The sequence below is a fragment of the Roseovarius sp. A46 genome (assembly GCF_004126395.1).
Lineage (GTDB): Bacteria > Pseudomonadota > Alphaproteobacteria > Rhodobacterales > Rhodobacteraceae > Roseovarius > Roseovarius nitratireducens.
On sequence record NZ_PVWS01000002.1, the window covers coordinates 110,711 to 166,037 of the forward strand.

The following is a 55,327-nucleotide window of genomic DNA, read 5'->3' on the forward strand; positions in this document are numbered from 1 at the left end:
AAGGCGTGCAAACATCGTCACTGGTCCTGTTCCTTCTCGATATTCGGGCGGTATACCAGCTTGACGCCCCCGCTGAAAACCAATTCGGCATCGCCGCTTCCGGGGGCCTCGCGCAGGATCATGTGCCCGGCGTCCAGGTCACCCAGCGGCCCGGTGGCGGTGACCGGCCCGGGGCTTTTGGCGTAGAGCGCGTCGAGGCGGGTGTCGAGCCGGTCCGTGTCGATCTCGTAGCCGGTCGTGCTGGTGATATGGACCGCGCCTTCGAGCATTGCTGTCATCTTCGTCTGGTCGAGCCGGGCGTTGGCCGCGCTCAGGTTCAGCACGGTCCCGCCAATCAGGCCAATCTCGCCGGTGATGCGTTCGGCTATGAGACGCCGCATGTCGTCGGGGTCGGGCCAGGCGACATCGGCGCGCATCTTGATCTCGTCTCCCCGCCCGGAAATCCCGGCAAAGCTGGGGCGCGTCACTCCGAGGCTCTGCGCGCGCTGTTCGAGGTCGATGGGGGCGGTCGGCACGGGGCCGGACGGATCAATGGTGTTGGAAATGAGAAACAGGGTGGACAACAGCCCGAGCGCCACGAGCGGCAGGAGAATTTTCATCCCCGCCACGATGCGCGAATAGGTGTTGTCAGCGCGGGCCATCGGGTCAGTGGGCGAAAATGTCGGTCTCGGGCCATCCGGCGAGGTCGAGCCGCGCGCGCACGGGCAGGAACTCGAAACAGGCCTGGGCCAGATCGGTGCGCCCCTCGCGGGCGAGCATCGCGTCGAGCGTCTCGCGCAGCCGGTGCAGGTAAAGCACATCCGACGCGGCATAGGCGTGCTGTGCCTCGCTGAGTGTCTCCGCCCCCCAGTCCGAGCTTTGCTGTTGCTTGGAGATATCCACGTTCAGCAATTCCTGAAGCAGGTATTTCAGCCCGTGCCGGTCGGTATAGGTGCGCACCAGCTTCGATGCGATCTTGGTGCAATAGACCGGGGCGGCGAGCGCGCCAAAGGCGTGATACATCGCCGCGATGTCGAACCGCCCGAAATGGAAGAGCTTGAGCACGTCCGGGTCGGTCAGCAGCCGCTCGAGGTTGGGCGCGCGTGTCTGCCCCTTGGCCACCTGCACCAGATGCGCGTCGCCATCGCCGCCCGAGAGCTGCACGAGGCAGAGCCGGTCGCGATGCGGGTTGAGGCCCATCGTCTCGCAATCTATCGCGACGACGGGGCCGAGATCGAGCCCGTCGGGCAGATCGGCCTGGTAGATGTGGTTCGTCATGAAATGCCCTTTCGCCTGCGCGGGGTCACGCCGTGAAAACAGGAGATTCGGGTCTGATTAGGCGCTTTCGCCGCATCCCTCAACCCGGATATGGGGCGCGTCCGGCCGCGCCGCCACCGCTTTCGTCGCAATCCGGCTTGCGGTCCCGGGGCAGCTCGGCCACAAATCGTGCGGATATCGAGAAGGAGCCCCCGATGACCGACGCCAGCATACGCGCCGCCGACCACCTCGCCCGGCGTCTTTACGAGGCCGGCTGCCGACATGCCTTCGGCATGCCCGGCGGCGAGGTGCTGACCGTGATGGACGCGCTGGCACGCGCGGGGATCGAGGTGACGCTGGCGCGGCACGAGAACGCCGCCGCCTTCATGGCCGAGGGGACGTGGCACCGCACCGGCGCGCCCGGCATCCTGATCGCGACGCTGGGGCCGGGGGTGCTCAATGGGGTCAACGCCATCGCCAACGCGCATCAGGACCGGGTGCCGCTGATCGTGATTTCCGGCTGTGTCGATGCCGACGAGGCGCTGACCTATTCCCACCAGATCCTCGATCACGAGGCGGTGCTGGCCCCGATCACCAAGGCCACGTTCCGACTGACCGCGCAAGGCGCCGACATCATCGCCGACAAGGCGGTGGGCATCGCCACCGAAGGCCGCCCCGGCCCGGTGCATATCGACGTGCCGATTTCCGTGGCCGACGAGCGGGTGAGCCTGCCGCGCCTGCGCCGCCGCCCCGACGCCGCGCCGATGGTGCCCGACGACGCCACGCTGGCACGCGCGCGCGGCTGGCTTGCCGCGGCGGAGCGACCGGTGATGGTCGTGGGGCTCGATGCCGTCAACGAGGGCGCGGCCAGGACCGTACGCGAGGTGGCCGAGCGCCTGTCGATCCCGGTCATCACCACCTACAAGGCCAAGGGCATCATCCCCGAGACGCATCCGCTCAGCTTGGGCGGCGCGGGGTTGTCGCCGCTGGCCGATGGTATCCTCGTGCCCTTCGTGCAGCAGGCCGACCTGATCCTTTGCGTGGGTTACGACCCGATCGAGATGCGCCCCGGCTGGCGCGAGATATGGGATCCGGCGGCGGTCAACGTGATCGACATCACCGCCGAGCCCAATCATCAGTACATGCACCAGGCGACGATGAATGTCGTGGGGGCCTGTGCGCCGTCGCTTGCCGCGATGGCCGAGGGCGTGACGCCGCGCGCCACGTGGCCCGGCGGCGAGGTGGTCGCGGCGCGCGAGGCGCTGGCGCAGGCGTTCCCGGTGGCGGACAGATGGGGCGCGGCGGCGGTGATCGACGAAGCGCGCCGCGTGCTGCCAGAAGACACCATCGCCACCGTCGACAGCGGCGCGCACCGCATCCTCTTGTCGCAGATGTGGGTGACGCATCACCCCCGCTCCGTGCTGCAATCCACCGCGCTGTGCACGATGGGTTGTGCCGTGCCGCTGGCGATGGGTGCCAAGCTCGCCACGCCCGAGGCGACGGTGGTGAGCTTTTCCGGCGATGCCGGGTTCCTGATGGTGGTCGGAGAGCTTTCGACCGTGGCGGAGCTGGGCCTGCCGGTGATCTTTGTCGTGTTCGTCGATGCGAGCCTCGCGCTGATCGAAAAGAAACAGCGCGAGCGACAGATGACAAACCTTGCGGTGGATTTCGGCCATCATGATTTTGCATCCATCGGTCGCGCGTTCGGCGGCAATGGTGTGCGGGTGACGAGCCGGGCCGAGCTGCGTGCCGCGCTGATCGAAGCGCAGGGCGCCGACCGCTTCACCGTCATCGCCGCCGAGATCGACCGCGGCTCTTATGACAACCGTTTCTGAGGAGGTGCCCATGCCCGGCCCGCTGGATGGTCTCGTTATTCTCGACCTGAGCCGGATTCTGGCCGGTCCCACCTGCACGCAGCTCTTGGGTGACCTCGGCGCCGAAATCATCAAGATCGAGAGCCTCGCCGGTGACGATACGCGACAATGGGGGCCGCCTTTCACGCTGGACGCGGAGGGCAATCCCACCGACCTGTCGGCCTATTTCATGTCCGTCAACCGCAACAAGAAATCGGTGGCGGTGGACCTGACCGATCCAGAGGTCCAGAAATGCCTTCGCGATCTGGCAGGCCGTGCCGACGTGGTAATCGAGAATTTCAAGCCCGGGGGCCTGCGCAAATACGGCCTCGATCACGAGACGCTCTGCGCCGCCTATCCGGGTCTTGTCTACTGCTCCATTTCCGGCTTCGGCCAGACCGGGCCGAACCGCGACAAGCCCGGCTATGACCTGATGGCGCAAGGGTTTGGCGGCATCATGTCGATCACTGGCGAGGCGGGGCGCGAGCCGATGAAGGTGGGCGTGGGCGTGGCCGATGTGGTCTGCGGCCTCTATGCCGCGACAGGTATTCTGGCGGCGCTGCGTCACCGCGACGCCACGGGAGAGGGGCAGCATATCGACCTGGCATTGGTGGATGCGACCATGTCCTGGCTGGTCAACCAGGGGCTCAATTACCTGACCTCTGGCACCGCGCCTGTCCGCGCGGGCAACGCGCACCCCAATATCGTGCCCTACCAGGTGTTTGCCACGTCCGACGGATACGTGATCGTCGCCGTGGGCAATGACAGCCAGTATGCGCGGTTCTGCGATTACCTTGGCCAGCCTGATTGGGCCAGTGATCCGCGCTTTGCCACCAATAGCGAGCGGCTCGCGCATCGCGACACGCTGGTGCCGATGATCGCCGCGGTGCTGGAGCGCCGCACCACACGCGACGTCATCGACGGGCTGGAGGCGCGCAAGGTGCCGGTGGGCCCGGTCAATACCATCGACCAGGCGCTCGAATCCGACCAGGCGCAGGCGCGGGAGATGACCATCACCCTGCCCGCGCCGCAGACCGCGACGGGCGAGGTGCGGCTGCTGGGCAATCCGCTCAGATTCTCGCGCACGCCCGTCAGCTATCGCCGCGCGCCGCCCGAGACGGGGGCGGATACCGAGGCGGTTCTGTCACGGCTTCGGGACGATCTGTAACCTTGGCTCGCGGCCACGTGATTTGCCGCGACTCGAGGCAAGGCGTAGCCCTCCGGGTATCAAACCGGAGGGCTATTCATGCATGGAATTCTGAAACTTCTCGCCATTCTCGCGCTATTTGCCGCGCCCGCGCAGGCGGTCGAGCCGCGCGACGGCTGGATCGTCCACGAGACGAACAAATCATATGCCGATCTGGTGCAGGCGGTACGCGACGCGGTCAGCGAGGCCCCCATCGCCATCGTCACGCAGGCCAGCGCCTCGGACGGGGCGCGGATGCAGGGCCACACCATCCCCGGTAACCGCGTTTTCGGGCTTTACCGAAACGATTACGCCCGCCGGATGCTTGATGCGAGCGTCGCCGCCGGGATTGAGGCGCCGATCCGGCTCTATGTCACCGAGCAGGCGGACGGCACCGCGACGCTCAGCTACAAGACGCCGAGCCATGTCTTTGCGCCCTATGCCGAGGAGGGGGGCGCGGCGCTGCGTGCACTGGCGGACGAGCTTGACGCGGTGTTCGAGGATGTGGCGCGGGCGGCTGTGGCCGAGTGAGGCCAGATTTTGTGCCATTTCTTCGCCGCAAGCGGGTTCTCGCGCATCGCCATGCGCCTGAGGGTTGAGCGGCGCTGCACAACACGTCACATTCCGAACCCGGAAAATAACGTATTGGTGAGGACCCTCGCGACCGTGTTGCCGGTGTCACATTTAGCGGGCTAGCTGAAACCGATAAGTATCGCCGAAAGGAAACCGGGCCATGCGTAACGATCAATTCGGGTATGACATCTCGCTCTCGTCCCCCGAGGCCGTTCAGGCCTGGGACAGGATGGTGCTGGCATTCCTTGCCCACGCCGCCGCGACGCCCGAGCATCTGGGCAAGGTGCTGGAGGCCGAGCCCGGCTTTGCCATGGCGCACGCGGTCAAGGGGCTGTTCTGCCTCATGCTGGGGCGGCGCGAAATGGATGAAACCGCCCGCGCCGCGCACGAGACCGCGGTGCTTTGTGCCCGACAGGGCGCGCCGCTGCCGCGCGAGACGGGCTATGTGCGCGCGCTGGGTGCCTGGCTCGGCGGGCGACCCTCGGACTCGGTGCGCGAGATGGAGGCGATCCTGACGCGCTGGCCAGAGGATGCGCTGGCGATGAAGATCAGCCATGCGATCCGCTTCATCCTTGGTGACAAGGATGGGATGCGCGCCTCGATCGAGGCGGTCCTGCCCGCCTATGACGTGCAGAACCCGGCCCGCGGCTACCTGTTCGGCTGTCACGCCTTTTCGCTGGAGGAAACCGGCGAGTATGGCCGCGCCGAAACGGCGGGGCGCATGGGGCTGAGCGTGTCGCCCGACGATGCCTGGGGCCTGCACGCGGTGGCGCATGTCTTCGACATGACCTGCAATGCGCGCGCCGGGCTCGACTGGCTGGAGGGGCGCGAACACGCCTGGGCGCATTGCAACAATTTTCGTTACCATGTCTGGTGGCACAAGGCGCTGATGCATCTCGACCAGAACGAGATAGAGGCGGTGTTTCACCTCTACGACACCGAGGTACGCAAGGACCGCACAGACGATTTCCGCGACATCTCGAACGGCACGGCGATGCTGATGCGGCTCGAACTGGAGGGGCACGACGTGGGCGACCGCTGGGAAGAGATGGCCGATATCTGCGAGGCGCGCACCGAGGACGCCTGTCTCATCTTTGCCGATCTGCACTACCTGCTGGCGCTCATCGGCGGCGGTCGCAAGAGCGCGATCCGGCGGATGATGACTCGGCTTCATGCCGATGCCAAGCGTGGCGGCGAGAGCGAGATGATGAGGCGCATGGCCAATCCCGGCCTGTCGGCGGCGTCCGGGCTTGAGGCTTTCGGCGAGGGTGACTACAAGACAGCCTTCCTCAACCTGAAACAGGCGCGCCATTCCATGCAGCTTGCCGGCGGCAGCCACGCGCAACGCGACATCTTTGAACGGCTGAGCATCGATGCCGGGATTCGCGCCGGATTCCTTGACGACGCCGAAACGATGCTGGGCGAGCGCAGTGCGCGGCGCGCCGGCAGGCACGACCGCTATGCCAGCACCCGGCTCGATCTCATCGCCGAGACGCGCGGCGAGTGGGGCGAGGCCGGGCGCCTGCCGGCCGAGTGAGCGCGCGACACGATCAGCAAGGACACGACACCGCCATGACGAGTGTTGCCGATCCAGCCATGCCACGGGCGCCTGCCCGCGAGGCGGCGACTGCCGCACCCGCGACGGGCACGCGCGATATCCGGCTGGATTTCTTTCGCGGTTTGGCGATGTTCATCATCCTCGCCGCCCATACGCCGCGCAATTTCGTTACGAGCTGGATCCCGGCGCGCTGGGGGTTTTCGGATGCCACCGAGATCTTCGTGTTCTGCTCGGGCATGGCCTCGGCCATCGCCTTTGGCCGCACCTTCGACCGGGCGGGCTGGCGGCTTGGGTCGGCGCGGGTGGGTTACCGCGTCTGGCAGGTCTACTGGGCGCATCTCGGGCTGTTTTTCGCCGTGGCCACGCTGATGGCGGCGATCGACCATTTCGGCGATTTCGACAAGGTCTATATCGGCTCGCTGAACCTGTGGAAGTTCTTTGCCGACCCGGGGCCGCAACTGGTGGGGCTGTTCACGCTCACCTATGTGCCCAACTATTTCGACATCCTGCCGATGTACATGGTCATCCTGGTGATGATGCCGCTGATGATGGCGCTGAGCCGGGTGAGCGTCTGGGCGGTTTTCGCCGTGATGGCGGTGATCTGGCTCTTTGCACAGCGGTCGGTGCTCGACTCGCTGGGCATGATCGACCTGCATCTCGGCTTTCCGGCAGAGCCGTGGTCGGATCGCAAGTGGTTCTTCAATCCGTTCGGCTGGCAACTGGTGTTCTTTACCGGGTTTGCCCTGATGCGCGGCTGGATACCGAAACCACCGGTGAACAAGGCGCTGATCGCGCTTGCGCTGGTGATCGTGCTCGCCAACGTGCCGCTGTCGCATATCGGGATGCGCGAGTTCGGCTTTGACTGGGCGCGCGATTGGCGCATCGCCAATCGCGGCCTGCTCAACAAGTCTGATTTCGGCATCTTGCGCTACGTGCATTTCCTGTCCCTCGCCTATCTGTGCTGGGCGGCGGCGGGTGATGGCGGTGCGCGGCTGAGGGCCGTTGGCCGGGGAATCGGGGCACAAACCTGGGGCGGCCTGCTCGCGATGATCCTGAAGGTGGGGCAGCAGTCGCTCGCCGTGTTCGTCTTCTCGATGTTCCTTGCGCGGCTGTCGGGTTTCGTGATGGACCAGATCGGGCGCAACACCTGGAACATGACACTGGCGAATTTCATCGGCTTCGCCGCGCTCGTCGTGGTGGCCTACGCGGTGTCTTGGTTCAAGGCGCAACCGTGGAGGGCGGCGCGATGATCCGGCGCGATGTCTTGCAGGGTCTTGGCGCGCTGGCCGTTTGGCCCGGACTGGCGCGGGCGGACGAGGGCGCGCCCTTTTCCGAGGCCATGTTGCACGACCTGGCGCGCGAAGTGGCATCGCGCCCCTATGCCAAGCGCCCGCTGGTGCCGCAGGCATGGCGCGACCTGACCTATGATCAGTATCGCGCGATCCGCTACGATACATCGCGAGCCTTCTGGGCCGAGACCGACACGACGCTCGAATTCGATCTCTTCCCGCCGGGGCTCTACTTCCCGCACTCGGTCGAGGTGAACATGGTCGAGGACGGCGTCGCGCGTCGCGTGCCCTTCGACATGTCGCTTTACGAGAAGCACGAGATCGTGCCGGACGATCTACCCGTCGATGACCGGCTGGGCTATTCCGGCGTCCGGCTCCGGGCCGAGATCGCGAGACCGGGCTTTTTCCAGGAGTATGCCGTGTTTCAGGGGGCCAGTTATTTCCGGGTGATCCCCCGCGATATGGTCTATGGGCTTTCGGCGCGCGGGCTGACCGTGAATACAGCCGCGCCAGAGGGCGAGGAATTTCCGGATTTCACCCGGTTCTGGGTCGAGAAACCCGCCCCCGGCGCGCGGCTCCATCGCATTCACGCGCTGATGGAAAGCCCCTCCGTCACCGGGATGTATCATTTCACGCTCGATCCCTATGGCCCCTCGGCGGATGTCGATGTGCGCTGCACGCTTTGGCCGCGGACCGATCTCGAAAATGCCGGGATCGCGCCGCTGACCTCGATGTTCTATTTCGACGCCAAGAACCGCGACCGGTTTAACGATTTCCGTTCGGCTGTGCATGACAGCAACGGGCTCACGATCCATAACGGCAATGGCGAGATGCTGTGGCGGCCGTTGGGCAATCCCCGCACGCTCCAGGTATCGAGCTTCGTTGATGACGGTCCGCGGGGCTTTGGCCTTGCACAGCGCGCCCGGCGCTATTCAGATTTCCACGATCTGGAGGCACAGTATCACCGTCGCCCCAGCGTCTGGATCACGCCTGGAGAGGACTGGGGTCGCGGCGCCGTGACGCTGGTGGAGATACCGACCGACAAGGAGATATTCGACAATATCGTGGCCTATTGGCGCCCGCGCGTTCCGCTGGCGGCAGGCAGCGAACACGCCTTCAGCTATCGCATGTCCTGGACCGGCGAAATTCCCGGGCAAAAGCCCGTGGCATCGGTGCTGGAGACGCGGATCGGGCGCGGGTTTCCACACGATCTGCGGCAGGTGGTAACCGTGGATTTCGCCCCGCACCCGGCGGTGCCCGAGGACCTAGACGAGTTGGTGATCTACGTGAATTCCAACCGGCTCGAGACCTCGGACGGCCTGGTTCAGCGCAACCCCGAAACCGGCGGGGCGCGGCTCGCGTTTTCCTTCGATCCCGGCGAGGTGGACGTGGCGGAAATGCGCGCGCAGCTTTTCCACGAGGGACGCGCGGTGACAGAGGTATGGCTCTACAAATGGACGGCGTAACCCCCTTTCCAGGCGGTGACGTGATGCCGCCCCCCGCGCCGCTTGCGCACCCGGTGCAGGATCTGCGGCGGGCGCACCGCGATCCCCGTGCGCCCGCGTGGCCGCCGGCGCGCGGTGTCTGGTGGCGGCGTGCGGCGACGTTTGTGCCCGCGGTCACGACCACGGGCGGGCTCGCCTGGGCGTTTGCCGACTGGCTGTCGGATGGCGGCATGTGGTGGCTGGAATGGGTGTTGTTGGCGCTGGTGACGGCCACGTTCTTCTGGGTTGCGCTGTCGGTGGCCACGGCGACGTTGGGGCTGGGCTGTCACCTGTTGCACAGGCGCGGCGGCGTGCGCGGGGCTGTCTCGCCGCTCGACGTGGCGCTCGTGGTGCCGGTCTACAACGAGGAAACCGCCGACGTGTTCGGCAATGCCTGCGCGATGATGATGGCGCTGCGTGACGCGGGCACGGTGCACCGGTTTGATCTCTACATCCTCAGCGACACGCAGGACGCCGCCATCGCGCTCGCCGAACGGCGCGCCCTAGCCACTTTGCGCCGGGCGCTGCCGCCCGGTCTGCGGGTCTGGTATCGCCGCCGGCTCGACAATTCCGGGCGCAAGGTGGGCAACCTGCGGCAATGGCTCGAAACATGGGGCGGGGCGCATGACGCGATGCTGGTGCTCGACGCCGATAGCCTGATGAGCGCCGGTGCGATCGTCGCGCTCGCCGACGAGATGGCCGCCGATCCGGGTGCGGGGCTCATTCAGACGGCGCCGCTGGTGATCGGCTCGGAGACGGTGTTCGGTCGGATGCAGCAATTCGCGGCGGCGGTCTACGGCTCGCTCCTGTCCGCCGGGCTCGCGGGTTGGACCGGGGCGGAGAGCAATTACTGGGGTCACAACGCGATCCTGCGCACGCGCGCCTTTGCCGATTGTGCCGGGCTGCCGCGAATGCCCACGCTGACACGGCGTCGGGGTGCGCTGATCCTGAGCCACGATTTCGTCGAGGCCGCGCTCTTGCGCCGTGCCGGCTGGGCGGTGCGGTTCCTGCCGGGGATCGGCGGCAGCTACGAAGAGCCGCCCGCGACCCTGATCGACTATGCGCTGCGCGACCGGCGCTGGTGCCACGGAAACCTTCAGCACTTGGCGTTGCTGGGCACCAGGGGCCTTCATGTCGTGTCGCGGTTTCACCTGCTGCATGGTGCGATGAGCTACCTGCTGTCGCCCGCGTGGTTCATCCTGCTGGTGATCTGGGCGCTTCTGGGCAACGGGCCGGACAGCGTCATCAGCTATTTCTCGGCGGACAATCCCCTCTACCCGGTCTGGCCAGAGATGAGCGGCGTGCAGTCGGGGATGATCCTGCTCTTCATGTACGCGATGCTGCTCGCACCCAAGGCGATGGGGGCGCTCGCGGTCCTGCTGGGCGAGGTGCCGGTGGTGCGGTTCGGCGGCGCGGGGCGCTTCGCGGCGTCGCTGTTGGCCGAGATCGTGCTGTCGATCCTGTTTGCGCCGATCATGATGGTGCAACAGGTGGTGGCGGTTCTGCGCACGGTCGCGGGCATCCGCCCGATGTGGTCGCCGCAGGCGCGCAAGGGCGGCGATTACGGCGCGGCGACGGTGCTCAAGTTCCACGCGCTGGAAACGGTGAGCGGTCTGCTTCTGGCGCTGGGGATCGCGGCGGGGCTGGTGTCGCTGTGGCTTCTGCCCATTGCGGTGAGCCTCGGGCTCGCCGTGCCGCTTTCGATGCTCTCGGGGCGGCGGCTGGCGCGGCTCATGGCCACGCCCGAGATGGTCGACCCGCCCGCCATCCTGCGGCTCGCGCGCGCGTCGCGCGCGATGTTCCGCGCGGCGGACACCACGCCCATTGCGGCGGAATAGAACCTAGACCAGCCGATCCCCCGGCGTATCCCCGGCAAAGAACGCATCGAGGTTGTCGAGCGCGCGAAAGCCCATCGCGTCGCGCGTGGCGCGGGTGGCGCTGCCGATATGGGGCAGCATGAAGATGTTTTCATGCGCGGCAAAGGCGGGGTTGCCGCCCGGCTCCACCTTGAAGCAATCGAGACCGGCGGCGGCGATGTGACCCGACTCTATCCCTGCCAAAAGCGCGTCCTCATCCACAAGCGCACCGCGCGCGGTGTTCACCACGACCGCGCCTTGGGGCAGCTTGGCGATGCGGTCTCTGTTCAGCAGATCGACCGTGTCGGGCGTCGCCGGACAATGCAGCGACAGGAAATCCGCCACTTCCAGCAGGCTGTCGACATCCTCGTGAAAGACCGCGCCCTGCTCGACCTCGGGGGCGAGCCGCGAGCGGTTGTGGTAATGGATCTCCATGCCGAAACCGCGCGCCTTTTCGGCGAATGCCCGGCCCACGCGGCCCATCCCCACGATGCCCAGCCGCGCACCGGTCACCTGCTTGCCCACCATGAAGGAGGGCGACCAGCTGTCCCACTGCCCCTGCCGCACAAGGCGATCCCCGCGCACCGCGTGCCGTGCCGCGCCCAGCATCAGCAGCATGGCGATCTCGGCGGTGGCGTCCGACAGGACGTCGGGCGTGTTCGTCACCACGATGCCGCGTGATTTCAGCGCGTCGAGGTCGCAATGATCGACGCCCACCGAATGATTGGCCACGATCTTCAGCCGGGGGTCGAGTTTTGCCACCACGTCCGCGGTGAAATGCTCGGAGTGGCAGGGGATCATCCCGTCCACCTTTGCACTCATCGCGACGATGTCCTCGGCCGTGCCCGGCGTGTCGGCCTCGTTCACGATCACCTCGTAGTCGCGCCGCGCGCGCTCCAGCGTCGCATCCGACAGGCGGCGCGGAATCCAGATCACCGGTTTGGACATGGCCTAGCTATTGTTCTTGCTGGAGGTCACGAAATCATAGGCCGCGAGCCCGGCGGCAAGGACCGTCACGATCCACAGGTCGGTCTCGCCGATCTCGCTGGCGAGGATATAGAGAAACGCGGCCAGCACCACGAAGGCGAAGAGCGCCAGAAGCCTGTTCATGTCGTCATCCTTTCGTCATTCCCCGGCCTCTGTCAGCCAGTTATGAAACCAGTTCGCACTGCGCAAGAGCCGCCCGTCATTGCCGCGCGCGGCGACCATCTGCACCCCCATCGGCAGCCCGTTCTCGGCGGTGAAGGCGGGCACCGTCACGGCGGGCACGCCGGTCAGCGTCCAGACCCCGTTGAAGATCGCGTTTCCGGTGAAATCGAGCCCCTCTGGCGCCGGCCCGGTGGCGGCGGGGCAGAGGATCGCGTCGCACCGCTCGAAGATTTCGTCCAGCCCGGCATAAAGCACATCGGGCCAGTCCAGCGCGGCGAGGTAATCGCGTGCGAGGATCGCGTTACCCTTGGTCAGCGCCTCCTGCGTGCGGGGGCCGAGGGCCTCCATCTCCTTGCTGTAGCGATAGTAATAACGCGCCATTTCCGCGAAATTGATCCGCTCGCGGATCGCTGCCGCCTCGCCGAAGGCATTGGGCAGCGGGGCCTCGAACACCTGCTCTCCCAGCGCGTCGGCCAGTTCGGCAAAGGCGGCGTGCACCTGCGGATCGGCCTCGTCCCAGCCGGGCGGCTTGACGAAGGCAAAGACCGGCTTCACCGGCGGTTTCGAGGTGGCGATGCCGTGCATGTCGGGCACCGGCGCGACCACGGTCGCCGCATCACCCGTGTCGTGCCCCATGAGTACCTGCGACAGCAACGCTGCATCGGCGGGCGTGCGGGCAAACACCCCAACGGTGTCGAGCGTCGGTGACTGCATCAGCACGCCGGTGCGCGGGATCGCCCCAAAGCTAGGCTTGAACCCGGTGACGCCGCAATACGACGCGGGCCGGATCACCGATCCGCCGGTTTGCGTGCCCACGGCGAGCGGCACCATCCCGTCGGCCACCGCCGCGGCAGAGCCCGAGGACGAGCCGCCGGGCGAGTGCGCGGGATTGTGGGGATTACGGGTCTTGCCCGCCTGCATGTAGGCCAGCTCGGTCGTGACCGTCTTGCCCATGATGATCGCGCCCGCCGCCTTCAGCCGTTCGACGATGGCGGCATCCTTGATCGGCACGCGGCCCTGATCCAGCGCACAGCCGTTCTCGGTGGGGATTTTTGCCGTGTCGATGATGTCCTTCAAGGCCACCGGCAGCCCGTGCAACGGCCCGATGGGCCGCCCCGCCTGCCGGTGTGCATCCAGCGCCCTGGCCTGGTGGCGGACGAAATCGGGATCGAACCACGCCCAGGCCTGCACCTCGGGCTCGCGCGCTTCGATGCGTGCGATACAGGCCTCGGCCAGCTCCAGCGCGCGCACCGCCCCGCTTGCCAGACGCCCGCGCAGCGCGCAGGCGTCGAGGCTCAGCAGATCGACCTTATCCGCCATACATCAGCTCCGGCAGGTAGAAGACGATCTGCGGATAGATGTACATCAGCGCCATCGAGATGAAAACGCAGAGCAGGAACGGCATGACCCCCGCGAAAATCTGCGTCAGGCGGATCTCCGGTGGTGCGATTCCCTTGAGGTAATAGGCGGACATGGCCATTGGCGGTGTCAGAAAGCTGGTTTGCAGGTTGAGCGCCACGAGGATGCCGAAGAACAGCGGATCGACATCGAAGAACTGCAACAGCGGCAGGAAGATCGGCACGAAGATGATGATGATCTCGGACCATTCCAGCGGCCAGCCCAGCAGGAAGATGATGAGCTGTGCCAGCAACAGGAAGGCCAGCGGGCTGAGGTCCAGCCCCTGCACGAATTCGGAGATCACATGCTCGCCGCCCAGGTAGGAGAACACCGCCGAGAAGGTATAGGAACCGACAAACAGCCAGCACACCATCGCCGTGGTGCGGACCGTGAGATAGACGCTCTCGCGCATCCGCTGCCACGTCATTGCCCGGTAGACAAAGGCGAGGAAGATGCCGCCCAGCGCGCCGATCGAGGCTGCCTCTGTAGGGGTCGCGAGGCCGAAAAGGATCGAGCCGAGCACCGCCATGATGAGAAACGCCAGCGGGACGAAGGAGGTCACGATCATCAGGATGAGCTTGATCATCGGGATGTCCGGCACTTCCTCCTTGCTCGGCTTCGGGGCGGCCGAGGGCTGGATTATCGCGCGCCCGATCACGTAGACTAGGTAGAGCCCGACCAGAACCAGCCCCGGCAGCAGCGCCGCCGCGTAAAGCCGCACGATCGACACGTTCGAAGCCGCCGCATAGACGATCAGCATGATCGAGGGCGGAATGAGAATGCCCAGCGTGCCGCCCGCGCAAATGATGCCAGAGGCGAATGACGGGTCGTAGCGCGCCTTGAGCATCGCGGGTAGCGCCAGCAGGCCCATCAGCGTCACAACCGCGCCCACAATCCCCGTGGCGGTGGCAAAGAGCGCACAGGTGATGAGCGCGGCAACGCCCATTGAACCGGGCATGTTCTTGGCCGCGACGTTGAGCGTGGAAAACAGGCGGTCCACGATATTGGCGCGCTCGACGATATAGCCCATGAACAGGAATAGCGGCACGGCGGTCAGAACCTCGTTCGACATCACCGTGAATGTCTGGTTCACGAACAGGTCGAATATTCGGTTGTTGAAGAACCCCTCGACCCAAAGGGACCACTGGTCCCAGGTGCTCGCCACCGTCTCGTCCAGACGGTTGAACTCGCGCCACATGCGGCGCTCTTCGAAATAGGCGTAATAGCCAAAGCCGATGCCCATCGCCATGAGGGTGAAGGCGATCGGAAAGCCCAGAAACACGAAGACAATGAACAGCCCCAGCATCATCAGGGCGATTTGCGGATCGGTCATGGATGTGCGTCCTTTTCGGCCTCGGCGGCCTTTTGCATCAACAGGTCCTCGGTCTCGAAGACGTCTTCTTCGGCGGCCAGCCACTCATTGGTGCGCATCGCGAGGATGCAGCGGCAGACCTGCGCCATGCCTTGGATGAAGAGCAGGATACCGGCGGCGACGATCACCGTCTTGAACTGGTAGATCGGCACGCCCGCGGGGCTGTTGACCGACACTTCGCCATACGACCACGATTTCGAAGCGTATTTCCAGCCCGAGAAGATCAGCGCGGTGATGCCCGGAAAGAAGAACAGGATATAGAGAACCAGGTCGATCTTGGCCTGGTTGCGCGGCTGCCACAGGCGATAGAGGAAATCGCCCCGCACATGCCCGCCGCGCGATAGCGTATAGGCCCCGCCCATCATGAACAGCGTGCCATACATGATGAAGGACACGTCAAGCGCCCAGGCTGTCGGGTTGTTGAAGACATAGCGCACCACCACCTCGTAGCCGGTGCCGACCGACATCAGGACAATGAGCCAGGCGAATGCCTTGCCGAACCAGGCCGACAGATTGTCGGCGAAGCGTATGAAGCCGATCACGCGAACCCCCCGTTATGCTGGAAAAGTGGCCCCGGTGCTGTGCACACCGGGGCCGGTTTCAATAAGGTCTTTGCCTCCGCTCAGAGCTTGAGCTTGCCTGGGAAGTAGTGATCGTAGGCAAGCGCCAGGTCGGGCGCGTTCATCAGTTCATAGAAGGTGACCTGCTCGACCCAGGCGCGCTGGCTGTCGAGGCATTTCTTCATGAACGGATCGGCCTCGAGTTCGGGGATCAGCTTGTCCCAGGCCTCGAGCTGTGCCGCCAGGATGTCTTCCGAGGTGCGGTGCACGGTGACATCGGCCTCTTCCTGGAGCCACTTGAGGTCTGCCGAGTAGCGACGCATCGCCTTGGCGGTGTTCGCGGTCGACACGGCCTCGACGCCGTACTTCAGGATCGCACGGAGATCCGGGTCCAGCTCTTCCATGGTGAAGCGGGAGAACAGGAACTCGAAGCTTTCCGACGCCTGGTGGTAGGACGACAGGTAGTAGTTCTTCGCCACGTCATGCGCGCCGAAATCCTTGTCCGAGGACGGGTTGTTGAACTCGAACGCGTCGATGACGCCACGCTCCATCGCGGGCACGATCTCGCCGCCGGGAAGCTGTGCCACAGACATGCCCATGGATTGCAGCAGGTCCGCCGCGAGGCCCACGGTACGATACTTGAAGCCTTCGAGGTCCGCGGCGGTGTTCACCTCGCCCTTGAACCAGCCGAAGGGCTGCGCGAACATCGGGAAGCCCATGTAGCCGTCCACGTCCATCCCGAGGATGTCCTGGGTCAGCTCGTCATAGAGCGCCTTGCCGCCGCCTTCGTAGAACCAGCTCAGCATCGTGGTGGCAGAGCCGCCGAAAACGGGGCCGGTTCCGAAGAGCGAGGCCGCCTTGCTCTTGCCGTACCAGTAGACCGGCACCGAATGCGCGGCGTCGAGAACACCGTCGTTCACGGCATCGAGCACCTGGAACGCGGCCACGACGGCGCCCGCGGGCAGCACGTCGATCTTGAGGCGTCCGCCGGACATTTCCTCCACCCGGTCGGCATAGTCCTGTGCGAACTCCTGCCAGATGTTCCCGGCACCCCAGGATGTCTGCATCTTCAGCACGATTGGCGCCTGCGCCAATACCGCCGGGGCCGCGAGCGTACTCGCCGCTGCCACCGGTGCCCCCACCGCGGCGCGGCGCAGGAACGAACGGCGGTCAAACTTCGCCTTGTCTGTCATGGTTTCCTCCCAATTTGCATAAGCAACTCCCGTGTGGATGGCACATGCGCGCATACACGCACAGGCGATTCGGTGCACATGGCCCCCCGCAGCGTCGCCATCGTATCGTGCGGTTTTACAAAAACAAGGGTTCTGGTAAAATTATCTGACCAAAAGGGGGGTTCGAGATGCCCAAATAGGGCCACGGTGCATTGTCATGACCCCTGTGCCAAGAGATGCACCATCCTTGTCTATCGCCTCATTTTATTGGCCCAGACGGCGACGCAGTCCCGTGCAAGGCAGGTGACAACGGTGGTTCGTCGCTGATAAATGGCATGACGTAATGCCGCAGCCAGGGTGGCCGGACGGGGCGATTTCACTTGCCTTTCGGCCGGGGACGGGCGACCCAAATGGCCGGGGACCAAGAAACAGGGAGACCGGAAGAATGAAGAAACTGTTGGCAACAGCCGCCGCTCTGGCGCTCGGGGCCGGGGTGGCCTCGGCCGATGTAAAGGTGGGCATGATCACCACGCTCTCGGGCGGCGGCGCGGGCCTCGGCATCGACGTGCGCGACGGCTTCATGCTCGCCATCGAGCAATCTGGACGCGATGATATCGAGGTCGTGATCGAGGATGACCAGCGCAAGCCGGACATCGCCGTGCAGCTTTCCGACAAGATGATCCAGTCGGAAAAGGTGGACGTGCTCACCGGGATCATCTGGTCCAACCTCGCGATGGCGGTGATCCCCGGCGCGGTGGCGCAGGGCAAGGTCTACCTTTCGCCCAATGCCGGGCCGTCGGCGCTCGCGGGCAAGGGTTGTCACGAGAACTATTTCAACGTCGCCTGGCAAAACGACAACCTGCACGAGGCCGCCGGGGCCTATGCCAACAGCGCCGGGTATGAAAACAGCTTCATCCTCGCGCCCAATTATCCGGCGGGTCAGGATGCGCTCACCGGCTACAAGCGGTTCTACGAAGGAGAGGTCGCGGGCGAGATCTACACCCAATTGGGCCAGACCGACTATGCCGCCGAGATCGCGCAGATCCGCGCCAGCGGCGCCGACAGCGTGTTCTTCTTCCTGCCCGGCGGGATGGGGATTTCCTTCCTCAAGCAATATGCGGATTCGGGCGTCGGCCTGCCGGTCGTGGGCCCGGCCTTCAGCTTTGACCAGGGGATACTTCAGGCCGTGGGGCCCGCCGCGCTTGGTGTGGTGAATACCTCGCAATGGTCCAAGGACCTGGACAACGCCGCCAACGCCGCCTTTGTCGAGCGCTTCGAGGCCAAGTATGACCGCCTGCCGTCGCTCTATGCCAGCCAGGGCTTCGACACCGCCAACCTGCTGATCTCGGCGCTGGAAAAGGCCGACCCGTCGGACGCCGATGCGTTCCGCGAGGCGCTCCGGGCGGCCGATTTCGACTCGGTGCGGGGCAAGTTCCGGTTCGGGCCGAACCACCACCCGATCCAGACCATCTATGCGCGCAAGGTCATCAAGGAAGGCGACGTGTTCACCAATGAGGTGATCGGTACAGCACTTGAGGACCACTCCGACGCCTACGCGGCCGAGTGCAAGATGTAAGCCACTCTCCCGGCCCGTCGCGCACATCGCGGCGGGCCGGGACAATAACGAGCAGGACATGTCTCTCATCCTCGTCATCGAGCAGATCCTCAACGGGGTGCAGCTTGGCGTGATGCTGTTCCTGATGGCCGCGGGGCTCACGCTCATCTTCGGCGTCATGGGGCTCATCAACCTCGCGCACGGCTCGCTCTACATGGTGGGGGCCTTCGCCGCCGCCGCCGTGGCGGGGCTGACGGGCTCTTTCCTCTTGGGCCTCGTCGCGGCGCTTGTCGCGGCCGCCGCCGCGGGCGCGCTGATCGAGGTGACGGTGATCCGGCGGCTCTACGCCGCCGACCATCTCGACCAGGTTCTGGCGACCTTCGCGCTGATCCTCGTCTTCTCCGAAGGTGTGCGCTGGGTGTTCGGCTCGTTTCCGCTTTATCTCGACATCCCCGCCGCGCTGTCGGGGCCGGTGACCCTGCCGGGTGGGATCGAGTATCCGCTTTACCGGCTGGTACTGATCGGCATCGGGCTGGCGGTGGGACTGGGCCTGTGGTGGCTGATCGAGCGCACGCGCCTCGGCATCCGCATCCGCGCCGGCGAAAACGACCGCGAGATGATCGCGGCGCTGGGCGTGGACATCTCGCGCCTCTACACGCTGGTCTTCGCGCTCGGCGCGGCGCTGGCGGGGCTGGCGGGCGCGCTGGTGGGCGCGATCCAGTCGGTGCAGGTCGGCATGGGCGAGCCGGTGCTGATCCTCGCCTTCGTGGTGATCGTGATCGGCGGCATCGGCTCGATCCGGGGCGCCTTTGTCGGCGCGCTGCTGGTGGGGTTGACCGAGACGCTTGGCGGCGTGTTCCTGCCCGCCTTCTTTGGCCTGTTCACCGATCCGGCGACGGCTACCTCCATCGGGGCGTCGCTTGCCTCGATGGCGATCTACGTGCTGATGGGCGTGGTGCTGGTGTGGCGGCCCACGGGGCTCTTCGGGGTGCGGGCATGATCGGCGAAAGGGTGCTGAGCCTCGGCGTGCTGGCGGTGCTGGGCGGTGTCGCGTTGCTCGCCACGGCCACCGACGAGCCGTTTACCATCACGCTTGCCACGCGGGTGGCGATCCTCGCGCTGGCGGCGGCGGGGCTCAACATCGCGCTGGGCCTCGGCGGGCTGGTGAGCTTTGGTCACGCGCTGTTCTTCGGCCTCGGCGGCTATGTCATGGGCATTCTCGCCTTTCACGCGCAGACCTACACGCCGCTCGATCTCGGGCTGTTCGAGGTGGCGGGAACGAAATCCATGCCGGTGATCTGGCTGGCGGCGGTCGCGGTCTCGGCGCTGGTGGCTGTCCCGATAGGGCTTCTGGCGCTGCGCACAAGCGGGGTGTATTTCATCATGATCACCCTCGCCTTCGCGCAGATGTTCTACTACTTCACCATCTCGTGGAGCGCCTATGGCGGCGAGGACGGTCTGTCGATCTACGTGCGCAATGGCTTTCCAGGGCTCAACACGCTCGACCCGATTCAGTTCTTCGGGCTGTGCTTTGCGCTGCTCTGCGTGGTGCTGTGGCTCAGCGCGCGGCTGGCGCGCTCGCCCTTCGGCCTCGCTCTGGGTGCCGCGCGGCAGGCCCCCGCCCGCGCCGAGGCGGTCGGGTTCGACCCGATGCGCCTGCGGCTGGTGGCCTTTATCATCTCGGGGGCGATCGCGGGGCTCGCCGGCGCGCTCTATGCCGACCTCAACCGGTTCGTCAGCCCGGCCATGTTCGGCTGGCACCTGTCGGGCGAGTTGATCGTGCTGGTGATCCTCGGCGGCGTGGCGCGGATCATCGGGCCGGTGGTGGGTGCGGGCCTTTTCGTGATGCTCGAGCATTTCCTCGGCCAGGTCACCGATTTCTGGCAGGTCTGGCTGGGACTGATCCTGCTGGTGATCGTGCTCTATGCCCGCGGCGGGATCGTCGGGCTCGTGTCGCCGCGGAGGGCCGGGCATGGCTGATCCGGTGCTCGAGGCCCGCGGGCTGAGCAAGAGCTTTGGCGCGCTGGTGGCCAATGACGCGGTCACGCTCGATCTGCGACCGGGCGAGATACACGCCGTGATTGGCCCCAACGGGGCGGGCAAATCCACTCTCATCGCGCAGCTCTGCGGCGCGCTGCGGCCCGACAGCGGCGAGGTGCGGCTTCAGGGCGAGGACGTCACCGGGCTGAGCGTGGCGCAGCGCGCGCGCCTTGGGCTGGCGCGCACGTTCCAGGTCTCGGCGCTGGCGATGGAGGATAGCGTGCTGGAAAACGCCGTGCTGGGCGCGCTCGGCGCGACGGGCAGCCCGTGGCGCTTCTGGCGCGCGGCGCTGAGCCGTCCCGCGCTGGTCGCGCAGGCCGAGGCGGCGCTCGACCGGGTCGGGCTGGCGGAGGCGCGTCACCGCCGCGTGGCCGATCTCAGTCACGGGCAGCGGCGTCAGTTAGAGGTTGCGGTGGCGCTGACGCTGGGGCCGCGCGCCTTTGTCATGGACGAGCCGATGGCCGGCCTCGGCACCGAGGGGTCGGCGGACCTCACCCGCCTGCTCGACGCGCTGCGGCACGAGGCGCCGATCCTGCTGGTCGAGCATGACATGGACGCGGTCTTTGCCCTTGCCGACCGCATCAGCGTGCTGGTCTACGGCCGCGTGCTGATGACCGGCACCGTGGCCGAGGTGCGCGCCAGCGCCGAGGTGCGCGCGGCCTACCTGGGGGACGCGGCATGACGCTGCTCGCGCTCTCGGACCTCACCGCCAGCTACGGCGCAAGCCAGGCATTGTTCGGTGTCGATCTCAGCGTGGCCGAGGGCGAGGTCGTCGCGCTGATGGGCCGCAACGGCATGGGCAAGACCACCACCGTCAAGGCGATCTGCCGGATGATCCCCTCTGAGGGACGGCTCACTTTCGCCGGGCGCAACCTGCACGCCATGCCCTCGCACCGCGCGGCGCGCATGGGGCTCGGGCTGGTGCCCGAGGGGCGACGCTGCTTCGCCGGGCTCTCGGTGGCCGAGAACCTTACCGCCGCCGCGCGCCCCGGTCCGTGGAGCATGGAGGGCGTGCACGCCCTCTTTCCCCGGTTGGCCGAACGCGCCGGACAGCGCGCCGCCTCTCTCTCGGGCGGCGAGCAGCAGATGCTGGCCATCGGGCGTGCGCTGATGACCAACCCGCGCCTGCTCATTCTCGACGAGGCGACCGAGGGGCTCGCCCCCGTGGTGCGCGCCGAGATCTGGTCCGCGATCCACACCGTCAGGCAGGAGACCGGCATGGCGATCCTGCTGGTGGATAAATCATTGAAGGAACTGTCGCGCATCGCCGATCGCGCGGTGATCCTCGCGCGTGGGCGCACGGTGTGGGAGGGGACGATGACGGCGCTGACGCCCGAGATCACGCAGCGCCATGTCGGGGTCTGACGCGGGCCACGCCCTGACAATCCCGTGAGAATTGGCGCGGGTGCGTTTCCCTGCCATATCTTCTGTGTCACCCAATCCGCGACCGACGGAAAGGAGCGCACCGCGCATGGAAAGCATCTATTACGTCCTGTGCTGGGCCTGCCACCGCCGCTGCAAGCATTGCTACGAGGCGCGCTTTCGCCCCTACGTTCGCGGCGCGCTGCGCGAGGTGGTGGACGAGGCGCGCACCACCTTTCCCAAGGTTCTGGACAGCCTGCCCGACGAGCTGAGCTATCTCGATCTGAATGCCCCGTCCGAGACCGCGCCGGGCGGCTACGAGCGGCGCGCGAGCCGGATCATCCTCGCGGGGGGCGAGGTGTTGGTCGATCCCGTGCGCGAGGAGGTCCTGTACCCCGCGCTGGAGGCGATCCAGCGCAAGTATGGCGCGCAGGGCGTGCGGGTGATCGTGCAGACCACCGGCGATCTGGTCACGCCGCAGATCATCGACGAGTTGCTGGCGCGCGGCGTCTGGATGATTTCCTGCGCCGGGATGGACGATTTTCACGTCGGCCACGAGGGGGAAAAGCGCGTGCCGCTCATCGACCGGCTGCGCGAGATGTTCGAGGCTGCGGGAATGCACGACAGCGCACTGGCCTCGACCACCCGCAACTGGGCCGATCAGACCCACGATCAGCCGGTCTATTCCATGTTCGGCGCGACCGAGGATGCCTGGATCGGCAAGATATGGCCGCGCGGGCGGGCGTGGGAAAACTCGCTTTCCAAGGCCGGGATCACCGACAATTTCTGCAATGTCTGGTCGGGCGGGCTTGGCTTTCTCAATCGCGGCTATTCGGGGTCGGAAGTGTCCATCGACCCCAATGGCGACGTGTTTCCCTGTTGCCTCAAGACCGCAGCCCCCCTGGGCAATCTCTGCGAGGAGCGGTTGGACGACATCCTCGACAGCCTCGTCGGCCACCCGGCGTTCGAGGCGATCTCGATGGGCCACCCCGAGCGGATGGGCATAACGCATGGCTGGGACTTGCCCCGCTTCCTCGACGAATCGCGCACCACCCGGCCCGATGGAGAACCCTATCGCAACCTCTGCATCGGCTGCGACCGCTTCTTCGAAAAGGTACTGGGGCCAGAGCTTGAACGCCTCCGCGCCGACCGGCTGGCAGCGAAGCGGGCGGCGGAATGACCGTGGTCGCCGGGGATCGCCGCGCCGCGCTGATCCCGGCGCTGGCGCAGGCGCTCGACGCGGCGGGCATCGCCCCCGGAACGCCCGCGCTCATGCCCGACACCGGACTCGCCCACGACCATGTGCGCCTTGGTGGCACCGGCTGGATCGCGCGGCTGCCCAAGCAGAGCCAGATGCAACTGGGGGCCTCCGAGAACCTCGCCTACCAGGCCGCCTGTTTCACCCGCGCGAGTGCATCCGGCCACGCCCCGCGCCTGCACGCCGTGCTGCCGCCCTCGGATGCGCTTCCGCGCGGCGGGCTGGTGGTGGAAGAGATCGCGGGGCGGGTTGCCCGCCTGCCCGAGGATCTGCCCGCCATTACGGCCGCCCTCGCCGCGACCCACGCCCTGCCGGTCCCGGAGAAGGATACGCGCCCGCCGCTCCTTGACCCCGCCGACCCGCTGGCCGAGCTGCTGGAGGAAATCGGGGCGCAGGCGGCCTACCTGCACGCGGTGGACCCGGAAACGCGGGCAATCATCGAGACCCACATCGCCGCCCTGCGCGATCTGGCTGCCGATGGGCCGCGCCCGCCCAAGCGGCTCATCTCCTTCGACGCGCACCCCGGCAATTTCCTGATCACGCCCGAGGGCCGCGCCGTTCTGGTCGACCTGGAAAAGGCTCGCTACAGCGCCCCGCCGCTCGATCTGGCCCATGCCACGCTTTACACCTCGACCACCTGGGACGTGGCCACCCACGCCGTGCTGACGCCCGAACAGGTGGCGGAGGCGTGCCACCATTGGCTCGATTGCCTGTCTGAAGTCGAACGTGCCGCCTTCGCGCCGTGGATCCTGCCGATGCGCCGCGCCATGTGGCTCTGGTCGATGACGTGGTGCGCGAAATGGCGCGTGCTGTCGGGGGCAGAGGCCAAGGCGACGCAGGATGGCGAGGACTGGGCGGCGGACAAGAGCGAGGCGGCGCTGATCGCCCATGTCCGGGGCCGCGTCGATCACTATCTCGACCCCGCGACGGCGGCGCGGCTGGATCAGGACTTCGCGCGTCTGGCCAATACACTATAACAAGACAACCCAACCAGGAGACCTCGACATGATCCGACAGATGCTGACATCGCTGGCAGCCCTTGCGCTGGCCGCACCGCTCGCGGCGCAAGAGGTGACACCCGACCCAAGGGATTGGGACGCGATCACCGGGGCGGCGGAGGGGCAGACCGTCTATTGGCACGCCTGGGGTGGCTCGAATGCCATCAACGACTATATCGCCTGGGCGGGCGACGAGGTGGCCGGGCGCTACGGCGTCACCGTCGAACATGTCAAGCTCAAGGACACCGCCGACGCCGTCAGCCGCGTCATCGCCGAGAAATCGGCGGGCAAGGATTCCGGCGGCGCGGTCGATCTCATCTGGATCAACGGCGAGAATTTCGCGGCGATGAAAGAGCAGGGGCTGCTTTATGGCCCCTGGGCCGAGGATCTGCCCAACTGGCAATACGTCGATGTCGACGGCAAGGCCGCCGTGACCTCGGATTTCACCGTGCCCACCGAGGGGCTGGAGGCCCCCTGGGGGATGGCGCAGATCATCTTCTACCACGACACCGCGCGACTGGCCGAGCCGCCCCGATCGATCCCCGCGCTGCGCGACTGGGCGCAGGACAATCCCGGCCGTTTCGCCTATCCGCAGCCGCCGGACTTCCTCGGCTCGACCTTTCTCAAGCAGGCGGTGATGGAGCTGGCCCCCGACCCGTCGGTGCTGACCAAACCGGTGAGCGAGGAGAGCTATCACGAGGCCACCGCGCCGCTCTGGGATTACCTCGATGATCTCACGCCCAACCTCTGGCGCGGCGGCGCGGCCTATCCGCAATCGGGGCCGCGGCTGATCCAGCTCATGAACGATGGCGAGATTGACCTCGCGCTCAGCTTCAACCCCAACGAGCCGTCGAACGCCATCGCCAATTTCGAGCTTCCGGGCACGGTGCGCAGCTACGTGCTCGACGGCGGCACCATCGGCAATGCGAGCTTTATCGCCATCCCCTACAACGCCAACGCCAAGGCGGGCGCGCTGGTGCTCGCCAGTTTCCTGCTGTCACCCGAGGCGCAGGCGCACAAGCAGGATCCGGCGGTTTGGGGCAACGGCACGGTGCTGGCGATGGACAAGCTCTCCGCGCAGGATCGCGCCCGCTTCGACGCGATAGAACTCGGCGTGGCGACGCTCACCCCCGCCGAACTGGGCGAGGCGCTGCCCGAGCCGCATCCCTCCTGGATGGTGCGGCTGGAACAGGACTGGACCGCGCGCTACGGCGTCGGCCAGTAGGCCCGCGTGCGCGCCGCTGCCAGCATCCCCGTCCCGGCGCGTCTCGCGCGGCGGGCGCGGTTTCTGCACTGGGCCCCGCTGCTGACGCTGGCGGTGATGCTGGGGCCGGTGCTGGCGGGGTTATTGGGCACGCTCGCCCCGGCGCTGGGCTACATGCCCGCGCTGGGCGGGCATAGCCTCGGCCTCGCCGCTTTCGAGGCGTTCGCGGCCTGGCCGGGCCTGCCGCGCGCGGTGGCGCTCAGCCTCGGGGTGGGGTTTGCCGCCACGGCGCTGTCGCTCGCCATCGTCACGCTGATCTGCGCGGGCTGGGCAGGCACGCGGACCTTCGCCGCCATCGAGCGGCTGTTGTCGCCGCTGCTGTCGGTGCCGCACGCGGCGGCGGCCTTTGGCCTCGCCTTTCTCATCGCCCCCTCGGGCTGGATCGCCCGCGCGCTCTCGCCCGGCCTCACGGGATGGGCGCAGCCGCCCGACCTGCTGATCCTTCAGGATCCGGCGGGCCTCAGCCTCATTTTCGGGCTGGTCACCAAGGAGGTGCCCTTCCTGCTGCTGATGACGTTGGCGGCGCTGACGCAGGTGCGCCCGGGCCAGAGCCTGCGGGTGGCACAGGCGCTGAGCTATGCGCGCGTGACGGGCTGGCTCAAGGTGATCTTTCCACTGATCTACCGCCAGATTCGCCTGCCGGTCTACGCGGTGCTGGCGTTCTCCATGTCGGTGGTGGACGTGGCGATCATCCTCGGGCCGAACACGCCGCCGACGCTGGCCGTGCAGGTGGTCCGCTGGATGAACGACCCCGACCTCGCCCTGCGATTCCAGGCGGCGGCGGGGGCGGTGCTGCAACTGGGGCTGGTGCTGTTCGGCCTCGGCCTGTGGCGGCTGATCGAGATGGCCGTGGCCCGCGCCGGGCGCGCGTGGATCGTGCGCGGCGGGCGCGGGCGGCGCGGCACCGGGCGGATGCTGCGCATGGGCGCGCTGGTGCTGGGCGCGCTGGCCGCACTCGCGGTGATCGCGGGGCTGGGGGGGCAGGTGGTCTGGTCCTTCGCCGGTCTCTGGCAGTTTCCAGACCTGCTCCCCGACGGCTTTACCTTTCGCAACTGGGATCGCCACGGCCCGCGCCTGGCCGGTCCCGGCATCGAGACGCTGCTCATCGCCGGGGCGGCAACCGGGCTGGCGCTGCTGCTGACGCTGGCGAGCCTCGAGGCCGAGCACCGACACGGCCTGCGCCCCGCCACGCGGGCGCTGTGGCTGCTCTACCTGCCGCTGATCGTGCCGCAGGTGGCGTTTCTCACCGGCTTTCAGACGCTATCGATCCTGACGGGCGTCGATGGCGGGCGCGCGGCGGTGGTGCTGGCGCATCTGGTGTTCGTGCTGCCTTATGTCTTCCTGTCGCTGTCGGACCCGTGGCGCGCTTGGGACGCGCGACAGGACATCGTGGCGCGCGCGCTGGGCGCGGGGCCGGATCGCGTGCTCTGGGCGGTGCGGCTGCCGATGCTCTTGCGCCCGCTCCTCGTGGCGGCGGCGGTTGGCTTTGCCGTCTCGGTGGGGCAATACCTGCCGACGCTCTTGGTGGGCGCGGGTCGCGTGGCCACGCTCACCACCGAGGCGGTGGCGCTGGCCGCGGGCGGCGACCGGCGGGCGATCGGCGTCTACGCGCTGGCGCAGACGGCGGCGGCCTTTGCCCCCTTCGCGCTCGCCGTGCTGCTGCCACGGATCGCGTGGCGCAACAGAAAGGGGATGCGCGATGGATGAGGGTCTGCGGTTCGAGCACCTGACGATTTCGCTGGGCCCCGAGCGGCTCATCGCGCTCGATTGCACGGTCGGCCCCGGCGAGGTGCTGACGGTGATGGGACCGTCCGGGTCGGGCAAGTCCACGCTGCTCGCGGCGATCACCGGCACGCTCGATGCGGCCTTTACCATGACCGGGCGCATCCGGCTCGACGGGCATGATCTGTCGGGCCTGCCCACAGAGGCACGGCGCATCGGCATCCTGTTCCAGGATGAATACCTGTTTCCGCATCTCTCGGTCGGGGCCAACCTCGCCTTCGGGCTGAAGCCCGAGGTCAAGGGCCGCGCCGCCCGCCGCGCGCGGATAGAGGCGGCGCTGGCCGAGGTCGGCCTCGAAGGATTTGCAGACCGCGACGGGGCCACGCTCTCGGGCGGTCAGCGGGCGCGGGTGGCACTGCAACGGATGTTGCTGTCAGAGCCGCGCGCGCTGCTGCTCGACGAGGCATTCTCCAAGCTCGACACCGGGCTGCGCGCGCAGGTGCGCGCGCTGGTGTTCGACACCGCCCGCCAGCGGGCGCTGCCGGTCCTGCAAGTCACCCACGACCATTCCGACGCCGAGGCGGCGGGGGGAGAGGTGATGACGGTGGGGTGAGGGTTCTGAGATGTCTTCACGTTAGAAGAACACCATTCATTCTCTATGTTCTCTGGGAAGCGGAAGGATGTCTGAGAAACCAACATGTATGCCATACGCGAAATCATTCCGCATCTGGACTATAATTTCATCTTCTGATTTTCTAATATTTTCAATCAATTCTTCCATTAATCCCTCTTTTTCGCCAGACATTACTGCTCGGCACTCAGCTAAGCATTTGCCGTGTGTTTCAATAGCCTTCAACACCCATGAACTGCCAAGCAAGATTACTTTTCGCTTTGAAACGCGATAGTTCGAGAATGCCTTTTGCCTCGCTGTGTCGTCACCATCGAAAAACACATGCATATACTCTTCGATAGCCTCAATAAACTCGCGATAAGTGGCACGACGCTCTTTAGCTAACTCTGTGAGACGGTCAGTCTCCTTCTGCCAGCGATAAACGAAAACCCCGCCAATAAGAGTCACGGTTGCGGCTATGACAACTGCCCAATTCACCTACTCAACCCGCCATGCAACGTCGGCACATCCAGCGCGGCAAACCCGTAATGCCGCAGCCACCGCAGGTCTGAATCAAAGAACGCCCGCAAATCGGGGATGCCGTATTTCAGCATCGCGATCCGGTCGATCCCCATGCCGAAGGCAAAGCCCTGCCATTCATTCGGGTCGATATTGCCGGCCTCCAGCACGTTGGGATGCACCATCCCCGACCCGAGGATTTCCAGCCAGTCATCGCCCTCGCCGACCTTGAGCGTGCCGCCCTCCCAGCTACAGCGGATATCCACCTCTGCCGACGGTTCGGTGAACGGGAAATGCGAGGCGCGGAATCGCAGGTCGACGTGATCGACCTCGAAGAACGCCTTGACGAATTCCTCCAGCACCCATTTCAGGTTGGCCATGGAAATATCGCGGTCGATGGCCAGCCCCTCGACCTGGTGGAACATCGGCGTATGCGTCTGGTCGTAATCCGCGCGATAGACGCGGCCCGGCGCGATCACCCGCAAGGGTGCGCCCTGCGCCTGCATGGTGCGGATCTGCACCGGCGAGGTATGGGTGCGTAGCACGTGCGGGGGCCGGTCGTCGCCCTCGGCACGGTGCATGTAGAACGTGTCCATCTCGGCGCGCGCAGGGTGGTGGCCGGGGATGTTGAGCGCGTCGAAATTGTACCAGTCGCTCTCCACCTGCGGCCCCTCGGCCACGGCAAACCCCATGTCGGCAAAGATCGCCGTGACCTCCTCGGTCACCTGAGACACCGGGTGGATCGTGCCCTGACGCCGGGGGCGCCCCGGCAGCGTCACGTCGAGCCATTCGCCGCGCAGCCGCTCGTCGAGCGCGGCATCCGCCAGCGCCGCCTTGCGCGCGGCGAGCGCCGAATTGATCTCGTCCTTGAGCGCGTTGAGGCGCGGCCCCGCTTCCTGCCGCTCCTCGGGGCTCATCTTGCCCAGTTCGCGCATCTTCAGGCTGATCTCGCCCTTCTTGCCCACGGCCTGCACGCGCAGCGCCTCGAGCGCGGCCTCGTCTTCGGCCCCGGCGATGGCTGTCAGGTATTTCTCGCGCAGGTCGCTCATGTCCGTCACCCCGATATTGTCCCCGGCGGGTTAGCGCGCCTGCGCGCGGGGCGCAAGCGCGCCCACGCCCCTCAACCCGGCAGGATGCGCGCCTGAAAGCAGTTGTTGCGTGCCGAACGCACATCGACATGGGCCACCCCGGGCCAGCCGAGCGCCCATTCGGCATGGTCCATCAGCGCATCGGCGGCCACCACCTTGCCGGTGCCATAGACGATGCGCTCATCCGCGCCATAGCCCTTGAGCAGGTAGTCGGGACTCGCGCGCAACGCGGGCGGGATGCCCGCGCCCTCGAACCGCGCACAGGGCGCGGCACAGACAAAGATCGGCCCGGTCTCGGCATAGGGGTGCAGCCCGGCAAAGGGGCGATGCGCGAGCACCAGCATCTCCGTCCCTTCCGGGATGAAATCGAGGCAATGGCGGCAGGGGTTGCCGCTGCCGCGCGCCACCTGCCGCTCGGGCGGGTTGCCATAGGCGTCGGGCGCGCCGGAACGCCAGGCGGTGACGAGATCGGTGGGCAGGGCGGTGATCCTGGGCATGGCGGGCCTCCTCGGGAATGATGGCCCAAGCTTGCCCCGCCCCGCTCAGTCGCGCGACCCGGAACCTGCGGAATCGCGGGCACGCGCCTCCTGCCCTTCGCGCATCATCTCCTCCAGCCGTTCGAGGCGGCTCAGCACCTCGTCGCGATAGGTGTCGGTCTTTTCCACGTCCTCGGCGTGATGTGCGTCCTGCATAGAGTTGACGATGAGGCCGACCAGCAGGTTCACCACGGCGAAGGTGGTAACCATGATGAACGGGACAAAGAACGCCCAGGCATAGGGAAACTGCTCCATCACCGGGCGCACGATCCCCATCGACCACGATTCCAGCGTCATGATCTGGAAGAGCGAATAGGCAGAGCGCCCGAGATCGCCGAACCACGCGGGGTACGCGTCGCCAAACAGCTTGGTCGCCATCACCGACCCGATGTAGAAGATCATCCCCATCAGCAGGAACACCGAGCCCATCCCCGGCAGCGCGGTCACCAGCCCTTCGACCACCCGGCGCAGCGACGGGGCCACCGACACCACGCGCAACAGGCGCAGGATGCGCAGCGCCCGCAGCACCGACAACCCTTGCGTCGTCGGCACCAGCGAGATGCCCACGATCACGAAATCGAAGACGTTCCAGCCGCGGCGAAAGAACCCGGCGATCCCCCGCGCATAGAGCTTGGCCACGATCTCCACCACGAAGATCGACAGGCACAACTTGTCCAGCGCGACGATCAGCGCCCCCGCCCGCGCCATCAGCGGCTCGACCGTTTCCAGCCCGAGGATCGCCGCGTTGAACAGGATCACGCCGAGAATGGCGTTCTGGAAAAGCGACGTGTCGAGAAACCCGCCCACGCGGTTGCGAAAATTCATGTCCTGCCCGTCTGTTCGCGCTGCAATTGCGGGTCATATGGGCGCGGATGCCCGGCACCGCAAGCGCGCGTCTCGGGCATCACGTCCTTTGCAGCATCCGGCCCAGCGGACGGCCACCGATGATGTGCAGGTGATAATGCTGCACCTCCTGCACGCCGTCCTCGCCGGCGTTGGTGATGGCCCGAAATCCCTTGCCGCCGATCCCTGGCCCGACGCCGGTCATGCGGCAAATCTCGGCCACCGTCCGGTTGAAATCCACGATCTCGCCATCGCTCGCCTCGGTCACGAAATGGGCGTAGTCCACATAGGCCCCCTTCGGGATCACCAGCACATGCACCGGCGCCTGCGGCTGGATGTCCTCGAAGGCGAGCGTGTGCCCGGTCTCCAGCACGGTCTTGTTGGGAATCTCGCCGCGCAGGATTTTCGCGAAAACGTTCTGGTCGTCGTAGGTATAGGCCATGTGGTCTCCTCAATCCGCGAAAAGATGGTCAAAGTCGGCGATCTCCTGCGCCTTTTCGGCAGGAATATCAAGGAATCGCGCCAGCATATCGGCAGAGCGGTCGCGATCGTCGCTTTCCCGCATGATGAGGTGATTGGCGAAACCGGCATCGCGGAGGCGGTCTCTCTCGTGGACGATATCGCCCCGTATCGTCGGCAGCAGCCGCTCCAGCGTATCGCGTTGGGTCTGTTCCCCTGCGAGCCCGACGCGCCTGGCATGGCCGATGAGATAGGCGTCCGAGAAATCGCACTGTATCTCAAGCAGCCGCGTCTTGGCCCGGTCGCTGCAAAAATCCGTCAACAGATCCATGTTGGCAGGTTCCATGCAGACGACGAGCCGGTCGGTCTCGTAATAGTCGAACAGCATCCGCATCAGCGCGCGGCGATGGCGGGTGCGCTTGACAAGGCTGGCCTGGATGCCGCCGAGATTGGGCAGGGCGGTGCCCTCCTCGTTAAAGAGATACTCGATCACCGGTATGTCGGTCATCTGGCGGATGCGTCTTACCAGCCGCTTGGCCACATGCCATTTCTTGCACAGCACGATCATCAGCTCGCGGTCGCGCCCGATGGTGCTCTCGACCTCCCAGAACCGCGGGGAAAACCGCCGCCCCTCGCGCCCGCGCCCGGTGAGGAACTTGTAGAGATTACGGCCCTCGTCCGAAATCTTGAAGCTGGCCGTTTCGTTGCTGTACAGCGTCCCAAGCCGCCGTTTGAGCACCACCGCCTCGGGGCTGATCTTGCGGGCAAAGAGATAGTCCTGCCCCAACAGCATGTCGTAATGGTCGTTGTAGAACGTGACCGGCATCCCGTAATCGGTGAACATCAGGAAGGTGAGGGTGCGCGTCTCGATCTCGGTCTCGGGCACCAGATGGCGCACCAGCGTCTGAAAGAACGTCTCGTCGGGGATCCATGTGGTGCGAAAGAACCGTATCACGTCGCGCCGCTTGCGGATGAAATCGAGGATCCATTCCACCGTGCGGCGGCGCAGGCACCACCACTGGCTGCCGATCTGCACGTCGATGTCATGCGGAATCGCGCGCGTCAGGCGTAGCCGTTTCTGTAATTCGAAAGAGGTGTAGAAACGCCATTTCTGCGTGCGCTCGTTAAAGAAATGGCGGTAGACGAGCCGCTCTTCCTTCATCCCGGTCTTGATCCAGTCGCTTTCGAAATAGTCAAAGCTCTCGATGTAATCGACGTCCCTGGCATCGAGAAACTCATGCGCATAGCGCGCCGACTTGATCGGTGCGCAATCCCCCGAGAGCATGTAGAAATGTGTCGCGCGCGGGAATGTCTCGACCGCCGCCTCGACGGCATGGAGCGTGGCCTGCACCAGCGACCACTCGCCCCAGCCGCATTTGATCCGGCGGCGGGCAAAGACCACGTTGGGATTGTCGGCCAGCCCGTCGCGGATCTGCGCGAACGCCTCCGGTTTGGCGCGCGCATCGAAATGGATCGCGATGTAATCGCCTGCCGCCGTCAGCATCCGTGCCTGCCGCACGATGGCCTCGGGGTCCTTGTGACAGAGCAGGATGAAGGCGATTCTTGCCATAAAGGAAACGATTTCCTGCGTTTTTCGGGCGTTGTCTAAAGCAATAGCGGTGAACGCCCCGCCAATAAACAGGCTTTCGTTGTTTTTTTGAAGAGGTTAGACAATCTTGATGTGGCGGCAGGGCGAGAGGCAAGGCGATCATGGGGTTTCCCGGAACATGGATGACCGAGAGCGAGAGCGTGGTTTACCGCGTTGTCCCGAAATGCGCCTGCTCGACCATCGGCCAGATCATGTATTACTCCGATCACGGCGTGTTCTTCGACGGTGATATCCACGATGCCATGTCGGGGATGCACAAATGGGCCATCGAGGACAGCCAGAAGATCATCTCGGCCAACGTGCGCAGTCACGGCTCCTATGCCTTCACCTGCGTGCGCAATCCCTATACCCGCATCCTGTCCTCGTTCTTTGACAAGATATGCGGCATCCAGCGCAACGGGCGGCGCTATCGCGGCAAGCTGGTGCCGACGATCATCCAGAAATACGGCATCGAGGTGGGCGGCGAGGACGGCAAGCAGGAGTTCGACCAGATCCGCAGCTTTCGCCGGTTCCTGCTGTTCGCCCGCGACACCATCCGCTGGAAGCGCCCGATGGAGCCCGATATCCACTGGTCGGCCATGTCGGGCCATGTCTCGACCTTCATCGTCAACGGCGGGCGCTACGACAAGATATTCTGGACCGAGAAATTCAACGAGGGGATGGGCGAGGTGCTGGCCGCGATCGACACCCCGCACGAGGTCGATCTCAAGACGATTCCCCGCTTCAACGAATCCGAGGGCCACGGCCCGAAACGCGCCCACCCGGTCGAGGATTACTTCGACGACCTGTCGATGCATCTGGTCTACGAGATATTCAAGCGCGACTTCGAGGTGTTCAAATACGATTTCGAGAACCCGGCGAACAAGATGCCTGTGGGCGAGATCGACCTCGACGAAGTCCACGCCAAGCTGGGCGAATAACGGCCCGCAAAGCAGCGGGGTTGCATTTCCCTGCGACTCGGGTATACGCTGCGCCAGACATGCGCGTGATGCCCGCTATCCAGGCAAGAACCGAGGCCCCCGATTTGGCGGGGCAGGACCGGGTATCTGTGCAACCAGACATTGATAGACCCGGGAAAGGTTCAGACACCCATGGCCAATACGATCCAGTCCAAGAAGCGCGCGCGCCAGAACGAAAAGCGTTATGCCGTCAACAAGGCACGCCGCTCGCGCATACGCACCTACCTGCGCAAGCTCGAAGAGGCGATCGCCTCCGGCGACAAGGATGCCGCCACCGTCGCGCTGCGCGCCGCACAGCCCGAACTGATGCGCGGTGTGACCAAGGGCGTCTTCCACAAGAACACCGCCGCACGCAAGATGTCGCGGCTCTCGGCACGGGTTAAGGCGCTGGGCTGACCGCATCCAGGGACGGAAATCGGACGGGCATCGCCATGGGGCGGTGCCCGTTTGCGTTTGTGCCTCCGTGCGACAGCCAGAGATTCTTTTCCGCCCCCGGTCCTGTCAAGCGCAATGATGAGTTGTCTGGACGCGCACCGCGTTGGTAACGTCATAAGTGCGATTCACGCTTGGGGGGACAGGCCAGTGCTAGCTTGGGGCAGATATCTCGCCCCGGCTTGCCAGAGGAGAGCCTTTTCGCTTTCCGGCCCTGTCTAATAGCATTTTGACGGAGAGATCCCGGTGGCTTTGGGACGGGTCGCAGGCAGGGATTTTTCCATCAACATGCAGTGTGCAGAGGCGTCTGTGTCAGGTGCCGGCTAGTGGCCGGTGTCGACGATATCCTTTGTCCTCCGTCGCGGATTGCGATTTTTGACCTGTTATCGGGCACCTGTCCGATGGCGCAGAAAAGAGCAGCGGAACGGGACATATGACACAAGAACAGTGGGGTGAGCTGAAGCAGCAGATCCGGCAGGCAGTCGGGCAGAACAAATTTCGCAACTGGATAGAGCCGCTCGAATTCGCCGAGGTGTCCGACGGTGTCGCAACCCTCTCGGTCCCGACCCGGTTCATCGGGAACTACGTGGCGCAGCATTTCGGCGACCTGATCCTTTACAAGATGTCACAACTCGATTCCGCTGTGCGCAAGCTCGATTTCCGTGTCGCGGTCAACGGTGCCGATACGCCGCAAGCGTCGAAACCGGCCCCCGCGCGCGCCGCACGCAGCGACAACCCGCTGCATTCCGCCCCGCTCGACGATCGTTTTCGTTTCGACAGCTTCGTCGTCGGCAAGCCCAACCAGCTTGCCCATGCCGCCGCGCGCCGCGTCGCCGAAGGCGGCGAAACCACCTTCAACCCGCTGTTTCTCTACGGTGGCGTCGGGCTGGGCAAGACGCACCTGATGCACGCCATCGCCTGGGATCTGGTCGAGCAGCAGCCCGACATGACCGTGCTTTACCTCTCGGCAGAACAGTTCATGTATCGCTTCGTGCAGGCGCTGCGCGACCGCAAGATCATGGACTTCAAGCAGATGTTCCGCTCGGTCGACGTGCTGATGGTAGATGACGTGCAGTTCATCGCCGGCAAGGACAGCACGCAGGAGGAATTCTTTCATACCTTCAACGCACTGGTCGATCAGAACAAGCAGATCGTCATCTCTGCCGATTGCGCCCCCGGAGAGATCGCGCGGCTGGAGGACCGGATCAAGTCGCGGCTGCAATGCGGCCTCGTCGTCGACCTGCACCCCACCGATTACGAATTGCGCCTCGGCGTTTTGCAGAACCGTGCCGAGCGTTACCGCGAGGCTCAGCCCGATCTCACGATCGAGGACGGCGTGCTCGAATTCCTCGCGCATCGCATCAACACCAATGTGCGGGTTCTCGAAGGCGCGCTGACCCGGCTCTTCGCCTTTGCCTCGCTGGTGGGCAAGCCGATCTCGCAGGAACTGACGCAGGACTGCCTCTCGGACATGCTGCGCAGCTACGAGCGCAAGCTCTCGGTCGAAGAAATCAAGCGCAAGGTGGCCGATCACTACAACATTCGCCTGTCCGATCTCGTCGGCCCCCGGCGCACCCGCTGTTATGCCAGGCCGCGGCAGATGGCGATGTACCTGTGCAAGCAACTCACAAGCCGCTCCCTGCCCGAGATCGGGCGCAGCTTTGGCGGGCGCGACCACACCACCGTGATGCACGGGGTAAAGAAGATCGACGAGCTGCGCCAGAAGGATGCCCAGATCGCCGACGACCTCGAATTGCTGCGCCGCTCGCTCGAGGCCTGAGGCGGCAGTCCGGTCCCCGGCCCTTGACGCAGTGGCAAATCCGGCTGACAACGTCACAAAACGCTTGAGCCGGATGGGGATTTCGGTACCGTGCCCCTCCCGGCGCGAGAGCGGTATCTGACAGGAGCGAGGGCATGAAATTCAGCATCGAACGGGGCACGCTGCTCAAGGCGGTCGCGCAAGCGCAGTCGGTGGTAGAGCGCCGCAACACGATCCCGATCCTCGCCAATGTCCTGATCGAGGCCGAGGGCGAGCGTGTGCAATTCCGCGCCACCGACCTCGATATAGAGATCGTGGATATGGCAACGGCGCAGGTCGAACGCGCGGGGGCAACCACGGTTTCGGCGGTGATGCTGCACGAGATCGTGCGCAAGCTGCCCGACGGCGCGCTTGTCACGCTGTCCGAGGATGCGGCCTCGGGGCGGCTCGCGGTGCAGGCGGGCCGGTCGAATTTCAACCTCGCCACCCTGCCGAAAGAGGACTTCCCGGTGATGGCCTCGGCGGAATACGCGAGCAACTTCTCGGCCCCCGCCGCGACGCTCCGGCGGCTGTTCGACAAGTCGAAATTCGCCATCTCCACCGAGGAGACCCGCTATTACCTCAACGGCGTCTACATGCATGTCTCCGAGGCCGATGGCGGCAAGGTTCTGCGCTGCGTGGCCACCGACGGCCACCGCCTCGCCCGGATCGACGCCGACCTGCCCGAGGGCGCGGCGGACATGCCCGGCGTCATCGTCCCGCGCAAGACGGTGGGAGAGCTGCGCAAGCTTCTCGACGATGACGACATGAAGATCGCGGTGTCGGTTTCCGAAACCAAGGTGCGCTTTGCCACCCCTGACATCACCCTGACATCGAAGGTGATCGACGGCACCTTCCCCGACTATACCCGCGTCATCCCGCAAGGTAACACCCGCCGTCTCGAAGTGGACGCCGCCGAGTTCGCGCAGGCGGTGGACCGCGTGGCGACGGTCAGCTCCGAACGCTCGCGCGCGGTCAAGCTGTCGCTCGACGAGGACCGGCTGATCCTCTCGGTCAACGCCCCCGACAGCGGCGCTGCCGAGGAAGAGCTGGCCGTGGCCTATGGCGACGAACGGCTGGAGATCGGTTTCAACGCGAAATACCTGCTGGAAATCGCCAGCCAGGTGGACCGCGAGAACGCGGTGTTCCTGTTCAACTCCTCCGGCGATCCCACGCTGATGCGCGAGGGAAACGATACGACGGCGGTTTACGTGGTCATGCCGATGCGCGTGTGACATCTGTCGGAGCCTCCGGCGGGGATATTTCTGGCAAGATGAAAGGGTCGTGAATGCCCGGCCTCTACCTGTCGGAATTGACCCTCTCGCATTTCCGTTCGCACAAATCCGCGCGGCTCATGCTCGATGCGCGGCCGGTGGCGATCCATGGCCCCAACGGCGCGGGCAAGACCAACCTGATCGAGGCGGTCTCGCTGCTGTCGCCCGGGCGGGGCCTGCGGCGCGCGGCGGCGCAGGACATGGCGCGCCGCCCTGAATCCCTCGGCTGGAAGATTACCGCCATCCTGCAGTCCCTGCACCAGGTCCACGAGGTCGAGATCGTCTCCGAGGACGGCACCGCGCGGCAGGTCCGTATCGACGGCAAGCCCGCCGCGCAGCTTGCGCTGGGCCGCATCGCCCGCGTGCTCTGGCTCATCCCGGCGATGGACCGGCTCTGGATCGAGGGGGCCGAGGGGCGCAGGCGTTTCCTCGACCGGATGACCATGAGCTTCGTGCCCGGCCATGCCGACGCGGTTCTGGCCTATGAAAAGGCCATGCGCGAGCGTAACCGCCTGCTCAAGGACCAGGTGCGCGACGCGCACTGGTATCTCGCCCTCGAGCGGCAGATGGCCGCGGCGGGGGCCGAGATGCACGCCAACCGGCAGCAGGCGCTGGCGCTCATCGCCGGCGCGCAGATGCAGGCCGAAACGGCCTTTCCCACCGCCGAACTGGAGCTGACCCAGACCGAGGGCGAGATGCCCGAGGACGCCGATGACCTGCGCGAGGCGCTGGCCGAAAGCCGGTTTCGCGACCTCGTCGCCGGGCGCACGCTGGTCGGCCCGCACCGCGCCGACCTTTACGGCGTCTATGCCGCCAAGGGCGTGCCCGCCGCCGAGTGCTCCACCGGCGAGCAAAAGGCGCTTCTGGTGTCGCTGATCCTCGCCAATGCCCGCGCGCTGGCGCGCGATTTCGGGGCGCCGCCGATCCTGCTTCTGGACGAGGTGGCGGCCCATCTTGACGCGGGCCGCCGCGCCGCGCTTTATGACGAGGTTTGCGGCCTCGGTGCGCAGGCGTGGATGACCGGCACCGGGCCGGAGCTTTTTGCCGAACTGGGCGACCGGGCACAGCACATCCGCGTCACCGACACCGACGGCACCAGCCACATCACGGAGGATGCCACACCATGACCCCGCAGCGCGTGACCCTCATCACCCTTGGCGTCGCCGATCTCGACCGCGCGCGCGCATTCTACGCCGCCCTCGGCTGGACACCGGCGGCGGCGCAGGACGAGGTCGTTTTCTACCAGATGAACGGGCTGGTTCTCGGACTGTTTGGCAAATCCGACCTAGCCGCCGACCAGGGGCGGCCGGGTGCGGCGCTTGGCACCGGGGCGATGACGCTGGCGCAGAATTTCCCCACAGAGGCCGAGGTGGACGCCGCCTATGACCGGGCCATCGCCGCCGAGGCCACGCCGCTCAAGCGCCCCGAAAAGGTGTTCTGGGGCGGCTATTCCGGCTATTTCGCCGATCCCGACGGGCATGTCTGGGAACTGGCGATGAATCCCTTCTGGCCGCTCGCCCCCGATGGCAGCCTCACCCTGCCAGAGACCCCATGACGGTCACTCTCCTTGACCTCATGCTCTACGCGGCGGCGATGGCCGGGCTCTGGGCCGTGCCCGGCCCGGTCTGGGTGGCGCTCACCGCGCGCTCTCTCTCGGGGGGCATGCGCGGGGCGTGGCCCCTTGCCGTGGGGGTGGCGCTGGGCGATCTGATCTGGCCGCTCTGCGCGATCCTGGGGCTGGCCTGGGTGCTGTCGCTCTATGGCGACGCGCTCGGCCTCCTGCGCTGGGTTGCGGCGGCGGTGTTCATCGTGATGGGCCTGCTCTTGCTCCGCGCCCCGGTGCGCGTGCCCGGCGCCGACAGCCGCATGACCCGCCCCGGTCTCTGGGCCGGGTTTTCCGTGGGCATGGCGGCGGTGATCGGCAATCCCAAGGCGATCCTCTTCTACATGGGCTTCCTGCCGGGCTTCTTCGATCTCTCGCGCGTCACGGTGCCCGACATCGCCGCCATCCTCGCGGTCTCGGCCATCGTGCCGATGCTGGGCAACCTCGGCCTCGCGCTGTTTCTCGATCGCGCGCGGCGTCTGTTGCAGAGCCCCAGGGCCATTGCGCGGCTCAATTCGGCCTCTGGCCTGCTGCTGATCCTCGTCGGGCTGGTGATCCCCTTCACCTGAGCGCGAAACAGCGCAAAATATGGGGTGGGGCCGTGACATTCCCCCCCAGACTTCGTATAAAATGCGAAACATTCCAAAGGGAAATCCGCATGTCCGAACCCGCCATCGTGCCCGAAGAATATGGTGCCGATTCCATCAAGGTTCTCAAGGGGTTGGAGGCTGTCCGCAAGCGCCCCGGCATGTATATCGGTGACACCGATGACGGCTCGGGCCTGCACCACATGGTCTACGAGGTCGTCGATAACGGCATCGACGAGGCGCTGGCCGGTCACGCCGACGCCGTGAACGTTACGATTCACGCCGATTCCAGCGTCTCGGTCAGCGACAATGGCCGCGGCATCCCCACCGATATCCACGAGGAAGAGGGCGTCTCGGCGGCCGAGGTCATCATGACCCAGCTACACGCGGGCGGCAAGTTCGACCAGAATTCCTACAAGGTCTCGGGCGGTCTGCACGGCGTCGGCGTGTCGGTCGTCAACGCGCTCTCCGACTGGCTCGAACTGCGCGTCTGGCGCAATGGCAAGGAGCACCTCGCCCGTTTCGAGGGGGGCTTTACGGTCGACCATCTTCACGTCGTCGGTGACGCCGACGGGCGCAAGGGCACCGAGGTGCGCTTTCTCGCCTCGACCGACACCTTCTCCAACCTCGACTACAGCTTCGAAACGCTGGAGCGGCGGCTCCGCGAACTGGCCTTCCTCAATTCCGGCGTGCGCATCATCCTGCGCGACGAGCGCCCACCCGAGCCGCTGGAGAGCGAGCTTTTCTACGAAGGCGGGGTCAAGGAATTCGTCAAGTATCTCGACCGTCACAAGACCCCGATGATGCCCGAGCCGATCTTCATCATCGGCGAGCGCGACGGGATCACCGTCGAGGTGGCGATGTGGTGGAACGACAGCTATCACGAGTCCGTGCTGCCGTTTACCAACAACATCCCGCAGCGCGACGGCGGCACCCACATGGCGGGCTTTCGCGGCGCGCTCACCCGCACCATCAACGCCTACGCCCAGACCACCGGCATCGCCCGCAAGGAAAAGGTCAGCTTCACCGGCGACGACGCCCGCGAGGGGCTCACTTGCGTGCTGTCGGTCAAGGTGCCCGATCCCAAATTCTCGAGCCAGACCAAGGACAAGCTGGTCAGCTCCGAGGTGCGTCCGGCGGTCGAGGGTCTGATGAACGAGAAACTCGCCGAATGGTTCGAGGAAAACCCCCAGATCGCCAAGATCATCGTCGGCAAGATCATCGAGGCCGCCCATGCCCGCGAGGCGGCGCGCAAGGCCCGCGACCTGACCCGCCGCAAGAACCCGATGGATGTCAATTTCCTCGCCGGCAAGCTCAAGGACTGCTCGTCCAAGGATCCCTCCAAGACCGAGCTTTTCCTCGTCGAGGGCGATAGCGCCGGCGGCTCGGCGCAGACCGGGCGCGACCGGGGCACGCAGGCGGTGCTGCCGCTGCGCGGCAAGATCCTCAATGTCGAACGCGCCCGCTTCGACCGGATGCTGGGCTCTCAGGAAATCGGCAACCTCGTGATGGCGCTCGGCACCGGCATCGGGCGGGACGAGTTCGACATCTCGAAACTGCGCTACCACAAGATCGTCATCATGACCGATGCCGACGTGGACGGCGCGCATATCCGCACGCTGCTGCTGACCTTCTTCTACCGGCAGATGCCAGAGCTGATCGAGGGCGGATACCTCTACATCGCGCAGCCGCCGCTCTACAAGGTGATGCGCGGCAAGTCCGAGGTCTATCTCAAGGATCACCCCTCGCTCGAGGATTACCTGATCGAGCAGGGCACCACCGATGCCGCCCTGCGCCTTGGCACCGGCGAAGAGATCGCCGGGCCAGACCTCGTGCGCGTGGTCGAGGAGGCGCGGCAGGCCAAGCGCATATTGGAGGCGTTCCCCACCCATTACCCGCGCCATATCCTCGAACAGGCAGCCATCGCCGAGGCGTTCCTGCCCGGGCGCGTGGATGCCGATCTGCAGGGCGTGGCCGATACCGTGGCCACCCGGCTCGACATGATCTCCAACGAGTACGAGCGCGGCTGGCGGGGCCGCCCGACGCAGGATCATGGGCTACGTCTTACCCGCACCGTGCGCGGCGTCGAGGAAATCCGCACGCTGGACGGCCCGGTGCTGCGCGGCGGCGAGGCGCGCCGCCTTGCGCAGATGACGCAGGCCCTGCGCGACATCTACCGCGAGCGTGCAACGCTCCTGCGCAAGGACCGCTCGCAGCCCATCTTCGGCCCGCTCGACCTGTTGGCCGCGATCCTGAAAGAGGGGGAAAAGGGCCTCACGCTCCAGCGCTACAAGGGGCTGGGCGAGATGAACCCCAACCAGCTCTGGGAGACGACGCTCGATCCCGAGGCGCGCACGCTGCTTCAGGTCAAGATCGACGACGTGGCCGAGGCCGACGATCTCTTTACCAAGCTGATGGGCGACGTGGTCGAGCCCCGCCGCGAATTCATCCAGGAAAACGCACTCAGCGTCGCGAACCTGGATTTCTAGGGGCGATCATCCTCCAAGCGGGACGCGGGCGCCGGGGCGCTTGGAGAGAGACGTGCGGTTTTGGGGCTTGAGCGGACCTTGAATCATCCGGTGATGAGCCGCGCGAGCGCCAGCCCGCGGGATGGCGATGCAACGGCTGGTCTATCGTGCTTTATGTTCGAGTTCCCGAGAGCGATCAGAGCTTTGCGCCAGCGTTACCCAATCGCCAGCCCGGGGGGCGGGCTGGCGCTCGCGCGGCGGCGTGCAAGCACGCCTTGATTCCGCGCGGGGGCAGGAAGCGAATGGCAGGATCAGGTCAGAATCTCCCGACAACCACCCCGATCAGTTCGTGACCGTGATCTGACAGTCACCCTTGGACTCGGTCGGCCCGAGCGTGCGCCCCCTCACTCGGTCAGCGGCGCGGTCATTTCCAGGTAGACCTCGGTCGCCCCGCGCAGGGCATGCGGGTTGTCACCTTCAGAGGACAGGTGAACCCGCTCCAGCACGACGGCGATCTTCTCCACCTCCGAGGCGATGCGCGCCACGGCCTGTTCCATCGTGTAGGTGTATTCGTGCACCTCTTCCATGTCCTGCACGCCCAGATCGTCGCGCGCCATGACCGCTTCCACCTTGGCGTTGTAGGCGGCGAGGTTCTCCATCGCCTCCGCGAGGGTTTCAGAGGACGCGGCGGCATAATGCTCGACCTCCTCGGCGCCGGTGGCGGGCAGGACGCCGGGACCGAGCACGAGGGTGGCGGCAAGAACGGGCAGGGCAGGCAGGTGCATGGTGTTGATCCTTCGGCTTCGATTATTTCTGACAAAAATTATAAGAAATAAGATCCACCAACGCAACCGCCTTTTCCACCCGTAGCCCTTGCCCGCGCCCGAGCCCGGCATAGGTCCCCGGACATGACAGACCCGAGCGAAACCCAAGTCCTCTACAATGCGCGCTGCCCGGTCTGCCGCGCCGAGATCGACCATTACCGCGCCCATTCAGAGGCGCGCGATCTTCCGGTGGCGTTCCACGATCTCAACACCCGCGATCTGGCAGAGTGGGGGATCGATCCCGACATGGCGGCGCGGCGGCTGCATGTGCGCCAGGGCGGGCGCGTGCTGTCGGGCGTGGAGGCGTTTCTGGCGCTGTGGCGCGCGCTGCCGCGTTACCGCTGGCTGGCGCGCATCGTCGCGCTGCCGGGGCTGCGCCACGCGGCGCATCTCGTCTACGAGCGCGTGCTTGCACCGTGGCTCTACGCGCGACATGTTGCACGTATGCACCGTTCCTGCCCCGATCATGTCGCATGATGGCCGGATTTGGGGGTTATTAAGGATATGTCCGCAAGATCATGTAACCATGCAGGAATGACGCAGATGTCCTACCCGCTCTATACCCCGGCAGAACGCATCGCCGATGGCGTTGTGCACGTCATGGGCCTGGTCGCGGCGCTCGCGGGGGTGGCGGCGGTATACTCGCTCTGGGCCCTGCACATGGACGGGGTCACGTTCCTCGCGGTCACGGTCTACTCGCTGTCGCTTCTCGCGATGCTCGGTGCCTCGGCGGCCTATCACCTGCTCGCGCATACGCCGCTGCGCCCGCTCCTGCGGCGGCTTGATCATGCGGCCATCTATGTAAAGATCGCGGGCACCTTCACGCCGCTCGGCATCCTGCTTGGCACCGCCTTCGGCTACATGGTATTGGCCGGGGTCTGGGCGCTGGCCTGTCTCGGCGCGCTGTCCAAGCTGCGCATGCCGCGCGGGACCATGACCACCGGCTGGCTGCCCTACATGGCGCTGGGCTGGGCCGGGGTCGCGCTGATCCTGCCGCTCTCGGGCGTGCTGCCGGGTCTCAGCCTCGCGTTTATCGTGGGCGGCGGGCTGCTCTACTGCGTCGGCGTGATTTTTTACGCGTGGGAAAGCCTGCGTTTCGCCAACGCGATCTGGCACGTCTTCGTCGCGCTGGCCTCGGCCTGCTTCTTCATAGGTATTAACACGGCGGTCGCTGCGGCGCTCTGAACCTTGCGGTTCAGCGCTTGAACCGTGCGGTCAGCTCGGCCAGAAGCGCGCTGTTGCGGCAATAATCCGGCGCCGCCTCGCCCTCTCCATGCGCGGCCAGCCAGTGCTCGCATGCCTCCGGCGCGGCACATCCGGTGCAGGCCAGAACCGCCTCGCCCAGCTCTCCGGGGGTGAGGTGCCCCTCCATCATTGTTTCTTCCAGATCAACACCTTGTGCCTCTGCCATCCGGTCCACGAGGTCGGCATGACGCTTGAGAATAAGACTGTGTTGCATGGCAAGTCTCCCTGTACTCCCTTGCCAAGCCTGCCATGCGGTTTCCCTCGCGTCATTGATCTCGGTCAAAGCCCCGCCGCCACCCGCCGCACCGTCTCGACCCTTTGTGCATTGGGCGGATGCGTCCCGAGGAACCGGTTGCCGGGATCGGGAATCTGCGAAAAGAACGCCACCCCACGGACCGGATCATAGCCCGCGCGATGCGCGATCACCGTGCCCAGCGCATCCGCCTCAAGCTCGAAATCCTTTGAAAAGACACGCCCGCCCACGCCGGCGCCAAGATCGACGGCCCCGTCGACCACCGATTGCCCGGCTCCCGTGATCGCGGCGATACCGCCGAGAATGACAGCCCCCGCCATCGCGCTCTGCTGCTGGCGCGGGATGTGACCGGCGATGTGATGCGCGGCCTCGTGCCCCATGACAAAGGCCAGCTCGTCGGCATTGCGGACCGCGCCGATCATCGGCAACGTGAAGGCGACGACCGGCCGCCCGGTGCGGTCGAGCGACTGGTATGCATTGACCGGCTGGCCGGGTCGGTCATCCACCACGATGCGGAAATCGCAGTTAGACCGTGGCGCGCGGTCGCGGCAATTGCGCTCGGCCACCGGCTCAATGCGCTGCGCAACAGTAAGGAATTGCTGCACTTTCGCGCGAGTGACCGTCGGCGCGGGGCGCTCGGCAGCGGGCTGTGGGGTCTGGGCGGTCTCTGACACCTCGACGCAAGAAGCGACGAGACCAAGGGCAAGGCAGGCAATCCAGCGCATCTGATCTCCTCGGGTCGATCTCCACATCTGTCTTGTAGCAGGCTCTCGACCTTCTTACAGCCCCCGACGCGCCGCCCATCAACGGTTTGCAATCCGCCGTCGAACGGGTAGCCTATAATCATGTTTTCCATAGAGCACGAGTTCGACTCGACCGTCATCACCCTCGTCGACGAGGGGGCCGCCCCTCTCAAGGAAGACGTCGTCGTCAACGCCTTCGAGGAATGCGTGACGGTCGAGCAATACGACCCGCGCACCGATACGGTGCTGCGGATCACCCTGTCGATGAGCCAGCTACGCGATCTCGGCGCGGCGCTCGACCTGCCAGAGGGCGTTTACCTTCGCGAGCCGGGGGGGTGAGCGGGCTCAGCGGCCGAGCTTTTCCAGCATCTCGGAGGCCGCTGCCGCCGGTGTGATCGTCCCTGCGGCCACGTCCCGTGAATAGCGCTCCATCTCGGCCCGCGCCTCCGGCGCGTCGAGCCGCGCCAGCAAACCCTGCCGCAGTTCCTCGACGAACCAGCTTTGCGCCTGCGCCGCGCGGCGGGCCGCGAAATGCCCCTCGGCCCGGCGCCAGTCGATGAGCGCGCGCATCTCTTCCCATGCGCCTTCGAGCCCCTCGTCCTCCAGCGCCGAGACGCAGATCGCCTTGGGAAAGCCCTCGGGGTCCTGCGCGCGCTTGCGCAACAGCCGCAGCGCCCCGGCATAATCCGACCGCGTCCGCTGCGCCGCCGCCTTCAGATCGCCATCGGCCTTGTTTACGAGGATGAGATCGGCGATCTCCATGATCCCGCGCTTGACGCCCTGCAATTCGTCGCCGCCCGCCGGCGCCAGCAGCAGCACGAAGATGTCGGACATCTCCGCCACCACGGTTTCCGACTGCCCCACGCCCACCGTCTCGATCAGCACCACGTCAAAGCCCGCGGCCTCGCACAGCGCCACCGCCTCGCGCGTGCGCCGCGCCACGCCGCCCAGGTGGCTGCGGCTGGGCGAGGGGCGGATGAACGCGCCCGGCTCGCGCGACAGCCGCTCCATCCGGGTCTTGTCGCCGAGGATCGAGCCGCCCGAGCGCGCCGAGCTTGGATCGACAGCCAGCACCGCCACCTTCAGCCCCTGTCCGGTCAGCATCAGGCCGAAGCTCTCGATGAAGGTGGACTTGCCCACCCCCGGCGTGCCCGAGAGCCCGATCCGGAGCGCCTCGCGCCCCGATCCACGCACCGCTTCGAGCAGGTCGGTAGCCTGCGCCCGGTGATCGGCGCGCCCGCTCTCGATCAGCGTGATTGCCCGCGCCAGCGCCCGCCGGTCGCCCGCGATGATCCGCTCGCTTGTCTCTTCGATATCCATGCGCCCGCCGGGTTGCCTGATCTGTCCGCGCCTTCTTGCCTTGGCGACGCGGGGAATGTCCAGACCGGGGCGCACGCGAAGGACAGAGTATCTGGACCAGGAAGAAAGCAGAGTTCCTCCTCTGGTCAAGCGGGTGCCGCTGTCGGATAACCGGGGCATGCCCGGCCAACTGCCCATCCACGACGCCATTCCCGCCCTGCTCGACGCGCTGCGTGGGCGCGGGCGCGCGGTGTTGCAGGCCCCGCCGGGGGCAGGCAAGACCACCGTGGTGCCGCTCGAGATGCTGCGCGCGGGGCTGACGACGGGCCGCATCGTGATGCTGGAGCCGCGCCGCCTCGCTGCCCGCGCCGCCGCCGAACGCATGGCCGAGACCCTCGGCGAACGGGTGGGTGAGACCGTCGGCTACCGTATCCGGGGCGAGGCAAAGGTGTCGAAGGCGACCCGGATCGAGGTCGTGACCGAGGGAATCCTCACCCGCATGATCCAGTCCGCACCGGACCTGCCCGGTGTCGGCGCCGTGATCTTCGACGAATTTCACGAACGCTCGCTCAACGCCGATCTCGGCCTCGCCCTGTGCCTCGAGGTGGCAGGCGCGCTGCGCGAGGACATGATCCTGCTCGCCATGTCCGCCACGCTCGATGCCGAGCCGGTTGGGCGGCTGATGGGCGACGTGCCGGTGGTGACGTCCGAGGGGCGCAGCTACCCGGTCGAGACCCGCTGGCTCGACCGCCCCCGGCCCAAGCGGCAGCGCTTCGAGGAGGGCGTGGCCGATCTGGTGGAGCGCGCGGTCACGGAGACAGGGGGCGGCGTACTGGTCTTTCTCCCCGGCGAGGGAGAAATCAGGCGGGTGGAGGCGTTGCTCAAGGGCCGCCTGTCACCCGGCTGTCACCTGCGCCCGCTCTTCGGTGCAATGGATTTCGCCGCGCAGCGCGCCGCCATCGCCCCGTGCCCGGAGGGCCGCAAGATCGTGCTCGCCACCGCCATCGCCGAGACCTCTCTCACCATCGAGGATATCCGCGTCGTGGTGGACGGGGGCCGTGCGCGGCGGGCGCGGTTCGATCCCGGCTCGGGCATGTCACGGCTGGTGACCGAGCGGGTCACCCGCGCCGAGGCCACGCAGCGCGCGGGCCGCGCGGGCCGGGTGGCCGAGGGTCTCTGCTTCCGGCTCTGGACGCGCGGCGAGGACGGCGCGCTCGCGCCCTTCCCGCCGCCCGAGATCGAGGCCGCCGACCTCGCCGGACTGGCGCTGGAACTGGCTCTGTGGGGGGCGGAACCAGAAGCGCTGCCCTTTCTCACGCCTCCCAATCCCGGCAGCTATGCCGAGGCGCAGGCGCTGCTGAAGATGCTGGGTGCGCTCGATACCCGTAACCTTATCACCGATCACGGGCGCGCGCTGGCCGCGTTGCCGCTGCATCCGCGGTTGGCGCACATGCTGGCCGTGGCTGGCCCCGGTGCCGCCCCGATGGCGGCGCTGCTGGCGGATCGCGACCCGCTGGCGCGAGGCGCGCCTGTGGACCTGTCCCTGCGCATGGCAGCGATCCACGATCCGCGCGCCTATGCCGAGCGGCACCCGCATCCTGCCAATCGCGGCGCGGTCGAACGTATCCGCGCCGAAGCGAAACGCCTGATCCGACAGGCCAGGGGTGCAGAGGCCGGGATGAGCGATGCCGGGATGGCCGCGTTGGCCTATCCTGACCGCGTCGGCCTGCGCCGCAAGGGCGATGACCCGCGCTACGTGCTCTCGGGTGGCAAGGGGGCGGTCATGCCCGAGGGCGATCCGATGTCCGGCGCGCGACTCATCGTCGCCACCGACCTCGACGGCGACCCGCGCGAGGCGCGCATCCGGCAGGCCATCGAGATCGGCGAGGCAGAGTTGCGCGACCTCTACGGCGACCGGATCGGCTGGGAGGATGTCTGCGCGTGGGACCGGCGCGCCCGGCGCGTCGTTGCCCGGCAGCAGGAGCGGTTCGGCGCGCTGATCCTTGATGACCGGCTCTGGAAGGACGCGCCGCAAGAGGCGGTCGCCCGCGCCATGCTCGACGGAGTGCGCGACCTCGGGTTGAGCTGGACCGACGCCGCCCGCCGCTTCGCCGCCCGCGTGACGCTCTGCCGCGAGAGCATGCCGGACCTGCCCGACATGTCCGAGGCGGCGCTCATGGACACGCTCGAGACATGGTTGCTGCCGTTTCTCGGTGGCGTGAAAACGGCACGGGACTGGAAGGCGTTCGATATTCTGGACGCGCTGCGCGCAAGGCTCACATGGGCGCAGATGCAGGTGCTCGACAGCAGCGCGCCTGCGCATTTCCTCACGCCGCTGGGGCGCAAGATCCCCATCGATTATTCCGGCGAGGAGCCGGAGATCACCCTGCGCCTGCAGGAAATGTTCGGCCAGACCGAGCACCCGGTCGTTGCCGGGCGGCGATTGCGCGTCACGCTCTTGTCGCCGGGGCAGAAACCGGTGCAGACCACGACCGACATTCCCGGTTTCTGGGCCACCTCCTACGCGGATGTGCGCAAGGACATGCGCGGCCGCTACCCCCGGCACCCCTGGCCGGAGGATCCGACCGAGGCGGATCCGACGTTGCGGGCGAAGCCGCGAAACACGCCGCGAAACACACGGTGATTTGCATGGCGCCCGGTTTTCGCATAACCTAAACGGTAATAGACGAAAAAATGCGAACATGCCGGGCAGGGCAGACCAAATGGTAAAGATGCAATCCGTAACCGAGCGCTCTGGCGCGCGCACTGCCTATCCGCCGGAACGGCAGGTGGCGGCGCTGTGCTGGCGCAAGGAAAAGGGTCGCAAGGAAGTGCTGCTCATCACCAGCCGCGACACCGGGCGCTGGATCGTGCCCAAGGGGTGGCCGATCAAGGGGCTGAGCGACGCGCAGGCGGCCATGCGCGAGGCGTGGGAAGAGGCTGGCGTGCGCGCGGGCGCCGACAAGGCCCGCCCTGCCGGACAGTTCTTCTATGACAAGGCGCTCGACGATGGCAATGTGATCCCGATCGTCGCGCATCTCTACAAGGTGCGGCTGCGCAAGGGCGATCTTGCTGACAGCTTCCCCGAGGCGGCAGAGCGCAAGCGGCTCTGGGTACCGGCGAAAAAGGCCGCCAAGCTAGTGCGGGAGCCCGAGTTGAAGGCGATCCTGCGCAGCCTCTGAATGCAGTGGCTCAGGTCGGCATCAGCGCCCAGTAATCGAGATCGAGCAACACGTGGGGCAGGTACTTGCCGTCCTCGCCCCTGAGGGTGAAGGGCGCACCGCCCTTGGTCGCCACCAGCCGCAGGCGGAGCGCGCCCACCCCCGGCGCGTCCACCTCTGCACGGTCGAGCACCTCGGACCACGCGCGCACCGTGTCGCCCGCGAAACAGGGGTTGGCGTGGCTGCCTGCATTGATCGCGGCGATCATCTGCGCATTGGCCAACCCATTGAACGACAGCGCGCGCGCCATTGAGATCACATGCCCGCCATAGATCAGCCGCTTGCCGTCGGCGCGGGGCGTGGCGTCGAAATGCGTCTTGGATGTGTTCTGCCACAACCGCGTCGCCATCATGTGCTCGGCTTCCTCGATAGTCACGCCGTCCACATGGTCGATCCGCTCGCCGATCTCGTAATCGCCCAGCCGGTGCGGCTCTCCGGCCAGCCCGAAATCGTAATTCGTGAAGTCGAGCCCGGCAGGGATGATGAGGTCGTTCGGGTCCACCACCGCCGCCGTCTGCGGCACCACCGCGTCGGGCGCCGGGGCGCTCATGTCGTTCTTGCGCACCATGACCCAGCGGGTGAATTCCATCACCGGCAGATCATGCTGATTGATGCCCGTGGTGCGCACGTAGACTACCCCGGTCTTGCCCGAAGAGTTCTGCTTGAGCCCGATCACTTCGGATTCGCTGCGCAGCGTGTCGCCGGGATAGACCGGGCGCAGCCAGCGCGCCTCGGCATAGCCGAGATTGGCCACGGCGTTGAGCGAGATATCCGGCACCGATTTGCCAAAGACGATGTGAAACGCCGCCATGTCGTCAATCGGGCTGTCGGGCAGGCCGCTCGCGCGGGCGAACTCGTTCGATGAATAAAGCGCGTGCCGCGCGGGGTAGAGCGCGTGATAAAGCGCACGTTCGCCGCCCGAGACGCTGCGCGGCACCGCGTGGCGGATCACCTCGCCGAGGGTATAATCCTCGAAGAACCGGCCCGGATTGGTCTTCATGCCTACTGCTCTCCCAGCTTCATGTCGGGCGAGTAGCTGCCGTCTTTCTCTTTCACCACGGCCTGACCGCAGCGCATCACGCCGTTGGCCGCGTCAAAGGCATAGGTGGGCCCGCCGTGCAGCTCCCAACCGTCGTTGAGGGCGGCCGTCACCTTGTGGCAAAATGCCGACGTGTCGTCGGCGCTGAGAAAACGGTAGAGTTTCATCGCCTTACCCCGGGAACGGCCAGACGCCCAGCCAGTTGTGCACGAAGGTCATGCCAAAGAACAGCACCACCGTGATGACGCCGAGGATGATGTCGCGCTTTGCCTCGCCCGGTGCGGGGCGCTCCCATGCTTCGGAGAGGTTGATGACCACCACTTCCAGCACCGCCCAGGCGAGCAGGCCGCCGAACAGGATCAGCGACGCGAGATCGCCGTTCACCAGCAGGTGCGCCACCGCCCAGACCTTGACGGCGGTCAGTTGCGGGTGGCGGAGCGCGCCGCGCAGCCGCCCCTTTGTGGCGCTCATCCCGTAGAGGAACACGGCCCCCAGCATCATCAGGTTGTTGAGATGCACGGTCCACGCGGGCGGGAACCAGATATTGACGAACTCCGCCTGCCGGTAGCCGTAGATCATCAGCCCGAGCCCCGCGAGAACGCCCACGGCCACCAGCCCCTTGCCGACGTTTCCCATCCCCGCGCGTAACTCGGGGGCCACCCGCTTGAACAGATGCGCCGCCGTCCAGAGGATCAGCCCGAGAATGAGGTAAACCATTGGTCGCTACTCCGCTGCCATGTCCCGTATCGCCTGCGCCCGGTCGAGAATGCGCTGCGCCGCGACGATGTGCAGGTTCTCGACGATCTGCCCGTCCACCACAGCGATCCCCTGTCCCGAGGCCCGGCTTTCTTCATAGGCTGCGATCTGCCGTTCGGCCAGATCAATCTCGGAATTGGTGGGGGCAAAGGCGGTATTGGCGATCTCGATCTGAGCCGGGTGAATGAGCGTCTTGCCGTCGAAGCCGAGGTCGCGCCCCTGTTCGCATTCCGCCTTGAGCCCGTCGCCGTCGCGGAACCGGTTATAGACCCCGTCCACCGCCACGATCCTTGCCGCGCGCGCCGCCATCACGACCATCTGCAACGCGGTCATAAGCGGCAGGCGGTCGGCGCGCACCCGGCAGCCGAGATCCTTGGTCAGGTCGTTCGTGCCTGCCACCAGCCCCGTCACCTGCCGGTGCGCGGCGATTTCGCGTGCGTTGAACACGCTCACCGGCGTCTCCATCATCGTCCAGACCGGCAGGTCGGGGCCGATCACCTCGGTCAGGTTGTCGATATCCGAGGGCGTGTTGACCTTGGGCAACAGGATCGCATCGGGCCCCGCCTCGCACAGCGCGCGGGCATCCTCCAGCCCCCACTCGGTGGTCAGCGCGTTGATCCGCACGATTCGCGCGCGCTTGCCATAGCCGCCCGCGCGCAGCGCCGCGACCAGCGTGTCGCGCGCCTCGGCCTTGGCGTCGGGGGCGACGGCATCCTCCAGGTCAAAGATGATCGCATCGGTCGGCAGATCCCGCGCCTTCTCCAGCGCGCGTTCCTTCGAGCCGGGGATGTAGAGCACCGAGCGATAGGGGTGGGAGGGGCTGGCCATGATCTGTCCTTGCGCTGAGAAGTAACAATCGTTCGCAGGAATGCCATTTATTGCCACAAAACTTCAAGCAGTTTCCGCCGCGACGCAGCATACCCGAACCCCGTCACCCCGCATTAACCAAGTCTTCACGTCTCCTCCGGCATCCTTTCGCGGGACCGCAGGGACCAACAAGTGAATGGGTGTGACGATGATTGCAAGGAAAAGGAATCTGAGCCTGACCGCGGCCCTCACCTGTCTTCTGGCCACGCAAGCGGCGGCGCAATCGGGTCAGTGCGCCCCGCGAGAGACGGTGGTGCAGCGCCTCGCCGAGGCCTATGGCGAAACCCGGCAGTCAATGGGGCTGAGGGCCAACAACGCGGTGGTCGAGGTGTTCGCCTCCGCCACCTCCGGCAGTTGGACCATCATCGTGACCGGCACCGACGGCATCACCTGCCTCGTCGCCGCCGGTCAGGGCTTCGAGACGATCGCCGACAGCCTGCCCGCCCCGGGCAACGACGCCTGACGGCGTGTCAGAGACCGTCGATCACCAGCTTGAGGCCCGTCACGGTCAACAGCACGTAGGTGATCGCGAAAAACGCGTGCTCCGGCACCGCCCGGTGCGCGCGCACGCCGATCCATGCCCCCAATAGCGCCAGCGGCGCCAGCATCAGGTCGATGCGCAGCGTCTCGGCGGTGAACAGTCCGAGAAAACCGTAAGGCACGGCCTTGGCGATGTTGAGCACGAAGAACAACGCCACCGTGCTCGCCTGATAGCCGGTCTTGCCGAGGCCTCGCGACAGCAGGTAAACGGCCGCCGGCGGCCCGCCCGCGTGGCTGACGAAACTGGTAAACCCGGCCACGAGGCCCGCCATCAGGCCCGCCCAGCCCGGCAAGGGCCGCGCCGCGCCACGGATCGCACCGGACCGGAGCGCCACCTGCCAGCCGACGAACCCCAGCGCGATCGCCCCGATGAGCAGCCGCAGCAGATCAGCGTCGGCCACCCGGTAGAACGCGGCCCCCAACGTCACGCCCGGAAGGCCCCCGAGGATCAGCAGCGCCGTCTCGGTGACGCCCCATTGCCGCCAATAGGGCCGCAGTGTCGCGAGGTCGATCACCATCAACAGCGGCAGCATGATGCCCAGCGCCATCCCCGGCGGGATCACCAGCGCCAGAATCGTCGCCCCCGCAAAGGCTGCGCCAGAGCCGAATCCCCCCTTCGAGACACCCGCGAACAGCGCCGCGACCGCCCCGACGGCAAGCAAGTCCCAAGTGACGTCCATTCTCCTAACCTTTCGGACCAGAACTGATTTCTCAGCATACTGCCGCATACAAAGCCCCGTCGCCCCAATCCGCCGCAGTGCCGCGGGCTTGCATGGGGCCACAAATCGGACTACGCCCTGCCGCAGCTTTGCAACCCACGGAGACAAATCCAATGGCCAGACCCAGGATCGCGCTGATCGGCGCCGGACAGATCGGCGGCACGCTCGCCCATCTCGCGGCGCTCAAGGAACTCGGCGACGTCGTCCTTTTCGACATCGCCGAAGGCACCCCCGAAGGCAAGGCGCTCGACATCGCCGAATCCGGCCCATCCGCCCGCTTCGATGCCAATCTCAAGGGCACGCAGAACTACGCCGACATCGCCGGGGCGGATGTCTGCATCGTTACCGCCGGTGTCCCGCGCAAGCCGGGGATGAGCCGGGATGACCTTCTCGGCATCAATCTCAAGGTGATGAAGTCGGTCGGCGAGGGCATCGCCGCCAACGCGCCCGACGCGTTCGTGATCTGCATCACCAACCCGCTCGACGCGATGGTCTGGGCCTTGCAGAAATTCTCAGGGCTCCCCGCGCACAAGGTCTGCGGCATGGCCGGCGTTCTCGACAGCGCGCGCTTCCGCCATTTCCTCAGCCTCGAATTCGGCGTCTCGATGCGCGACGTTTCGGCCTTCGTGCTTGGCGGGCATGGCGATACGATGGTGCCCTCGGTGCGCTATTCCACCGTGGCGGGCATCCCGCTGCCGGACCTGATCGAGATGGGCTGGACCACGCAGGAAAAGCTCGACGCCATCCTGCAACGCACCCGCGACGGCGGTGCCGAAATCGTCGGTCTGCTCAAGACCGGGTCGGCCTTCTACGCCCCCGCGACCGCGGCGATCGAGATGGCCGAGGCCTATCTCAAGGATCAGAAGCGCGTCCTGCCCTGCGCCGCCCATTGCAACGGCGAGTTCGGGGTCAAGGGCATGTACGTGGGCGTGCCCACGGTGATCGGCGATGGCGGCATCGAGCGCATCGTCGAGATCAAGCTCAACAAGGAAGAGCAGTCGATGTTCGACAAATCCGTTGACGCGGTGAAGGGCCTCGTGGAGGCCTGCAAGGGCATCGACGGCTCGCTCGCCTGACAAGGCGACCGATACAGATCGGCCGGGGCTGGATAATTTCCAGCCCCGATTCTTTTCAGGCAGCATAAATTCCCTTCAGTCTCTTTTGTGATCACACGATTTATCGCCGTGATCACAAAACCCCGAAATTTGCCCCAATTGCCCCGAAAGCGCAAAAAACCATTTAATGCGCGCGCGAATCTGTGCCTATACCTGTGTTAATCGCAGCAAAACGGGACAGTTTCATGAATATCCACGAGTATCAGGCCAAGGCGCTCCTGCGCTCTTTTGGCGCCCCGGTGTCGGATGGTCGCGTGGTCCTGCGCGGCGAAGAAGCCAAGACCGCAGCGGGTGCGCTCGACGGGCCGCTCTGGGTCGTCAAGGCACAGATTCACGCGGGCGGGCGCGGCAAGGGCACCTTCAAGGAGCCCGGCGCCGGCGAGGCTGGCGGTGTGCGCCTCGCCAAGTCCGTCGAGGAGGCCGCCGAAGAGGCGCGCCGGATGCTCGGGCGCACGCTCGTGACCAAGCAGACCGGCCCCGCGGGCAAGCAGGTCAACCGCATCTATATAGAGGACGGGTCGGGCATCGAGACGGAGATGTACCTTGCCCTGCTCGTGGATCGCGGCACCAGCCGGGTGAGCTTCGTCGCCTCCACCGAGGGCGGCATGGATATCGAGGAGGTCGCGGCCAAGACCCCCGAGAAGATCCTCAGCTTCTCGGTCGACCCCGCGACCGGCTATCAGCCGTTCCACGGACGCCGCATCGCCTTCAACCTCGGCCTCAAGGGACCGCAGGTCAAGCAATGCGTGGCGCTGATGGGCACGCTCTACCGCATGTTCGTGGAAAAGGACATGGAGATGCTCGAGATCAACCCGCTGATCGTCACCGACAAGGGCGATCTCAAGTGTCTCGACGCCAAGATGGGTTTCGACTCCAACGCCATCTACCGCCACTCCGACATCGCCGAACTGCGCGACACGACCGAGGAAGATCCCAAGGAGCTCGAAGCCTCCAAGTACGACCTCAACTACATCGCGCTCGACGGCGAGATCGGTTGCATGGTCAACGGCGCGGGCCTCGCCATGGCGACGATGGA

At 66.1% G+C, this 55,327-nt stretch carries 57 protein-coding genes (2 of these 57 cut by a window edge); 33 read left to right on the top strand and 24 right to left on the bottom strand.

Features of this window, described 5'->3' with window-relative positions; genetic code table 11:
* The 3 genes in view from lptA to C6W92_RS01955 are tightly spaced (at most 4 nt apart) and all read right to left on the bottom strand, a layout consistent with a single transcriptional unit that may run on beyond the window.
* On the bottom strand, positions 1-15 hold the 5' end (the start) of the coding sequence (gene lptA / locus C6W92_RS01945) for a lipopolysaccharide transport periplasmic protein LptA (RefSeq protein WP_241691041.1). 474 nt of this gene lie to the left of the window's left edge; 15 of the gene's 489 nt are visible here — the first part of the coding sequence; the start codon lies at positions 13-15; its stop codon lies beyond the left edge, outside the window.
* 2 nt (positions 16-17) lie between these two features.
* Positions 18-641: an LPS export ABC transporter periplasmic protein LptC gene (gene lptC / locus C6W92_RS01950; RefSeq protein WP_129431389.1), complete on the bottom strand. Its 624-nt coding sequence runs from the start codon at positions 639-641 to the stop codon at positions 18-20.
* 4 nt (positions 642-645) lie between these two features.
* Positions 646-1,257 (bottom strand): ribonuclease D, encoded by a 612-nt coding sequence (locus C6W92_RS01955; protein WP_129431390.1) that lies wholly within the window; start codon positions 1,255-1,257, stop codon positions 646-648.
* A 194-nt stretch (positions 1,258-1,451) separates the two neighbouring features.
* Here C6W92_RS01955 and C6W92_RS01960 point away from each other — a divergent pair, with 194 nt between their 5' ends.
* From C6W92_RS01960 to mdoH, 7 genes are all read left to right on the top strand, one after another.
* Entirely contained in the window at positions 1,452-3,071 is a 1,620-nt protein-coding gene (locus C6W92_RS01960) for a thiamine pyrophosphate-binding protein (protein ID WP_129431391.1), read from the top strand.
* A 10-nt stretch (positions 3,072-3,081) separates the two neighbouring features.
* Positions 3,082-4,257 (top strand): CoA transferase, encoded by a 1,176-nt coding sequence (locus C6W92_RS01965; RefSeq protein ID WP_129431392.1) that lies wholly within the window; start codon positions 3,082-3,084, stop codon positions 4,255-4,257.
* A 78-nt stretch (positions 4,258-4,335) separates the two neighbouring features.
* Positions 4,336-4,806 carry a DUF302 domain-containing protein gene (locus C6W92_RS01970; protein ID WP_129431393.1) on the top strand — a complete coding sequence of 157 codons (471 nt, stop codon included), beginning with the start codon at positions 4,336-4,338 and terminating at the stop codon, positions 4,804-4,806.
* 202 nt (positions 4,807-5,008) lie between these two features.
* Entirely contained in the window at positions 5,009-6,385 is a 1,377-nt protein-coding gene (locus tag C6W92_RS01975) for a tetratricopeptide repeat protein (protein WP_129431394.1), read from the top strand.
* Positions 6,386-6,444: 59 nt separating this feature from the next.
* Entirely contained in the window at positions 6,445-7,656 is a 1,212-nt protein-coding gene (locus tag C6W92_RS01980; protein ID WP_241691042.1) for an OpgC domain-containing protein, read from the top strand.
* Positions 7,653-9,161, top strand: a complete 1,509-nt coding sequence (locus tag C6W92_RS01985) for a glucan biosynthesis protein G (protein WP_129431396.1) — start codon at positions 7,653-7,655, stop codon at positions 9,159-9,161. Before C6W92_RS01980 ends, C6W92_RS01985 begins: the two co-directional genes overlap by 4 nt.
* Entirely contained in the window at positions 9,149-11,017 is a 1,869-nt protein-coding gene (mdoH, locus tag C6W92_RS01990) for a glucans biosynthesis glucosyltransferase MdoH (RefSeq protein WP_129431397.1), read from the top strand. The genes C6W92_RS01985 and mdoH overlap by 13 nt, the downstream gene beginning before the upstream one ends.
* 3 nt (positions 11,018-11,020) lie before the next feature.
* On the opposite strand, the gene C6W92_RS01995 is transcribed toward mdoH, so the two are convergent.
* The 6 genes from C6W92_RS01995 to C6W92_RS02015 form a co-directional block, all read right to left on the bottom strand.
* On the bottom strand, positions 11,021-11,983 hold the full coding sequence (locus tag C6W92_RS01995) for a D-glycerate dehydrogenase (RefSeq protein ID WP_129431398.1): 963 nt from the start codon (positions 11,981-11,983) through the stop codon (positions 11,021-11,023).
* A gap of 3 nt (positions 11,984-11,986) precedes the next feature.
* Positions 11,987-12,145 (bottom strand): hypothetical protein, encoded by a 159-nt coding sequence (locus tag C6W92_RS17605; protein ID WP_164989156.1) that lies wholly within the window; start codon positions 12,143-12,145, stop codon positions 11,987-11,989.
* Between the two features lie 15 nt (positions 12,146-12,160).
* Positions 12,161-13,504 carry an amidase gene (locus C6W92_RS02000; RefSeq protein ID WP_129431399.1) on the bottom strand — a complete coding sequence of 448 codons (1,344 nt, stop codon included), beginning with the start codon at positions 13,502-13,504 and terminating at the stop codon, positions 12,161-12,163.
* On the bottom strand, positions 13,494-14,915 hold the full coding sequence (locus C6W92_RS02005; RefSeq protein ID WP_129431400.1) for a TRAP transporter large permease subunit: 1,422 nt from the start codon (positions 14,913-14,915) through the stop codon (positions 13,494-13,496). The genes C6W92_RS02000 and C6W92_RS02005 overlap by 11 nt, the downstream gene beginning before the upstream one ends.
* The gene (locus tag C6W92_RS02010; protein WP_129431401.1) at positions 14,912-15,496 is read right to left on the bottom strand and encodes a TRAP transporter small permease subunit; all 585 of its coding nucleotides are present in this window, start codon (positions 15,494-15,496) and stop codon (positions 14,912-14,914) included. The genes C6W92_RS02005 and C6W92_RS02010 overlap by 4 nt, the downstream gene beginning before the upstream one ends.
* 80 nt (positions 15,497-15,576) lie before the next feature.
* Positions 15,577-16,707, bottom strand: a complete 1,131-nt coding sequence (locus C6W92_RS02015; protein WP_129431402.1) for a TRAP transporter substrate-binding protein — start codon at positions 16,705-16,707, stop codon at positions 15,577-15,579.
* Between the two features lie 424 nt (positions 16,708-17,131).
* On the opposite strand from C6W92_RS02015, the gene C6W92_RS02020 reads away from it, so the two are divergent.
* From C6W92_RS02020 to C6W92_RS02065, 10 genes are all read left to right on the top strand, one after another.
* Positions 17,132-18,262 (top strand): ABC transporter substrate-binding protein, encoded by a 1,131-nt coding sequence (locus C6W92_RS02020; RefSeq protein ID WP_129431403.1) that lies wholly within the window; start codon positions 17,132-17,134, stop codon positions 18,260-18,262.
* A 58-nt stretch (positions 18,263-18,320) separates the two neighbouring features.
* Positions 18,321-19,241 (top strand): branched-chain amino acid ABC transporter permease, encoded by a 921-nt coding sequence (locus tag C6W92_RS02025; RefSeq protein WP_129431404.1) that lies wholly within the window; start codon positions 18,321-18,323, stop codon positions 19,239-19,241.
* Positions 19,238-20,221, top strand: coding sequence for a branched-chain amino acid ABC transporter permease (locus C6W92_RS02030; RefSeq protein ID WP_129431405.1), 984 nt, complete (start codon positions 19,238-19,240; stop codon positions 20,219-20,221). The genes C6W92_RS02025 and C6W92_RS02030 overlap by 4 nt, the downstream gene beginning before the upstream one ends.
* Positions 20,214-20,963 carry an ABC transporter ATP-binding protein gene (locus C6W92_RS02035; RefSeq protein WP_129431406.1) on the top strand — a complete coding sequence of 250 codons (750 nt, stop codon included), beginning with the start codon at positions 20,214-20,216 and terminating at the stop codon, positions 20,961-20,963. The genes C6W92_RS02030 and C6W92_RS02035 overlap by 8 nt, the downstream gene beginning before the upstream one ends.
* Positions 20,960-21,646, top strand: a complete 687-nt coding sequence (locus tag C6W92_RS02040) for an ABC transporter ATP-binding protein (RefSeq protein WP_129431407.1) — start codon at positions 20,960-20,962, stop codon at positions 21,644-21,646. The genes C6W92_RS02035 and C6W92_RS02040 overlap by 4 nt, the downstream gene beginning before the upstream one ends.
* A gap of 106 nt (positions 21,647-21,752) precedes the next feature.
* Entirely contained in the window at positions 21,753-22,823 is a 1,071-nt protein-coding gene (locus C6W92_RS02045) for an SPASM domain-containing protein (protein ID WP_129431408.1), read from the top strand.
* Positions 22,820-23,878 (top strand): aminoglycoside phosphotransferase family protein, encoded by a 1,059-nt coding sequence (locus tag C6W92_RS02050; RefSeq protein ID WP_129431409.1) that lies wholly within the window; start codon positions 22,820-22,822, stop codon positions 23,876-23,878. The genes C6W92_RS02045 and C6W92_RS02050 overlap by 4 nt, the downstream gene beginning before the upstream one ends.
* A 28-nt stretch (positions 23,879-23,906) precedes the next feature.
* A complete protein-coding gene (locus tag C6W92_RS02055; protein ID WP_241691043.1) occupies positions 23,907-25,124 on the top strand; it encodes an ABC transporter substrate-binding protein in 1,218 nt (405 codons plus the stop codon).
* Positions 25,125-25,220: 96 nt separating this feature from the next.
* Complete coding sequence (locus C6W92_RS02060) at positions 25,221-26,870, top strand: ABC transporter permease subunit (RefSeq protein WP_129431498.1); 1,650 nt, start codon at positions 25,221-25,223, stop codon at positions 26,868-26,870.
* The gene (locus C6W92_RS02065; protein WP_129431410.1) at positions 26,863-27,498 is read left to right on the top strand and encodes an ATP-binding cassette domain-containing protein; all 636 of its coding nucleotides are present in this window, start codon (positions 26,863-26,865) and stop codon (positions 27,496-27,498) included. The genes C6W92_RS02060 and C6W92_RS02065 overlap by 8 nt, the downstream gene beginning before the upstream one ends.
* 36 nt (positions 27,499-27,534) lie before the next feature.
* On the opposite strand, the gene C6W92_RS02070 is transcribed toward C6W92_RS02065, so the two are convergent.
* From C6W92_RS02070 to C6W92_RS02095, 6 genes are all read right to left on the bottom strand, one after another.
* Positions 27,535-27,993, bottom strand: coding sequence for a hypothetical protein (locus tag C6W92_RS02070; protein ID WP_129431411.1), 459 nt, complete (start codon positions 27,991-27,993; stop codon positions 27,535-27,537).
* On the bottom strand, positions 27,990-29,063 hold the full coding sequence (pheS, locus tag C6W92_RS02075; protein WP_104018257.1) for a phenylalanine--tRNA ligase subunit alpha: 1,074 nt from the start codon (positions 29,061-29,063) through the stop codon (positions 27,990-27,992). The genes C6W92_RS02070 and pheS overlap by 4 nt, the downstream gene beginning before the upstream one ends.
* Before the next feature lie 71 nt (positions 29,064-29,134).
* Positions 29,135-29,599 (bottom strand): DUF1203 domain-containing protein, encoded by a 465-nt coding sequence (locus tag C6W92_RS02080; protein ID WP_129431412.1) that lies wholly within the window; start codon positions 29,597-29,599, stop codon positions 29,135-29,137.
* 45 nt (positions 29,600-29,644) lie between these two features.
* Positions 29,645-30,463 (bottom strand): ion transporter, encoded by an 819-nt coding sequence (locus tag C6W92_RS02085; RefSeq protein ID WP_129431413.1) that lies wholly within the window; start codon positions 30,461-30,463, stop codon positions 29,645-29,647.
* 79 nt (positions 30,464-30,542) lie between these two features.
* Entirely contained in the window at positions 30,543-30,923 is a 381-nt protein-coding gene (locus C6W92_RS02090; protein WP_129431414.1) for an HIT domain-containing protein, read from the bottom strand.
* Between the two features lie 9 nt (positions 30,924-30,932).
* Complete coding sequence (locus C6W92_RS02095; RefSeq protein ID WP_129431415.1) at positions 30,933-32,510, bottom strand: DUF5928 domain-containing protein; 1,578 nt, start codon at positions 32,508-32,510, stop codon at positions 30,933-30,935.
* 140 nt (positions 32,511-32,650) lie between these two features.
* Between C6W92_RS02095 and C6W92_RS02100 the strand changes: the two genes are divergently transcribed.
* The 8 genes from C6W92_RS02100 to gyrB all read left to right on the top strand — a co-directional run bounded on the left by C6W92_RS02100 (position 32,651) and on the right by gyrB (position 41,691).
* The gene (locus C6W92_RS02100; RefSeq protein ID WP_129431416.1) at positions 32,651-33,469 is read left to right on the top strand and encodes a sulfotransferase family protein; all 819 of its coding nucleotides are present in this window, start codon (positions 32,651-32,653) and stop codon (positions 33,467-33,469) included.
* Between the two features lie 171 nt (positions 33,470-33,640).
* Entirely contained in the window at positions 33,641-33,904 is a 264-nt protein-coding gene (rpsT, locus tag C6W92_RS02105; RefSeq protein WP_129431417.1) for a 30S ribosomal protein S20, read from the top strand.
* A 469-nt stretch (positions 33,905-34,373) separates the two neighbouring features.
* Positions 34,374-35,720: a chromosomal replication initiator protein DnaA gene (gene dnaA, locus C6W92_RS02110; RefSeq protein WP_129431418.1), complete on the top strand. Its 1,347-nt coding sequence runs from the start codon at positions 34,374-34,376 to the stop codon at positions 35,718-35,720.
* Between the two features lie 134 nt (positions 35,721-35,854).
* On the top strand, positions 35,855-36,973 hold the full coding sequence (gene dnaN, locus C6W92_RS02115; protein WP_129431419.1) for a DNA polymerase III subunit beta: 1,119 nt from the start codon (positions 35,855-35,857) through the stop codon (positions 36,971-36,973).
* A 53-nt stretch (positions 36,974-37,026) separates the two neighbouring features.
* Positions 37,027-38,139, top strand: coding sequence for a DNA replication/repair protein RecF (gene recF / locus C6W92_RS02120; RefSeq protein WP_129431420.1), 1,113 nt, complete (start codon positions 37,027-37,029; stop codon positions 38,137-38,139).
* Positions 38,136-38,567 (top strand): VOC family protein, encoded by a 432-nt coding sequence (locus C6W92_RS02125; protein ID WP_129431421.1) that lies wholly within the window; start codon positions 38,136-38,138, stop codon positions 38,565-38,567. The genes recF and C6W92_RS02125 overlap by 4 nt, the downstream gene beginning before the upstream one ends.
* Positions 38,564-39,184: a LysE family translocator gene (locus tag C6W92_RS02130; protein WP_129431422.1), complete on the top strand. Its 621-nt coding sequence runs from the start codon at positions 38,564-38,566 to the stop codon at positions 39,182-39,184. The genes C6W92_RS02125 and C6W92_RS02130 overlap by 4 nt, the downstream gene beginning before the upstream one ends.
* Before the next feature lie 89 nt (positions 39,185-39,273).
* Positions 39,274-41,691 carry a DNA topoisomerase (ATP-hydrolyzing) subunit B gene (gene gyrB, locus C6W92_RS02135; protein ID WP_129431423.1) on the top strand — a complete coding sequence of 806 codons (2,418 nt, stop codon included), beginning with the start codon at positions 39,274-39,276 and terminating at the stop codon, positions 41,689-41,691.
* A gap of 383 nt (positions 41,692-42,074) precedes the next feature.
* On the opposite strand, the gene C6W92_RS02140 is transcribed toward gyrB, so the two are convergent.
* Positions 42,075-42,455, bottom strand: a complete 381-nt coding sequence (locus C6W92_RS02140) for a DUF6746 family protein (protein WP_129431424.1) — start codon at positions 42,453-42,455, stop codon at positions 42,075-42,077.
* Between the two features lie 123 nt (positions 42,456-42,578).
* Between C6W92_RS02140 and C6W92_RS02145 the strand changes: the two genes are divergently transcribed.
* Both C6W92_RS02145 and C6W92_RS02150 read left to right on the top strand, forming a co-directional pair.
* A complete protein-coding gene (locus C6W92_RS02145; RefSeq protein ID WP_129431425.1) occupies positions 42,579-42,971 on the top strand; it encodes a DUF393 domain-containing protein in 393 nt (130 codons plus the stop codon).
* 57 nt (positions 42,972-43,028) lie between these two features.
* Positions 43,029-43,679, top strand: coding sequence for a hemolysin III family protein (locus C6W92_RS02150; protein ID WP_129431426.1), 651 nt, complete (start codon positions 43,029-43,031; stop codon positions 43,677-43,679).
* Between the two features lie 10 nt (positions 43,680-43,689).
* On the opposite strand, the gene C6W92_RS02155 is transcribed toward C6W92_RS02150, so the two are convergent.
* A complete protein-coding gene (locus C6W92_RS02155; RefSeq protein WP_129431427.1) occupies positions 43,690-43,953 on the bottom strand; it encodes a DUF6455 family protein in 264 nt (87 codons plus the stop codon).
* 65 nt (positions 43,954-44,018) lie between these two features.
* A complete protein-coding gene (locus C6W92_RS02160; RefSeq protein WP_129431428.1) occupies positions 44,019-44,717 on the bottom strand; it encodes a M48 family metallopeptidase in 699 nt (232 codons plus the stop codon).
* 120 nt (positions 44,718-44,837) lie between these two features.
* On the opposite strand from C6W92_RS02160, the gene C6W92_RS02165 reads away from it, so the two are divergent.
* Entirely contained in the window at positions 44,838-45,074 is a 237-nt protein-coding gene (locus C6W92_RS02165) for a hypothetical protein (RefSeq protein ID WP_129431429.1), read from the top strand.
* A 6-nt stretch (positions 45,075-45,080) separates the two neighbouring features.
* Here C6W92_RS02165 and meaB read toward each other — a convergent pair whose 3' ends face one another.
* Positions 45,081-46,055: a methylmalonyl Co-A mutase-associated GTPase MeaB gene (gene meaB / locus C6W92_RS02170; protein WP_129431430.1), complete on the bottom strand. Its 975-nt coding sequence runs from the start codon at positions 46,053-46,055 to the stop codon at positions 45,081-45,083.
* A 157-nt stretch (positions 46,056-46,212) separates the two neighbouring features.
* Here meaB and hrpB point away from each other — a divergent pair, with 157 nt between their 5' ends.
* Positions 46,213-48,678 (top strand): ATP-dependent helicase HrpB, encoded by a 2,466-nt coding sequence (hrpB, locus tag C6W92_RS02175; protein WP_129431431.1) that lies wholly within the window; start codon positions 46,213-46,215, stop codon positions 48,676-48,678.
* Positions 48,679-48,766: 88 nt separating this feature from the next.
* Positions 48,767-49,216: an NUDIX hydrolase gene (locus C6W92_RS02180; RefSeq protein ID WP_129431432.1), complete on the top strand. Its 450-nt coding sequence runs from the start codon at positions 48,767-48,769 to the stop codon at positions 49,214-49,216.
* Between the two features lie 10 nt (positions 49,217-49,226).
* Here C6W92_RS02180 and C6W92_RS02185 read toward each other — a convergent pair whose 3' ends face one another.
* From C6W92_RS02185 to C6W92_RS02200, 4 genes are read right to left on the bottom strand one after another with little or no spacing between them, the layout of a single operon-like run.
* Positions 49,227-50,255 carry a MaoC family dehydratase gene (locus C6W92_RS02185; RefSeq protein ID WP_129431433.1) on the bottom strand — a complete coding sequence of 343 codons (1,029 nt, stop codon included), beginning with the start codon at positions 50,253-50,255 and terminating at the stop codon, positions 49,227-49,229.
* Positions 50,256-50,257: 2 nt separating this feature from the next.
* Positions 50,258-50,461: a DUF1737 domain-containing protein gene (locus C6W92_RS02190; RefSeq protein ID WP_129431434.1), complete on the bottom strand. Its 204-nt coding sequence runs from the start codon at positions 50,459-50,461 to the stop codon at positions 50,258-50,260.
* Between the two features lie 4 nt (positions 50,462-50,465).
* Entirely contained in the window at positions 50,466-51,011 is a 546-nt protein-coding gene (locus tag C6W92_RS02195; protein WP_129431435.1) for an NnrU family protein, read from the bottom strand.
* A 6-nt stretch (positions 51,012-51,017) separates the two neighbouring features.
* Positions 51,018-51,878, bottom strand: coding sequence for a CoA ester lyase (locus C6W92_RS02200; RefSeq protein WP_129431436.1), 861 nt, complete (start codon positions 51,876-51,878; stop codon positions 51,018-51,020).
* A 175-nt stretch (positions 51,879-52,053) separates the two neighbouring features.
* On the opposite strand from C6W92_RS02200, the gene C6W92_RS02205 reads away from it, so the two are divergent.
* Positions 52,054-52,380 (top strand): hypothetical protein, encoded by a 327-nt coding sequence (locus C6W92_RS02205; RefSeq protein ID WP_241691044.1) that lies wholly within the window; start codon positions 52,054-52,056, stop codon positions 52,378-52,380.
* Positions 52,381-52,387: 7 nt separating this feature from the next.
* On the opposite strand, the gene C6W92_RS02210 is transcribed toward C6W92_RS02205, so the two are convergent.
* Positions 52,388-53,137: a sulfite exporter TauE/SafE family protein gene (locus C6W92_RS02210; RefSeq protein ID WP_206735490.1), complete on the bottom strand. Its 750-nt coding sequence runs from the start codon at positions 53,135-53,137 to the stop codon at positions 52,388-52,390.
* A 152-nt stretch (positions 53,138-53,289) separates the two neighbouring features.
* Here C6W92_RS02210 and mdh point away from each other — a divergent pair, with 152 nt between their 5' ends.
* A complete protein-coding gene (gene mdh / locus C6W92_RS02215) occupies positions 53,290-54,252 on the top strand; it encodes a malate dehydrogenase (protein WP_129431438.1) in 963 nt (320 codons plus the stop codon).
* A 224-nt stretch (positions 54,253-54,476) separates the two neighbouring features.
* Positions 54,477-55,327 carry the 5' portion of an ADP-forming succinate--CoA ligase subunit beta gene (gene sucC, locus C6W92_RS02220; protein WP_129431439.1) on the top strand. 343 nt of this gene lie beyond the right edge of the window, so only the first 851 of its 1,194 coding nucleotides appear in the window; it begins with the start codon at positions 54,477-54,479; its stop codon lies off the right edge, out of view.

Excerpts from the sequence above, each read along its gene's own strand:
- lptC (WP_129431389.1), bottom strand. The coding sequence starts at position 641 with ATGGCCCGCGCTGACAACACCTATTCGCGCATCGTGGCGGGGATGAAA.
- C6W92_RS01955 (WP_129431390.1), bottom strand. The coding sequence starts at position 1,257 with ATGACGAACCACATCTACCAGGCCGATCTGCCCGACGGGCTCGATCTC.
- C6W92_RS01960 (WP_129431391.1), top strand. The coding sequence starts at position 1,452 with ATGACCGACGCCAGCATACGCGCCGCCGACCACCTCGCCCGGCGTCTT.
- C6W92_RS01965 (WP_129431392.1), top strand. The coding sequence starts at position 3,082 with ATGCCCGGCCCGCTGGATGGTCTCGTTATTCTCGACCTGAGCCGGATT.
- C6W92_RS01970 (WP_129431393.1), top strand. The coding sequence starts at position 4,336 with ATGCATGGAATTCTGAAACTTCTCGCCATTCTCGCGCTATTTGCCGCG.
- C6W92_RS01975 (WP_129431394.1), top strand. The coding sequence starts at position 5,009 with ATGCGTAACGATCAATTCGGGTATGACATCTCGCTCTCGTCCCCCGAG.
- C6W92_RS01980 (WP_241691042.1), top strand. The coding sequence starts at position 6,445 with ATGCCACGGGCGCCTGCCCGCGAGGCGGCGACTGCCGCACCCGCGACG.
- C6W92_RS01985 (WP_129431396.1), top strand. The coding sequence starts at position 7,653 with ATGATCCGGCGCGATGTCTTGCAGGGTCTTGGCGCGCTGGCCGTTTGG.
- mdoH (WP_129431397.1), top strand. The coding sequence starts at position 9,149 with ATGGACGGCGTAACCCCCTTTCCAGGCGGTGACGTGATGCCGCCCCCC.
- C6W92_RS01995 (WP_129431398.1), bottom strand. The coding sequence starts at position 11,983 with ATGTCCAAACCGGTGATCTGGATTCCGCGCCGCCTGTCGGATGCGACG.
- C6W92_RS17605 (WP_164989156.1), bottom strand. The coding sequence starts at position 12,145 with ATGAACAGGCTTCTGGCGCTCTTCGCCTTCGTGGTGCTGGCCGCGTTT.
- C6W92_RS02000 (WP_129431399.1), bottom strand. The coding sequence starts at position 13,504 with ATGGCGGATAAGGTCGATCTGCTGAGCCTCGACGCCTGCGCGCTGCGC.
- C6W92_RS02005 (WP_129431400.1), bottom strand. The coding sequence starts at position 14,915 with ATGACCGATCCGCAAATCGCCCTGATGATGCTGGGGCTGTTCATTGTC.
- C6W92_RS02015 (WP_129431402.1), bottom strand. The coding sequence starts at position 16,707 with ATGACAGACAAGGCGAAGTTTGACCGCCGTTCGTTCCTGCGCCGCGCC.
- C6W92_RS02020 (WP_129431403.1), top strand. The coding sequence starts at position 17,132 with ATGAAGAAACTGTTGGCAACAGCCGCCGCTCTGGCGCTCGGGGCCGGG.
- C6W92_RS02025 (WP_129431404.1), top strand. The coding sequence starts at position 18,321 with ATGTCTCTCATCCTCGTCATCGAGCAGATCCTCAACGGGGTGCAGCTT.
- C6W92_RS02030 (WP_129431405.1), top strand. The coding sequence starts at position 19,238 with ATGATCGGCGAAAGGGTGCTGAGCCTCGGCGTGCTGGCGGTGCTGGGC.
- C6W92_RS02035 (WP_129431406.1), top strand. The coding sequence starts at position 20,214 with ATGGCTGATCCGGTGCTCGAGGCCCGCGGGCTGAGCAAGAGCTTTGGC.
- C6W92_RS02040 (WP_129431407.1), top strand. The coding sequence starts at position 20,960 with ATGACGCTGCTCGCGCTCTCGGACCTCACCGCCAGCTACGGCGCAAGC.
- C6W92_RS02045 (WP_129431408.1), top strand. The coding sequence starts at position 21,753 with ATGGAAAGCATCTATTACGTCCTGTGCTGGGCCTGCCACCGCCGCTGC.
- C6W92_RS02050 (WP_129431409.1), top strand. The coding sequence starts at position 22,820 with ATGACCGTGGTCGCCGGGGATCGCCGCGCCGCGCTGATCCCGGCGCTG.
- C6W92_RS02055 (WP_241691043.1), top strand. The coding sequence starts at position 23,907 with ATGATCCGACAGATGCTGACATCGCTGGCAGCCCTTGCGCTGGCCGCA.
- C6W92_RS02060 (WP_129431498.1), top strand. The coding sequence starts at position 25,221 with ATGCTGGGGCCGGTGCTGGCGGGGTTATTGGGCACGCTCGCCCCGGCG.
- C6W92_RS02065 (WP_129431410.1), top strand. The coding sequence starts at position 26,863 with ATGGATGAGGGTCTGCGGTTCGAGCACCTGACGATTTCGCTGGGCCCC.
- pheS (WP_104018257.1), bottom strand. The coding sequence starts at position 29,063 with ATGAGCGACCTGCGCGAGAAATACCTGACAGCCATCGCCGGGGCCGAA.
- C6W92_RS02080 (WP_129431412.1), bottom strand. The coding sequence starts at position 29,599 with ATGCCCAGGATCACCGCCCTGCCCACCGATCTCGTCACCGCCTGGCGT.
- C6W92_RS02085 (WP_129431413.1), bottom strand. The coding sequence starts at position 30,463 with ATGAATTTTCGCAACCGCGTGGGCGGGTTTCTCGACACGTCGCTTTTC.
- C6W92_RS02090 (WP_129431414.1), bottom strand. The coding sequence starts at position 30,923 with ATGGCCTATACCTACGACGACCAGAACGTTTTCGCGAAAATCCTGCGC.
- C6W92_RS02095 (WP_129431415.1), bottom strand. The coding sequence starts at position 32,510 with ATGGCAAGAATCGCCTTCATCCTGCTCTGTCACAAGGACCCCGAGGCC.
- C6W92_RS02100 (WP_129431416.1), top strand. The coding sequence starts at position 32,651 with ATGGGGTTTCCCGGAACATGGATGACCGAGAGCGAGAGCGTGGTTTAC.
- rpsT (WP_129431417.1), top strand. The coding sequence starts at position 33,641 with ATGGCCAATACGATCCAGTCCAAGAAGCGCGCGCGCCAGAACGAAAAG.
- dnaA (WP_129431418.1), top strand. The coding sequence starts at position 34,374 with ATGACACAAGAACAGTGGGGTGAGCTGAAGCAGCAGATCCGGCAGGCA.
- dnaN (WP_129431419.1), top strand. The coding sequence starts at position 35,855 with ATGAAATTCAGCATCGAACGGGGCACGCTGCTCAAGGCGGTCGCGCAA.
- recF (WP_129431420.1), top strand. The coding sequence starts at position 37,027 with ATGCCCGGCCTCTACCTGTCGGAATTGACCCTCTCGCATTTCCGTTCG.
- C6W92_RS02125 (WP_129431421.1), top strand. The coding sequence starts at position 38,136 with ATGACCCCGCAGCGCGTGACCCTCATCACCCTTGGCGTCGCCGATCTC.
- C6W92_RS02130 (WP_129431422.1), top strand. The coding sequence starts at position 38,564 with ATGACGGTCACTCTCCTTGACCTCATGCTCTACGCGGCGGCGATGGCC.
- gyrB (WP_129431423.1), top strand. The coding sequence starts at position 39,274 with ATGTCCGAACCCGCCATCGTGCCCGAAGAATATGGTGCCGATTCCATC.
- C6W92_RS02140 (WP_129431424.1), bottom strand. The coding sequence starts at position 42,455 with ATGCACCTGCCTGCCCTGCCCGTTCTTGCCGCCACCCTCGTGCTCGGT.
- C6W92_RS02145 (WP_129431425.1), top strand. The coding sequence starts at position 42,579 with ATGACAGACCCGAGCGAAACCCAAGTCCTCTACAATGCGCGCTGCCCG.
- C6W92_RS02150 (WP_129431426.1), top strand. The coding sequence starts at position 43,029 with ATGACGCAGATGTCCTACCCGCTCTATACCCCGGCAGAACGCATCGCC.
- C6W92_RS02155 (WP_129431427.1), bottom strand. The coding sequence starts at position 43,953 with ATGCAACACAGTCTTATTCTCAAGCGTCATGCCGACCTCGTGGACCGG.
- C6W92_RS02160 (WP_129431428.1), bottom strand. The coding sequence starts at position 44,717 with ATGCGCTGGATTGCCTGCCTTGCCCTTGGTCTCGTCGCTTCTTGCGTC.
- C6W92_RS02165 (WP_129431429.1), top strand. The coding sequence starts at position 44,838 with ATGTTTTCCATAGAGCACGAGTTCGACTCGACCGTCATCACCCTCGTC.
- meaB (WP_129431430.1), bottom strand. The coding sequence starts at position 46,055 with ATGGATATCGAAGAGACAAGCGAGCGGATCATCGCGGGCGACCGGCGG.
- hrpB (WP_129431431.1), top strand. The coding sequence starts at position 46,213 with ATGCCCGGCCAACTGCCCATCCACGACGCCATTCCCGCCCTGCTCGAC.
- C6W92_RS02180 (WP_129431432.1), top strand. The coding sequence starts at position 48,767 with ATGCAATCCGTAACCGAGCGCTCTGGCGCGCGCACTGCCTATCCGCCG.
- C6W92_RS02185 (WP_129431433.1), bottom strand. The coding sequence starts at position 50,255 with ATGAAGACCAATCCGGGCCGGTTCTTCGAGGATTATACCCTCGGCGAG.
- C6W92_RS02190 (WP_129431434.1), bottom strand. The coding sequence starts at position 50,461 with ATGAAACTCTACCGTTTTCTCAGCGCCGACGACACGTCGGCATTTTGC.
- C6W92_RS02195 (WP_129431435.1), bottom strand. The coding sequence starts at position 51,011 with ATGGTTTACCTCATTCTCGGGCTGATCCTCTGGACGGCGGCGCATCTG.
- C6W92_RS02200 (WP_129431436.1), bottom strand. The coding sequence starts at position 51,878 with ATGGCCAGCCCCTCCCACCCCTATCGCTCGGTGCTCTACATCCCCGGC.
- C6W92_RS02205 (WP_241691044.1), top strand. The coding sequence starts at position 52,054 with ATGGGTGTGACGATGATTGCAAGGAAAAGGAATCTGAGCCTGACCGCG.
- C6W92_RS02210 (WP_206735490.1), bottom strand. The coding sequence starts at position 53,137 with ATGGACGTCACTTGGGACTTGCTTGCCGTCGGGGCGGTCGCGGCGCTG.
- mdh (WP_129431438.1), top strand. The coding sequence starts at position 53,290 with ATGGCCAGACCCAGGATCGCGCTGATCGGCGCCGGACAGATCGGCGGC.